At 59.4% G+C, this 57,671-nt stretch carries 47 protein-coding genes (2 of these 47 cut by a window edge); 25 read left to right on the plus strand and 22 right to left on the minus strand.

The genetic code is table 11. The features are described from left to right. The 7 genes from DWZ52_RS00450 to DWZ52_RS00480 all read right to left on the minus strand — a co-directional run. Positions 1 to 365, minus strand: partial view of a restriction endonuclease subunit S gene (locus tag DWZ52_RS00450; protein ID WP_118384621.1) — the start only. The gene continues 823 nt to the left of window position 1, outside the view; only the first 365 of its 1,188 coding nucleotides appear in the window; the start codon lies at positions 363 to 365; the stop codon falls past the left edge of the window. Beyond that, entirely contained in the window at positions 355 to 1,878 is a 1,524-nt protein-coding gene (locus DWZ52_RS00455) for a class I SAM-dependent DNA methyltransferase (protein ID WP_118384622.1), read from the minus strand. Before DWZ52_RS00455 ends, DWZ52_RS00450 begins: the two co-directional genes overlap by 11 nt. Before the next feature lie 14 nt (positions 1,879 to 1,892). Continuing rightward, positions 1,893 to 4,982 (minus strand): type I restriction endonuclease subunit R, encoded by a 3,090-nt coding sequence (locus DWZ52_RS00460; protein ID WP_118384623.1) that lies wholly within the window; start codon positions 4,980 to 4,982, stop codon positions 1,893 to 1,895. A 181-nt stretch (positions 4,983 to 5,163) separates the two neighbouring features. Continuing rightward, entirely contained in the window at positions 5,164 to 5,703 is a 540-nt protein-coding gene (locus DWZ52_RS00465) for a hypothetical protein (RefSeq protein ID WP_118384624.1), read from the minus strand. A 2-nt stretch (positions 5,704 to 5,705) separates the two neighbouring features. After that, the gene (locus tag DWZ52_RS00470) at positions 5,706 to 7,424 is read right to left on the minus strand and encodes an N-6 DNA methylase (protein WP_118384625.1); all 1,719 of its coding nucleotides are present in this window, start codon (positions 7,422 to 7,424) and stop codon (positions 5,706 to 5,708) included. 1,018 nt (positions 7,425 to 8,442) lie between these two features. After that, on the minus strand, positions 8,443 to 8,736 hold the full coding sequence (locus tag DWZ52_RS00475) for an ADP-ribosylglycohydrolase family protein (RefSeq protein ID WP_233547223.1): 294 nt from the start codon (positions 8,734 to 8,736) through the stop codon (positions 8,443 to 8,445). A 181-nt stretch (positions 8,737 to 8,917) separates the two neighbouring features. Continuing rightward, positions 8,918 to 9,211 carry a helix-turn-helix domain-containing protein gene (locus tag DWZ52_RS00480; RefSeq protein WP_147352127.1) on the minus strand — a complete coding sequence of 98 codons (294 nt, stop codon included), beginning with the start codon at positions 9,209 to 9,211 and terminating at the stop codon, positions 8,918 to 8,920. A gap of 360 nt (positions 9,212 to 9,571) precedes the next feature. On the opposite strand from DWZ52_RS00480, the gene DWZ52_RS00485 reads away from it, so the two are divergent. Then, positions 9,572 to 9,841, plus strand: coding sequence for a hypothetical protein (locus tag DWZ52_RS00485; protein WP_117839717.1), 270 nt, complete (start codon positions 9,572 to 9,574; stop codon positions 9,839 to 9,841). A 93-nt stretch (positions 9,842 to 9,934) separates the two neighbouring features. On the opposite strand, the gene DWZ52_RS00490 is transcribed toward DWZ52_RS00485, so the two are convergent. From DWZ52_RS00490 to DWZ52_RS00500, 3 genes are all read right to left on the minus strand, one after another. After that, positions 9,935 to 12,427, minus strand: coding sequence for a phosphatidylinositol-specific phospholipase C (locus tag DWZ52_RS00490; protein ID WP_118384627.1), 2,493 nt, complete (start codon positions 12,425 to 12,427; stop codon positions 9,935 to 9,937). A gap of 305 nt (positions 12,428 to 12,732) precedes the next feature. Then, the gene (locus DWZ52_RS00495; protein WP_117855576.1) at positions 12,733 to 13,326 is read right to left on the minus strand and encodes a hypothetical protein; all 594 of its coding nucleotides are present in this window, start codon (positions 13,324 to 13,326) and stop codon (positions 12,733 to 12,735) included. Between the two features lie 239 nt (positions 13,327 to 13,565). Beyond that, on the minus strand, positions 13,566 to 14,165 hold the full coding sequence (locus tag DWZ52_RS00500) for a hypothetical protein (RefSeq protein WP_147352128.1): 600 nt from the start codon (positions 14,163 to 14,165) through the stop codon (positions 13,566 to 13,568). A 377-nt stretch (positions 14,166 to 14,542) separates the two neighbouring features. On the opposite strand from DWZ52_RS00500, the gene DWZ52_RS00505 reads away from it, so the two are divergent. The 7 genes from DWZ52_RS00505 to DWZ52_RS00535 all read left to right on the plus strand — a co-directional run bounded on the left by DWZ52_RS00505 (position 14,543) and on the right by DWZ52_RS00535 (position 24,995). Continuing rightward, entirely contained in the window at positions 14,543 to 15,175 is a 633-nt protein-coding gene (locus DWZ52_RS00505; protein WP_118384629.1) for a cyclodeaminase/cyclohydrolase family protein, read from the plus strand. Positions 15,176 to 15,177: 2 nt separating this feature from the next. Continuing rightward, positions 15,178 to 16,032 (plus strand): bifunctional 5,10-methylenetetrahydrofolate dehydrogenase/5,10-methenyltetrahydrofolate cyclohydrolase, encoded by an 855-nt coding sequence (locus DWZ52_RS00510; protein ID WP_118384630.1) that lies wholly within the window; start codon positions 15,178 to 15,180, stop codon positions 16,030 to 16,032. Positions 16,033 to 16,386: 354 nt separating this feature from the next. Beyond that, a complete protein-coding gene (locus DWZ52_RS00515) occupies positions 16,387 to 17,910 on the plus strand; it encodes a C69 family dipeptidase (RefSeq protein WP_117564483.1) in 1,524 nt (507 codons plus the stop codon). A 148-nt stretch (positions 17,911 to 18,058) separates the two neighbouring features. After that, positions 18,059 to 18,475, plus strand: a complete 417-nt coding sequence (locus DWZ52_RS00520) for a hypothetical protein (protein WP_117637319.1) — start codon at positions 18,059 to 18,061, stop codon at positions 18,473 to 18,475. Between the two features lie 8 nt (positions 18,476 to 18,483). Next, positions 18,484 to 20,247 (plus strand): AarF/ABC1/UbiB kinase family protein, encoded by a 1,764-nt coding sequence (locus DWZ52_RS00525; protein WP_118384631.1) that lies wholly within the window; start codon positions 18,484 to 18,486, stop codon positions 20,245 to 20,247. A 431-nt stretch (positions 20,248 to 20,678) separates the two neighbouring features. Further along, entirely contained in the window at positions 20,679 to 24,101 is a 3,423-nt protein-coding gene (locus DWZ52_RS00530; protein WP_158572382.1) for a DUF4430 domain-containing protein, read from the plus strand. Positions 24,102 to 24,110: 9 nt separating this feature from the next. Further along, positions 24,111 to 24,995 carry a DUF4430 domain-containing protein gene (locus DWZ52_RS00535; protein ID WP_233544274.1) on the plus strand — a complete coding sequence of 295 codons (885 nt, stop codon included), beginning with the start codon at positions 24,111 to 24,113 and terminating at the stop codon, positions 24,993 to 24,995. Between the two features lie 160 nt (positions 24,996 to 25,155). Here DWZ52_RS00535 and DWZ52_RS00540 read toward each other — a convergent pair whose 3' ends face one another. From DWZ52_RS00540 to DWZ52_RS00550, 3 genes are all read right to left on the minus strand, one after another. Next, positions 25,156 to 25,563: a GtrA family protein gene (locus DWZ52_RS00540; protein ID WP_055250894.1), complete on the minus strand. Its 408-nt coding sequence runs from the start codon at positions 25,561 to 25,563 to the stop codon at positions 25,156 to 25,158. 219 nt (positions 25,564 to 25,782) lie between these two features. Continuing rightward, entirely contained in the window at positions 25,783 to 26,178 is a 396-nt protein-coding gene (locus DWZ52_RS00545) for a GtrA family protein (RefSeq protein WP_118384633.1), read from the minus strand. Positions 26,179 to 26,256: 78 nt separating this feature from the next. After that, the gene (locus DWZ52_RS00550) at positions 26,257 to 28,173 is read right to left on the minus strand and encodes a fructose-1,6-bisphosphatase (RefSeq protein ID WP_118384634.1); all 1,917 of its coding nucleotides are present in this window, start codon (positions 28,171 to 28,173) and stop codon (positions 26,257 to 26,259) included. Positions 28,174 to 28,493: 320 nt separating this feature from the next. On the opposite strand from DWZ52_RS00550, the gene DWZ52_RS00555 reads away from it, so the two are divergent. Further along, positions 28,494 to 29,384 carry a DegV family protein gene (locus DWZ52_RS00555; RefSeq protein ID WP_117634925.1) on the plus strand — a complete coding sequence of 297 codons (891 nt, stop codon included), beginning with the start codon at positions 28,494 to 28,496 and terminating at the stop codon, positions 29,382 to 29,384. Between the two features lie 80 nt (positions 29,385 to 29,464). Here DWZ52_RS00555 and DWZ52_RS00560 read toward each other — a convergent pair whose 3' ends face one another. Beyond that, complete coding sequence (locus DWZ52_RS00560) at positions 29,465 to 30,556, minus strand: hypothetical protein (protein WP_117639734.1); 1,092 nt, start codon at positions 30,554 to 30,556, stop codon at positions 29,465 to 29,467. 190 nt (positions 30,557 to 30,746) lie between these two features. Between DWZ52_RS00560 and DWZ52_RS09900 the strand changes: the two genes are divergently transcribed. Then, positions 30,747 to 30,917: a hypothetical protein gene (locus DWZ52_RS09900; protein WP_156333777.1), complete on the plus strand. Its 171-nt coding sequence runs from the start codon at positions 30,747 to 30,749 to the stop codon at positions 30,915 to 30,917. 24 nt (positions 30,918 to 30,941) lie between these two features. Here DWZ52_RS09900 and DWZ52_RS00565 read toward each other — a convergent pair whose 3' ends face one another. Together DWZ52_RS00565 and DWZ52_RS00570 are read right to left on the minus strand one after the other, a co-directional pair. Next, positions 30,942 to 32,045, minus strand: a complete 1,104-nt coding sequence (locus DWZ52_RS00565; protein ID WP_118384635.1) for an RsmB/NOP family class I SAM-dependent RNA methyltransferase — start codon at positions 32,043 to 32,045, stop codon at positions 30,942 to 30,944. 36 nt (positions 32,046 to 32,081) lie between these two features. After that, on the minus strand, positions 32,082 to 34,232 hold the full coding sequence (locus DWZ52_RS00570; protein ID WP_118384636.1) for a methionine--tRNA ligase: 2,151 nt from the start codon (positions 34,230 to 34,232) through the stop codon (positions 32,082 to 32,084). A gap of 133 nt (positions 34,233 to 34,365) precedes the next feature. Here DWZ52_RS00570 and DWZ52_RS00575 point away from each other — a divergent pair, with 133 nt between their 5' ends. The 3 genes from DWZ52_RS00575 (at position 34,366) to queA (ending at position 36,860) form a co-directional block, all read left to right on the plus strand. Then, entirely contained in the window at positions 34,366 to 34,935 is a 570-nt protein-coding gene (locus DWZ52_RS00575) for a DUF3267 domain-containing protein (RefSeq protein WP_117564474.1), read from the plus strand. A gap of 67 nt (positions 34,936 to 35,002) precedes the next feature. Next, complete coding sequence (locus DWZ52_RS00580) at positions 35,003 to 35,578, plus strand: epoxyqueuosine reductase QueH (protein WP_118384637.1); 576 nt, start codon at positions 35,003 to 35,005, stop codon at positions 35,576 to 35,578. Between the two features lie 70 nt (positions 35,579 to 35,648). Continuing rightward, a complete protein-coding gene (gene queA / locus DWZ52_RS00585; protein WP_118384638.1) occupies positions 35,649 to 36,860 on the plus strand; it encodes a tRNA preQ1(34) S-adenosylmethionine ribosyltransferase-isomerase QueA in 1,212 nt (403 codons plus the stop codon). 343 nt (positions 36,861 to 37,203) lie between these two features. Here the strand turns inward: queA and DWZ52_RS00590 are convergent, their stop codons facing one another. Next, positions 37,204 to 38,967: a hypothetical protein gene (locus DWZ52_RS00590; protein WP_118384639.1), complete on the minus strand. Its 1,764-nt coding sequence runs from the start codon at positions 38,965 to 38,967 to the stop codon at positions 37,204 to 37,206. 294 nt (positions 38,968 to 39,261) lie between these two features. Between DWZ52_RS00590 and DWZ52_RS00595 the strand changes: the two genes are divergently transcribed. The 3 genes from DWZ52_RS00595 (at position 39,262) to DWZ52_RS00605 (ending at position 42,612) form a co-directional block, all read left to right on the plus strand. Beyond that, positions 39,262 to 40,062 carry an SDR family NAD(P)-dependent oxidoreductase gene (locus tag DWZ52_RS00595; protein ID WP_006235414.1) on the plus strand — a complete coding sequence of 267 codons (801 nt, stop codon included), beginning with the start codon at positions 39,262 to 39,264 and terminating at the stop codon, positions 40,060 to 40,062. A 438-nt stretch (positions 40,063 to 40,500) separates the two neighbouring features. Further along, complete coding sequence (tgt, locus tag DWZ52_RS00600; protein WP_055250876.1) at positions 40,501 to 41,640, plus strand: tRNA guanosine(34) transglycosylase Tgt; 1,140 nt, start codon at positions 40,501 to 40,503, stop codon at positions 41,638 to 41,640. A gap of 213 nt (positions 41,641 to 41,853) precedes the next feature. Next, on the plus strand, positions 41,854 to 42,612 hold the full coding sequence (locus DWZ52_RS00605) for a TIGR00730 family Rossman fold protein (protein ID WP_117806361.1): 759 nt from the start codon (positions 41,854 to 41,856) through the stop codon (positions 42,610 to 42,612). A 168-nt stretch (positions 42,613 to 42,780) separates the two neighbouring features. Here the strand turns inward: DWZ52_RS00605 and DWZ52_RS00610 are convergent, their stop codons facing one another. Then, positions 42,781 to 43,641 carry a DegV family protein gene (locus DWZ52_RS00610; RefSeq protein ID WP_117854932.1) on the minus strand — a complete coding sequence of 287 codons (861 nt, stop codon included), beginning with the start codon at positions 43,639 to 43,641 and terminating at the stop codon, positions 42,781 to 42,783. A 156-nt stretch (positions 43,642 to 43,797) separates the two neighbouring features. Here DWZ52_RS00610 and DWZ52_RS00615 point away from each other — a divergent pair, with 156 nt between their 5' ends. The 9 genes from DWZ52_RS00615 to DWZ52_RS00655 all read left to right on the plus strand — a co-directional run bounded on the left by DWZ52_RS00615 (position 43,798) and on the right by DWZ52_RS00655 (position 53,268). After that, a complete protein-coding gene (locus tag DWZ52_RS00615) occupies positions 43,798 to 44,460 on the plus strand; it encodes an HAD hydrolase-like protein (protein ID WP_117778448.1) in 663 nt (220 codons plus the stop codon). 54 nt (positions 44,461 to 44,514) lie between these two features. After that, a complete protein-coding gene (locus tag DWZ52_RS00620; RefSeq protein WP_089572097.1) occupies positions 44,515 to 45,951 on the plus strand; it encodes a M20 family metallopeptidase in 1,437 nt (478 codons plus the stop codon). Between the two features lie 319 nt (positions 45,952 to 46,270). Further along, the gene (locus DWZ52_RS00625; protein WP_117629065.1) at positions 46,271 to 47,209 is read left to right on the plus strand and encodes a phosphate ABC transporter substrate-binding protein; all 939 of its coding nucleotides are present in this window, start codon (positions 46,271 to 46,273) and stop codon (positions 47,207 to 47,209) included. Between the two features lie 25 nt (positions 47,210 to 47,234). Continuing rightward, positions 47,235 to 48,143 carry a phosphate ABC transporter permease subunit PstC gene (pstC, locus tag DWZ52_RS00630; protein WP_118384640.1) on the plus strand — a complete coding sequence of 303 codons (909 nt, stop codon included), beginning with the start codon at positions 47,235 to 47,237 and terminating at the stop codon, positions 48,141 to 48,143. Continuing rightward, positions 48,136 to 49,062 (plus strand): phosphate ABC transporter permease PstA, encoded by a 927-nt coding sequence (gene pstA / locus DWZ52_RS00635; protein WP_118384641.1) that lies wholly within the window; start codon positions 48,136 to 48,138, stop codon positions 49,060 to 49,062. Before pstC ends, pstA begins: the two co-directional genes overlap by 8 nt. Next, the gene (gene pstB / locus DWZ52_RS00640; protein ID WP_199579037.1) at positions 49,059 to 49,931 is read left to right on the plus strand and encodes a phosphate ABC transporter ATP-binding protein PstB; all 873 of its coding nucleotides are present in this window, start codon (positions 49,059 to 49,061) and stop codon (positions 49,929 to 49,931) included. Before pstA ends, pstB begins: the two co-directional genes overlap by 4 nt. Before the next feature lie 205 nt (positions 49,932 to 50,136). Continuing rightward, positions 50,137 to 51,996, plus strand: coding sequence for an ABC-F family ATP-binding cassette domain-containing protein (locus DWZ52_RS00645; protein ID WP_118384642.1), 1,860 nt, complete (start codon positions 50,137 to 50,139; stop codon positions 51,994 to 51,996). Positions 51,997 to 52,002: 6 nt separating this feature from the next. Next, the gene (locus DWZ52_RS00650; protein WP_118384643.1) at positions 52,003 to 52,773 is read left to right on the plus strand and encodes a Cof-type HAD-IIB family hydrolase; all 771 of its coding nucleotides are present in this window, start codon (positions 52,003 to 52,005) and stop codon (positions 52,771 to 52,773) included. 207 nt (positions 52,774 to 52,980) lie between these two features. Continuing rightward, complete coding sequence (locus tag DWZ52_RS00655; protein WP_233547224.1) at positions 52,981 to 53,268, plus strand: metal-dependent transcriptional regulator; 288 nt, start codon at positions 52,981 to 52,983, stop codon at positions 53,266 to 53,268. Positions 53,269 to 53,581: 313 nt separating this feature from the next. Here DWZ52_RS00655 and DWZ52_RS00660 read toward each other — a convergent pair whose 3' ends face one another. From DWZ52_RS00660 to DWZ52_RS00675, 4 genes are all read right to left on the minus strand, one after another. Next, positions 53,582 to 55,534 carry a heavy metal translocating P-type ATPase gene (locus DWZ52_RS00660; RefSeq protein ID WP_199579040.1) on the minus strand — a complete coding sequence of 651 codons (1,953 nt, stop codon included), beginning with the start codon at positions 55,532 to 55,534 and terminating at the stop codon, positions 53,582 to 53,584. A gap of 99 nt (positions 55,535 to 55,633) precedes the next feature. Continuing rightward, a complete protein-coding gene (locus DWZ52_RS00665; protein WP_089572082.1) occupies positions 55,634 to 55,852 on the minus strand; it encodes a cation transporter in 219 nt (72 codons plus the stop codon). Positions 55,853 to 55,915: 63 nt separating this feature from the next. Further along, positions 55,916 to 56,281: a helix-turn-helix transcriptional regulator gene (locus DWZ52_RS00670; RefSeq protein ID WP_118384644.1), complete on the minus strand. Its 366-nt coding sequence runs from the start codon at positions 56,279 to 56,281 to the stop codon at positions 55,916 to 55,918. Positions 56,282 to 56,700: 419 nt separating this feature from the next. Then, positions 56,701 to 57,671: the 3' portion of a hypothetical protein gene (locus DWZ52_RS00675; RefSeq protein WP_147352129.1), read on the minus strand. The gene runs 220 nt beyond the window's last position; the window shows 971 of its 1,191 coding nt (coding positions 221–1,191); its start codon lies beyond the right edge, outside the window; it ends in the stop codon at positions 56,701 to 56,703.

Here is a 57,671-nt window from a genome sequence, read left to right on the forward strand (position 1 = left end):
CCTGTGCGCATTCCAGACAAAGCGTTTGCGAAATCATCGCTCATAAGGATGTATAGCAGATAGTTGCGATCGACTTTTTCGTTGGGGCAAAGGGGCACAAACTCTGTCGAACAAACGGAATTGGCTTGAAGACTATTGATAGGCCAGATGCGCTTAAAACGCATATTAAGCTTATTTACAAGGATGTCGCCATTTTCAATATGAAGTTTGTTGCTTAATATTTCTGATCCATCAAGGATCTCGGGCTTTCTTGCGTTATCGAATGCGGGCAAGCTATAGCAGTGATAGATTGTTCCCGCATCGGGTTTAATGCTAACTTTCCGAAATGACGCAACGTCGCCGATTTGGGCACTATTACATTTCATATCCAATCGCCTCCAGATTCTTCTTAATCTGCTCCTGCAAGCGGTTGGACTCTTCAAAGCACTTCGAAATCTCGCTAGTCAGGCGTGCCATCTTGTCATCAAACGGCTCACCGTCGTCTTCGACCTCGGCAATGCCTACGTAGCGACCGGGTGTCAGGATGAAATCTTGCTTGGCGATTTCATCCAAATCCGCTATGGCGCTGAACCCCTTCACGGGCTCGAACTCGCCCTTGCGGAAGGAGTCGAATGCGGATGCAACTTTGTTGATGTCCTCTTCGGTAAACTCGCGTAGTTTGCGAGAGACCATGGTGCCCATTTCGCGGGCATCGATGAATAGCGTCTTGCCGGACTGAGCCTTCTTCTTGTTCAGGATCCACAAACACACGGGAATTTGGGTGCTGTAGAACAGCTGCCCCGGCATGGCTACAATGCCCTCGACCAAATCGTCCTCTACGATAGCGCGTCGAATATCGCCCTCGCCGCTCGTCTGGCTCGAGAGCGACCCATTTGCCAATACGAGGCCAATCTTACCTGTGCTGTTAAGATGCCAAATCATATGCTGCATCCAAGCGAAGTTAGCGTTGCCCGTGGGCGGCATGCCATACTTCCAACGTACGTCTTCCTGCAGCGCTTCGCCGCCCCAGTTCTTGAGGTTGAAGGGTGGGTTTGCCAACACATAGTCAAACTTTTCATTCTTGTGCTGGTCGGCGCTGAAGGTGTCTGCATAGTTGCCCAAGTCAGCCTCGATGCCGCGGATGCCGAGGTTCATCTTTGCGAGCTTCCACGTGGTAGGGTTGCTCTCCTGGCCAAAGATGGTGATGTCCTGTACCACGTTGCCGCCATGGTGCTCGACGAAGGCTGCGGACTGCACGAACATGCCTCCGCTGCCGCAGCAGGGGTCGTACACGCGACCGTGGAAAGGCTGGAGGATTTCAACCAGCGTGCGCACGATGCACGACGGCGTATAGAACTCGCCGGCGTTTTTGCCCTCCATTGATGCGAATTTCTGCAGGCAATATTCGTATGCGCGCCCTAACAGGTCTTTCTCGCTCTCGTTATCGGTCATTTGTACGTTTGTGAATAAGTCAACGACGTCGCCCAAGCGCCTCTTGTCTAGTTCGGGACGAGCGAAGTTCTTGGGCAGCACGTCTTTGAGTTTGTCGTTCTCGCGCTCGATGGCGCGCATGGCATTGTCAATGATCTGGCCAACTTCGGGCGTATGCGCCGCCTGCGAGATATTCACCCAACGTGCTTCTTCGGGAACGAAGAAGACATTCTGCTCCATGTAGCAGTCGCGATCCTCCTCGTCGCCGTAACCCTCTGCGACGAGCTCTAGGTAGCGTTCGTCGAAACGGTCCGAGAGGTACTTCAGGAAAATAAGGCCTAACACGACGTTTTTGTACTCGGCAGCGTCCAAGTTGCCACGCAGCACATCTGCAGCGTTCCACAGTTGATCCTCAAAGCCAATGTCGGCCGTGTTCTTCTTGGTGTCCTTAGTCTTGCTTTTAGCCATGCTGTTTTAACTCCCTATGCTGCATTGTCGGCCCAGAGTTCGCACTGATCCATCACGGTGGCCAGTGCCGACTCCATGCCCTCTGGCGGATACTTATGATGTTTGAGCAGACGCTTAATTGCAACACGCATAGCAGCGCGTGCGCTTTGTTTCTTCTGCCAATCGACCGTGCGCATTTCGCGCATCTTCGCAGCGAGCTCTTGCGTGATGGCGACTAGCTCGTCATTTCTTTCGCGATAATAATCAGCGACTGCTTGCGGTTGTGTTAGCGCCTCGTAAAACGCAAACTCCTCTTCGCTAAGCCCAAGCTCCTTTGCCTTTTGGTTTTCGGAAAGCATCTCTTTCGCCATCTTGAGCATTTCTTCGAATACCTCAGCGTTTGTGAGCTGTCCATTCAGATAGCTATTTACCATGCTTTGCATGAGTTCTGAGTACTTCTTTGCCTGCGTCACGCTCTTCTTGCGGTAGCCCTTGATCTGGTCGTCGATGAGTTTTTTCAACAACTCGTAAGCCAAGTTCCTCTCTTTCATACGCGAGAGGCTCGACAGAAACTTGGGATCAAAAACCGAAACCGTTTCATCTTCCACCTTAAACAGGTCTATTACGCCGTCGGTATGGACGATGTTCTGTTCGAGTAGTGCATTGATGCGGTCATTTACCTGCTTAAGGGTAAGTTTGCCTCCGTTTTTGCTGCGGGTGCCGCCCTGCTCGGTGAGCTGAAGGATGAGCTCTCGAACAACCTGGAAATAGCCAGCCTCGATGCGCTGCATGTCTGTTGCGCGACTTTTGGCGAGTCCATAGGCTTTGAGCATGATTCCTGCCTGCTCAACAAAGTCGCGGGTGGTATCTTCGTCGCCGGGTGCAAGGATATGATTTACTCCACCCGTTATGAGTTCGCTTCGACGTGCGGCGGACTCGGTGCTCATGAATTCCGAATAATCGTAACCAAACATTTTGTCGCGACAGACCGCCAGTTTTTCCAAGAACTTAGGATAGGCGGTTTTCCCGATATCCATGTCGCCGTATTTCTTTTGGTCGCGCTTGGTGTAGTCCTTCATGGCGCGTTTAAGGGCGTTAGCTATGCCTACGTAGTCAACAACCAGTCCGCCAACCTTGTCTTTATACACTCGGTTTACGCGTGCGATTGCCTGCATCAGGTTATACCCGCGCATGGGTTTATACACATACATGGTGGCAAGGCTCGGCACGTCAAAACCGGTGAGCCACATGTCTACGACGATTACGATTTTGAGCGGGTCAGCATCATCCTTAAAGCGCTTTGCCATCTCCTTCACATGGGCCTTATTGCCTACGACGTCGAACCACCACTCGGGGTCCTGATTGCCCATGGTCATGACAACGCCGAGCTTGCCTTCGTCCTTCCAAGAGGGTCGCAGTTTGCATATACGTTGATATATAGCCATGGCGGCGGGGCGCGAATACGCGACGATCATCGCCTTGCCGGTGAGCTCGTGCGCACGGTTGGTCTCATAGTGCTCTACGATGTCCTGACACAGGGCATCAATGACTTCTGGTGCACCTAGAACGGCGTCTAGATTTGCAAAGTTACGCTTGCTTGCGTCAATGGTTTCGGCATTAGCCTGCTCGGTGAGCTTTTCGTACTCATCGTCAACTTTTGCAAGGATGCCCTGATCCAGCTTGAGTGCGACGACGCGGCTCTCGTAGAACACGGGTCGAGTTGCGTCGTCCTCTACTGCCTGAGTCATGTCGTAGACGTCGATATAATCGCCGAAAACCTCGCGAGTCGATCGATCTTCGGCAGAAATAGGGGTACCGGTAAAGCCGATGAAAGTCGCATTTGGAAGGGCGCGGCGGATGAGCAACGCGGTGCCCGTGTGCTTCTTGCCGTCACGGTCGTATTTCTCCTCGAACCCGTACTGCCCGCGGTGCGCTTCATCCACCATCACGACGACGTTCTTGCGCTCGGAGAGGGCGATGGCCTCCTCCTCGAATTTCTGCATGGTGGTGAAAATGATGCCGTTGGCGCGGCGGCTCGAGATCTGCTGCGCAAGATCGGCACGGCTCTGCGCCTGAACGGGCGTCTGGCGCAGGAAATCTGAGCATCTGGAGAACTGTGCGAACAGCTGCGAGTCGAGGTCGTTGCGGTCGGTAATCACCACGATGGTCGGGCTGTCGAGTTTCTCTTCGAGCAGATGGGCAAGGAAAACCATCGAAAGCGACTTGCCCGAGCCCTGCGTGTGCCAGAAAACGCCGCCCTTGCCGTCGCCGCCGATGGCCTCATGCACGCTCTCGAGTGCTTTGTTCACCGCGAAGTACTGATGGTATCCCGCGAGGATTTTCGCGTCCTCGGAGAACAGAATGAAGTTCTTCAGGATGTCGATGAACCGCTCCTTGGGGAACATGCCGTCCAGAGGGGTTTTCCAATCGGCGTACTGGGTGGCCTCGTAGCTCCCATCGACGCTCTTCCACTCAACGAAGCGTGACTCGTTGGCGGTGATCGTGCCAACCTTGGTGTGAAGCATGTCACTGGTGACGCAGAAGGCGTTGTACACGAAAAGCGATGGAATCTGTCGTTTGTAGTTTTGAATCTGTTGATAGGCATCTTCGCTGTCAGCATCGGCTCGAGCGGGTGACTTCAATTCAAAGAGAACGAGCGGAAGCCCGTTGACGAATACGATGATATCTGGACGTTTGTTGGTGCCACACTCGATGTAGGTCCACTGGTTAACAACGTGGAAGCAGTTCTTTTCGGGATTGTCGTAATCGACCAAGCGCACGATGTCCGTATGCTCTTCTTTGCCGTCAAACCAGCTTACCTCCACACCGTTCTGGAGCATGTCCATAAAGATGCTGTTCTTGGCGATGAGGTCGCTGCCCTCGATTTCCTTTAGTTTGGTAATTGAGGCATCAATCGCCCGCCGATTGAGCGTGGGGTTAATGCTCTCAAGAGCGGGCCCAATGACGTCAGGTAGGAAGGCGTCGTCAAACGCGTCGGAGGAACGAGCGACATCGGGTCCATAGAGGTGCTCGTACCCCAGGCTCGTTTGCAAGTGGTCAATGATGCCTTGTTCGAAAGCATCCTCATTAAATGACGTTGAGGAGCTGTAGTCGACAGCAATCATGCGCACTCCTTACCTTATGCTTCTTCGACGCTGGTGAGCCTGTCCACCATTGCATTCTAGCAGTTAATCTTGCGTATATTGGTATATCTGACACCCGTTAGTTGCCATTTGGCCTATTGGCTGATCGTGCCCGAATGACAATTGGTGGCAAGGCTCTCTTACTTATTAAACTGGCTCCTATTTACAGGCGCTCGTGTTGTGACAGTTGCCCAAGCGCTTGCTTGAAGCTGTTGTTGGTGATCTTGAGGTCGTTTCCCGCTTGCATTTTAATGAGTGTCGGGTAGTCGTCCGGATTGTTCTCGATGCGAGCGATGAAGCTTGAGGCTTCATCGGCGCCCGGGGTCTTGTGAGGCATGGGGCCAGCAAGGATCGCGGCGTAGCCCATCGAGCCGCGTATTTTGCCGAAGTTGAAGTGCTTGAGTCGGGAGTATTCGAGTTGAAACTCAAATCGATCCGGATCGAACCCTTTCTTGCGGGCGATGCTGCGCAACTTGTCGACGTTAACGACGCTGGCGCCCACAACGAGGATCTTACCCAGAAAGCGTTCCTCAGAGGGATTGTTTTCACTTATGAGAAGGTCGGACATTCCAAGGGATGCCAAAAGATCCTCAAGAGTGTCTTCGCGATTTGCCTTTGTTATGGCGGGTAGTAGTTCGAGACCCATGCGCCCCATCATCGCGTCGCAAAGGTCGGAGAGCTCCTGAATGGTGAGATGCGCCAAAGCTAGCCCTCCTCATCGAAAAGGTCGGTAAGTTCTTGGCGAGCTCGAGATAGACGTAACTTTAACAACTTGATCTCGTCTGTCTTAGCGAGATAGGCATCGGCAATCGTCTTCTGACGATCGGTGTCCTCGAGGGGCACCTTAATTTTGCCGAGAGCTTTGATGGGCACGCTGGGTATGGTGGTGCCGACTGCTTCACGGGCAAGGAGCTCTTTTCCAGTGGGGCTCGAGAAAAACGCGGCGAGGTAGTAGGGGTCAATCTTTTCTCTGTTGACGCTCAATACATACAGATTTCCATTCGCGATGATTTTCCGATCTTCAGGGACCTCGGCAACCGCGACCTTGAACGGTGCGCCGGATTTTGAGATAAGGACGTCGCCGTTGTGGATACGATACTTCTCAAGTTTCGTGTCGAGTGTGGAGAGGTTCGGAAGGTCGTCGATAGACCCATCAGAGATATTGCCAAGGTTGAGATAGCTGAGTCCGGTGTCTTCGTCGCAGACAAGTGCATCGAGTTCTGCTGCGCGTACGCTTGCGCCTCGCATGATTTTTGCGACGCTCCCGAGCTCAACTCCATTCGGGACCTCGATTTCTTTTTCGAGATAACGCTTTGCAGAGAGATCGAAGTCGCGCGCCGCAATTTCATCAAGTGTTTTGAAAACACTCTTTTCGGAATCGGCGCCAAGGCGCTCGACAATCGCGTTAATGGCGGTTTCGTCAATTGAGCAGCTGCGGCGATCATTGGTGCCCAAATCAGTTGCATCGACAAAACGGACTCCTTTGGAGCCGCCTGCGGTAAGGACGACGAACGACGTTTGAATCATCGTGTAGGGAGCAAAGACCCCCTTGGGTAGTGCGACAATCGCTTTAATGAAGCCGTTCTTAACGAAGTATTCGCGAACTGGTTTATCCGTGCCATTAAAGCACGCGCCGTTCGACATGACTGCGGCGGCGGTCCCTCCCTTTTTGAGGGAATCGACAAGCAGGCGGTTGAAAACCCAATCGGATGACGACGGACGGCTGTAGCGTTCCTGGCCCTTCATGACTTTCTCGATGTAATCGGAGCTCTTGGAGAACATCTTGGTCTGCATGCCCCAGGGGTAGTTGGAGAACGCTTTATCTACAGGATTGCGCTCGATGCTGCTGTCGAAATAGCGGAACATGTCATCACAAGCGTAGTAGATCTGCGAACCCTTGATTTTGGAACGGAGCTTTGCGATGGCGAGGGTGTTTGAATTGAGTTCGACGCCCATAAGTTTGGCGTCGAGGCATTTCGCTGCGGCAGCTTCGAGGAAATTGCCTGTTCCGCAGCCGAAGTCAATGACCTTCTCGCCGGACTTAATATCCAGAACAGCAAGTGCGAGGTGCGCGATTCCCTCGGGGGTCGAGGACTCTCCGCCAAAGATTCCCTGGCTGATCGGTCCGTCCTGAAGGAATTTATCGATTGCTTCTTCGCTGAAACTGGAAAGAACGGCAAGGAGTTCGTCGAATGATCCGTCTGCGGCATTTCTCTTATAGGCGTGATTGAGCAGCGTGGCGATATCGCCGTCTCCCTGGGATGCGAGCTCAATCATTTCGGCGTGGTCGTCGCATCTGCCGGTTTTCTGAGCGAAACGTGCGAGATATACGAGCGGGTAGAGATATTCGGAGGGCAATGAACCGCGGAGACGGGTCGTGAGGGTCCAGCCGATTTCTTTTGTCTGTGCATTGGTGCTAAACAATTTGATTCCTTTCAGACGATGGTTATCAATAACCGTTGACTGAACTATATCACATCGGGTTATGGATAACCAGATAAAATCTCAGGTTATTTATAACCAGAAAAATTCGTCTTACACTGATCTGGCCGACCTGCTGGTCGTGCCCACTCGTTATTGACTTGGTGACAGCTAAAGGCGTGAGGAGTGAATCGGAGCAGCGTGCATTTGCCGTTTTGGTCTATTCGCAGGTGAAGATGAATGGGTGCGGCATACCATTGCATTTCAGTGGGGCACAGTCCTAAGCCGGAGGCGATGGCGGATATGGTGCGATGGTGCCAAGAAAAGCGCCTAGACCTGGGCGAGGAACCGAGGCCGCGGGAGCTTTTCTATTTCTTTGATCGCATGGATTGTCTGTTCTGTTGGCCGCGCTGGCGTTGTTTCTTTGCTCTCGTTCGCGCGGAATCCGCTTGTGGCGGTAGATGTAAATAAACGGTGGAGCGGCTGCAAAAGATCCGCCTCGCTGGGTAGAATCAGGTTGTGCCGCGGAACCCGCTCCTCAGTCGGTCAACTTTGGAAGCGCGGGCAACGCAGGTACAAGTGTCTTAAGGGCCGGCTGCAACCGGCCCTTTTCTATGACTCCCTTCGCTATCCGTTACTGCTTATATTCCCGCCAGATCGAGTAGAGGTTCCGGGCAATGCCGGTCACGTACATCGAGAGGCGCAGGATTTCAAGAAACAAGTTCATAGGCTTCACCCCAATCGGAGATCGGAGCGTTGCCCGCAGGCGGATTCCGCGGCGGTCAAGATTTTACCCCATAGGTCGCGTCGGGGGATGTCCGACCCCTTTTTGGAGTGGTGTCGATCTAACGGGCAATCAAGCCTCTAGCTCTCTTTGAATTGAGCAAGCATCTGCCCGAAGAAGCTGAGCTCAGTCCCGTTGGGAGTATCGGGGTCTCGTTTTCGTCCATTTTGAACTCATCGATATTCGCGATCTTCCTCTCCATGGTGCCTCCTGGTCAGTTTCTATCGTAAGTGCGCCCTAAAACAAACACTGCTCAATCAGCTCTTTGCCGCGTAGGGTGTCGATCCATTCCCGCGGGATGGCTTTGAGGCCGTATGCCGTGCCGGCGAGGGCGCCTGCGACGGCTGCGGTGGTGTCGGTGTCGTCGCCTAGGTTGACGGCGGCAAGCGCGCAATCTTCGTAGCTGGTGGTGTCGACGAAGCACCAGGTGGCTACCTTAAGCGTGTCGCGAACGAAGCCACTTGACCTGATTTCCTGCTCTGGAACGCCTTTCAGATGGAGCGCCCAGCGCGTCGCCGACGGCAAGCCCATAGATGCAGTTGCGTAGTGTTGTTTTCGGTCTGTCTTTCGTGGGAAACACCTCTTGTACTTTGGATTGAGGATGCGCGGCAACCTGCGGTAGTGTGTCTAGCTCAATTCGGGACGCGGTGAGTCCCGAATTGAGAGAGTTTGTCAGCTAATCTGACAAATGAAAAACCGCAACGCTATTGCTTTATACAACAATAGGGACCTCTTTCGGGCACCCTGCCTTTGATGAGTCGGCGAGTCGTGCCTCGAGGGAGGCTTTGGACACCATGCGCTTGGTGCCATCCTTCCATGAATCCAGCAGTCCTAAATTTAGCAGTTGTGACACCCGTGCTGAGCTAACACCGAGCATACGCGCGGCATCCACTGCGGTGACGGCGGGAATGTCGCCGAGTTCGCGGCTGACGGCTACGGCGATAATCTTGCCGCCGTATTGTTGCTCATGTCCGAAGTCTTGCGCGGGAAGTTCAATGCCACCCATAAGGTGATCGTCGACCATACATGCAAGATAATCAGTGGCGCTTTCGACAGCGTCGTTTAGGTCGGAGCCAAGCGTTCCTCCTACGCCCGGCGAGCCACATGGCACGGCATCGACAACGCCATCTGAATCAAAGAACTCGAATTCCCATACGTAAACCAGGTAAGACCTCCTCTAATGGCGAATAATACGAGGCGTGCTCCTAGAATATTCCGGTCGCATCGATGCAGCTGAGCATGCCTATCTTAAAGCCTCGCGCGGACACGAATTGCTGTGCTGTCTGGCACCTTCGCATGGGAGCCTTGCGGTGACTAAAATGTGGCCATAGAGGCAGTTTTAGCGAACCCCGCGGGAGTGACACGCATGGATAACAACACTTTGCTGTTCCAGGACAAAGGTTCGGGTAGGTTTAAAGACGTTAAGGTCTACCCCAACCGTATTGAGGTGCTCAAGAAGGGCGCTTTTGGTGGCAAGCACACCGAAATTGTCTATCTTAAGGACATTACGGGCGTCAATAGAATCAAAGGCCGCGATGTTTTTCTGCGTAACAGGCTGTTGACTGCTTGCGTCTTTAGCCTGAGCAGCCGTGCGAAGGCCCAGGAGTTTGTTAACGCGCTGAACATGGTGATGTAGCCTATGGCGGCGTTTGGGCCAAGGTAAAAATCGGGGGCACAGAACGGTATTCTGCGCCCCGATTGAGTTGATGCGCCCAAAAAACTGGCTTGCCTATTCGTTAACGTCCTCGGTAGTGTCGCGGTCATTGGCAAGCAGTGCTGTGCCGGCGACCGTTGTCGCCACGGCGGCGGCAGCGAGCCCGGCGGCAACGCCAGAGCTGTCGCCCGTGTCGGCGAGCTTTCCGCCCGAGCTCTTGCCCTGGTCGCTCTTGTTGCCGCCGCCGTTCTTGTCGGCGCCGCCTGCGTTGGAACCCGTGCCGCTGCCGGTGCCGCCTGCACTGCTCGAGGCCGCTACGGTAAAGCTTGCTGCTCCATCGCTGGCGAGCGTGTAGTTCTGTGCTGCGTCGCCCAAAAGGCCTTTCGCGCGCACCCAGTACGTCCCTGCGGCAAATGTTTCGCCCTCGGCCATTGCCGTGCCCGGAGCGCCGTTCGCGTCGTGCACAAACTCGAGCTGGGCCGTGCAGGCATCGGTTTCGAGCTTGCCGTCGAGCAGCGCCGTGATCTTGGCGCGCACGTCCTCGCCGGCCTTAAGGCCTTCGAGCCCCTCAAAGTGGGGTGTCAGCGCGCGTGGATCGATATCGATGGGCACGGAGCCCCGCAGCTCCGTAACGGTCTCGTTGCCCAAGGCGTCGACATCCACATATTCGATGGCAAACGCATGGCCCGAAGCCGCCACGTTGAGTACGTTGCTGCTGTCGACAAGGCGGAAATGGCCCTCGCCAACGGTCTTGCCATCCTGGAGCGAGGCATCGCTCAGCGAGTCGCCGTACGTCATGCGCATGCGGCTCGGGAGGTAGTACGAAGCTGTCTGCTTGTGCTGTGTATCGTAATCGTAATTGCGCTGGTAGATGCTCCGGGCCAGCGCCGCATCAACAAAGTCGGATGCGATGATGCCAATGTGCTTGAGGTAATCTGACTTTGTTTCCTCGTTGTCGCTGGGGTTGATGTACGGGCTCTTGTACAGATGCTCGTTGACTACTCGTGCCGAGGTAAAAGGATTGCCTCCGTGCGACAAGCCCGTGCAGCTGGTGTAGTTGATAGACCAGCAACGCTCCTGGACTTGCACCTTGGCCCCGTCATCGTCCACGACGTCCACCTTGTTGCGCGTGCGCCCGGTCGTTTCCTTCAGCGCATTATCGACCCAGCTGAGCTTGTCGGTTCCCGTGAGTTTGTACTTGTCCTGGGCGTATACCTTGGTGCAATAGGGCTCTTTGTCGCCTGTTTCCCCCGCGGCTTCAAAGCCCCGCGCGTCTTGGACGAGACACATAGTGGCGCTGTCGGAGTGAGCCTTGATCTTGTCATCCCATTCGGTAAGGTCGAGGCCCCACGTGTGGCCGCTTACACTGTTGCCGGCGAGCCTAAATCGACGCAGCAGAACGATCTTTCCGCGCACCTCGTGTAGCGTGGGGATTCGGCTCGACGTATAGAACAGTTTGGGGTTGTCGTCCAAAACCTTGGCGAAAGCCGTCGTAACACTTTCGTCGGTAGCCTCGTCGTTGCCTCGTGATACAAGCATGATGAGCGCTTCTGTCGGGTTTTCGTTCAAAAACGTTTTGAAGTAGCCTATGACATCGGAAAGATGCATAAAGTACGCGTCTTTTTTGAGCAGGTAGTAATCCCCGTGGTCGATACCGGGGTCGTCGCCCTTTCCGAGCCGGATATCAAAATAGCGAATGCCTTCGAGCAACTGCGTGGGAATGTAATCCTGCTGGCATTTTACTTGCGAGGATTGGGGCTCAGTGTCGTTGTCCACGCTGCAGGTGCCCGAATCGTGCGTACCCGGGATGCTCAGCTCGTCGAGGAACTTGTTGTCGTCGACGTATTTCATCCAACATGGCCCATCGACGTAGCTGCTGTACGTGATCCAGTCGAGGCTGCTAACCGTGGCATCGTTCTTTTTCATGTCGTAACCGATAAGTTCGAGCTTCCACGGAATGCTCTTACTCTTATGGCAGATCTTATTGTTGTCCTGGTCTTCGCCGTTCGATTCTATTGCCAGGTACTTAATGTCTTTTTTCTCGGTTTCTTTCTCGACCGTGCGGTCTCGGATGATATAGGTTCCGTTTGATTGACGCTCGAACGCAAAAGCGCGGCTGGGCTTGTTGTCATACTCGCCGCCCCATACGTGGATGACCTTTCCATCTTTGTCAGAGTCGTCGTCGACCGACCAAATGCTGTAGCCCGTCTTTTTATGCTCTTCGAAATTGAGCAAGGTGCGGATAGCATACCAGTTTGTATCGTCATTCTTGGTCGTTACGTTCTCAAGGATGAGCTTGCTGGACGTGCCGTCGTTAAACAGGTGGCAGACGTTGCCGCGAACGTTGCCGTCTTGGTTGACGCTCGCGGTGCGAAAAAAGCCCGCGGGGCGAAGGCGAATGACGAAATTACCGAGGTGCTCCGCCGGTTTGGGCGTGTCGTCTGCAAATGCCGCTCGCAGGGGAATGCCCGGTGCCGCGGTTTCTGGCAGGCTTGCAAGCGGCGACAGTGCCGCAAGACCTAAGCCCAGCGTAAACGCTCGGCGACTGATGGCATGATGTTCGGCCATGACTCCTCCATTCGCAGGGTGCGGTTATGCGATAGTTTTGGTCACTATACTGCCCAGATGTTTAAAGATGCTGGTTTAATTGTCTGCGCGGCGCAATAAATCGGTGGGCGGACGTGTTGGGGTGTTTGTCGTTTTCGTACTGTTGCCACATTTGGGGCGGTTCCGGCGTCCGGCATCCTCGCGTTCGTCGGCTACAGGCATAAGAAAGGGAGGGTCGGTTTACCGGCCCTCCCTGGGTACGAAGCGCTGGGGTACCGTCGCTTGTTTGCACTGCGACCGTGTTTCCCGTTGCGCTCGCCAGTCGCTTAGCGCTTGATCTCGATATCGTCGAGCTTGACGTCCATGGCCTCGGTCTTGGCCTCGGCGATGTCGTCGGCAAATTCCAGAGACTTCATCATGGTCTCGACGGCGTCCTTGTGCTCCTCGACGTTGTCGATACGCACATACACACTGCCGCCGTCAACGTCGGTGAAGTATTCGGTCGTTACGCCGCCCGAGTGTGTATAGGAAGCGTTGCGCCAAGTCTTGCCGTTGTACTTGACGGGGTCATTCTCGGTCCACTCAAAGCTGGCATTCCACTTTGCCTCGTAGTCGAACAGCTCGTCGGCGTTCTTGTCAGGATCGAAGACGGGGATGAAGCGATCGCTGGCGTGCTCGCTCTCGGTGAACTTAAACTGGGCCCTGTCGGCAGTGTCGCCTGCGACGTCGGTGATCTCGACGCCCTCGGGGACCTCGACCTTAAACCAAATGAAGTCGGTCCTCATATCCACGGCTGGCTTTTCTGCTCCGCCGCCACCGCCACTGCCGGTAGCGCCGCCGCTGCCACCGCAGCCCACCAGGGCAACCGCGGCAAAGAGACTGATGCAGAGGGTGAGAATCGCAAAGGCCTTCTTTTTCATGGTCGTGTCCTCCTCGATCTGTAACCGCCCATGGATTACCTGCCTTTACTGTACGCGTGGACGGCTCGCTAGGGTGGGCCATGTGTCCCATTCTGAGGGCTGGAATTGCGCCGACAAGTGGCAATATGCGCGGGTCCAAAAGAGGGGAGGGCCGATGCTGTCGGCCCCCCCGGGTTGGGCGCCCGTTGTTTTAATGGGCGCATGCGCGCTGGTGCGCGTAGGCGCGTGCGGGTGTCCCGTTACTTGATCTCGATGCTCGAAATCTCGACTTCGCGTGCCTCGGAAACTGCCTCTGCCATGTCATCGGGGAACTCGATGGAGTTGAGGAGCGCCTCGGCTTCTTTCTTGTGCTGGTCGAAGTTCGAGATGAGGACGTAGGCGCTTCCCGGCTCAACGTCGGTAAAGAGGAGGGTTGTGATGCCACTGTTGTCCTCGTACGTTCCGACGAGCCACGTCCTGCCGTTATACTCGACGGACCCGCCATCCTTCCACTGGAACGTATCCCCCTTCTTTTCCGCCTGGTCGGCGTGGGATTCCTCGGCAGTCAGCGCTTTTTTCCAAACGGGGATAAAACGATCGGCCGAGGCGTTCTCGTCTTCGGGGAAGGTGAGCTGGACCCTGCCGGCATTCTTGCCGGCGGAGTCGCTTACGCCGACGCCCTCGGGCATCTCGACCTTAAACCAGATAAAGTCGGTCTTCTTGGCGACGGGGGTCTTTTCCTTGCTCTCGCTCTTGGAGGCGCTGCTGCCGCCCGATGCGCTCCCGCCGCAGCCGACAAGGGCATATGCGGCAAAGAGGGCGATGCAAAGGGAAAGGATCGATAGGGTCTTTTTCTTCATGGTGGCGTCCTCCTTGTCTGCCAGGGACATCGTGTGCCGCGGATCGCTGGGGCGGCGGTTGCGCGTGCACATGATGACTTTGTTTGCTGTGCGGTGATTCCTCCATTCGTCGTCCGGTGCCGTGATGAGCGTTGCCCCAACATGGGGCTCTTTACCTATATGTATGCCCTAGTTGCCGCTGCCCGGGAGTCTCGAAACGTGGGCCATGTGTCCCATGTTTGCGTTGGCATGGCCTATCGTTCGTCATAGAAATCCGCGATGGCCAGGTGTGCTGACGCCCATGTGCTTATGGGCTAGACTTAGCACCATTACGTGTTCGATGCGGTTGGTCGGCGGTTGCCGCCTGACCGATGTATATGTCTTGAAGGTGCGTGCGTATGATCCAAGAGATGATGGATAAAACCTGTCGAGAGTTTGCCGAGGCACTTGCCGCACGCGAGCCGGTTCCCGGCGGTGGCAGCGCGAGCGCCTTTGTGGGCGCGCTGGGCGCCTCGCTGTGCGGAATGGTTGCCCGCTACGGTGCGACCAATCCCGCGCTTGCTGATCGTGCGGATGACCTGACGCGTGCGTTTGCCCATGCTGATGAGCTGGCCCAGGAGCTTGTCGAGTTGGTTACCGAGGACGTTCGTGCCTATGGGCAGGTGTCCGCGGCATACGGTATTCCGCGTGACGATCCGGCTCGAGCGACCGCGATTCAGGATGCGCTGCATGTGGCCGCTATGCCGCCGTATCGCATTATGGATGCCTGCGGGCGTGCGCTGGCGCTGCTCGAGGACATGGCCGACAAGGGTTCGCGTCAGCTGCTGTCCGATGTGGCGTGCGGCGCCGTGTTCTGCCGTTCCGCTATGCAGGGCGCGAGCTTGACGCTCTTTGCCAACACCACGTCTATGAAGGACCGGGCGCGCGCCGAGGAGCTCGAGACCGCGTGCGATGAGCTGCTGGACACGTGGTTGCCGCGCGCCGATGCGCTGGCGCGCCGCGCCGCCGACGCTGCAAGGAAGAGGGGATAGCCATGGCTGAACTGCTGAAGGGCGCTCCCGTCGCCCGCGCGCTGACTGAGGAACTTGCTGCTCGCTGCGCAGCCCTGCGCGAGCGAGGCGTTGTTCCGACGTTGGCTATCGTGCGTGTGGGTGAACGCGAGGACGACCTATCCTACGAGCGCGGTGCGCTCAAGCGCTGCGAGAAGGTTGGCATTGAAGCTCGCCGCGTTTTGCTTCCCGCCGATGTTTCTCAGGTCGAGCTGTTGGCGGCCATCGAGGACATCAATGCCGACCCCGCTGTTCATGGCTGCCTGATGTTCCGCCCGCTGCCCGCCGGCCTTGATGAGGATGCGGTTGCCGCAGCGCTCGATCCTGCCAAGGACGTTGACTCCATGACGCCGGCTTCGCTGCTCACCGCGCTTTCGGGGCGCGGCGAGGGTTTTGCCCCCTGCACAGCCGAAGCCGTGCTTGCTTTGCTGGATCATTACGGCGTTGAGCTGGATGGAGCTAAGGTTGCTGTGGTCGGGCGCTCGCTGGTGATCGGGCGTCCCGTAGCCGCTATGCTTACGGCGCGCAATGCGACTGTGACGACGTGCCATACGCATACGCGCGACCTTGCTGCCGAGTGCCGTGCTGCCGACATTGTGGTTGCCGCCGTTGGACGCGCGCGTACGATTGGCGTGGATGCCGTTCGCGAGGACCAGACGATCATCGATGTTGGCATTAATTGGGACGAGGCCGCTGGCAAGCTGGTGGGTGACGTCGATTCTGATGCTGCGGAGCCGGTCGTTAACGCCATCACGCCCGTGCCGGGCGGCGTGGGCGCTGTGACGACGGCGATCCTCGCCAAACACGTGATCGAAGCGGCCGAGCGTGCATCGAAATAGGCGTTTTGGGCTGTTTGAGGGGTTAGTTCTATACCCCGTGGACAAAAAATGCCAAATATGAGTACTGTTGCCAAGATAGTCACATATATTTTAGGTCAAATAGGCTCTCTAACGATATTTATTATCGATAGAGAGCCTATTTTATTGGACCTATGAGGAATTACATCATCTAATTTTTGAACAAATGTAGGCTTTCGACACCCATGCGTAGCAAAATTGCTGTTACTAAATTGGTGACAGTACTCATATTTGGCATATTTTGACCACAGGGGTTGCCAGCGCCGCGGTTTCGCCCTTTCTGCGCCGAAGCGATACACTGTTATCGTTTGATTTCTTCGCTCAAGGAGGATGCGCATGCCGTGCACAACGATTTTGGTTGGTAAGAACGCGAGCTACGACGGGTCGACGTTGGTCGCCCGCAACGAGGATTCGTCCAACGGGGTGTTTGAGCCCAAGCGTATGCGTGTGGTGCATCCCGACGAGCAGCCGCGCGTCTATACGAGCGTCCTGAGTCACCTGACCGTTGAACTGCCCGATAACCCCATGCGCTACACGAGCGTCCCCGATGTTGTCCCGGGCCACGGCATCTGGGCCGAGGCCGGTTTCAACGAGCTCAATGTGGGCATGTCCGCAACCGAGACGCTCACCACCAACGAGCGCGTTCGCGGCGCCGACCCGCTCGTCGACTACGTGCCCGCCAAGGGCAACGAGGACGAGGACGGCTATGTTCCGGCGCAGCCCGGCGGTCTGGGCGAGGAGGACATGGTGACCCTGGTGCTGCCATATGCCAAATCCGCCCGCGACGGCGTACGCATTCTGGGTGACCTGCTCGAGCGTTATGGCACCTACGAGAACAACGGCATCGCCTTTAGCGACGTGGACGAGATCTGGTGGCTCGAGACCATCGGCGGTCACCACTGGATCGCCAAGCGCGTGCCTGACGACGCCTATGTGACCATGCCCAACCAGCTGGGTATCGACAGCTTTGACCTGGATGACGCCGAGGGCGCCCAGGCCGATCACATGTGCTCCGCCGACCTGCGCGCTTGGATGGCCGAGTGGCATCTGGACCTGACGCTGGGCGTCGAGGGCGACGGTCCGGCCGCGGTCTTCAACCCGCGCGAGGCCTTTGGCTCGCACAGCGACAGCGACCACGTCTACAACACGCCGCGCGCCTGGTATATGCAGCGCTGCCTTAACCCCAGCGATGTGTGGGACGGTCCCGAGGCCGACTACACGCCCGAGAGCGACGATATTCCCTGGAGCCGCGTGCCCGAGCGCAAGGTGACCATCGAGGACATCAAGTACGTACTCTCGAGCCACTACCAGGGCACGGAGTACGACTGCTACGGCAGCAAGGGCACGCCCGCCACGCGTGGCGCCTATCGCCCCATCGGCATCAACCGCAACAGCCAGCTCGCTGTGCTGCAGCTGCGCCCCTATGCGCATCCGGCCTACCGCGCCGTGCAGTGGATGGCCTTTGGCTCCAACTCGTTTAACGCGCTGGTTCCGCTGTACGCCAACGTCGAGACCATGCCCGAGTACTTTGCCGACACGCAGGCTCGCGTGACGTCCGAAAACTTCTACTGGGCCAACCGCCTGATCGGCGCGCTGGCCGACGTCCGCTTCCATGAGTGCGGCCGCGCAGTCGAGGATTATCAGGAGAAGGTCGGCGGCATGGGCCACAAGCAGATTCATGACGTCGACGCTGCCGTAGCCGTTCTGCCCGAGGCCGAGGTGCCTGCCGAGCTTGCACGCGCCAACGAGGAGTTTGCCGAGCTCGTGCGCGTGGAGACCGATGCCCTGTTGGGCAAGGTGCTCTACACCACGAGCTGCGCCATGAAGAACTCTTTCGCGATGAACGACAACGTAAGGTAAAGGCAACCTTGCAGCGAACGAGCGGGGCAAACGCCGTCAAAGGCTTTGGCCCGCTCGATTTCTATCTTGGCGGTAAAACGATTTTGTGTCGTTCACTCAATCTTGGGTACAAGAAGTCCAATGCAGTTGTTCATGATTGGAGCCAACCATGGTTATGAAACTCGATCAGCTTGTTAACGGTGCCATCAACGTGGGCTTCGGCGCCGCCGCCGTTGCCGTCGAGGGCGGCAAGAAGGTTCTCGACGACCTCGGTACCAAGGGCGAGCAGGTCCGCAAGGATGCCGGCACCCCCGATATCGCCCGCAGCGTGTCCGATATGTTCGAGCAGGCGGGTGGCACCATCTCCGACCTGACCGAGCGCCTGGGCATGCAGGGCGAGACTGCGGCGCAGCGCGTGCTCGATGAGCTCATCCTGGCGCGCGTCCGCGTTATGACCGCCCCCGAGCGTACGGCCTTCCTGGCCCATGTGCGCGACATCGTCGATTCGGTCGAGGACAACGTGACTTCGGTGCCCGTCGAGTCTGTTGAGCCCGACGATGCAGAGGATGCCGAAGAGGCCGAGTAGTAGCGCAGATGGCAGATTCCACCACCGATTACAACAATCAAGATCCCTTGGGTGACGAGGCGGCGGTTGTCGACGAGGTCGATGCCGCCGTCTCGGGCGCTCGCAAGAAGCCGCGCGCTGTCGATATGGTCCCCGAGGAGCCCGACGCGATGGCGCCGGATGAGGAATACCAGCTCACGCCGGCAGGTCGTCGTGAGCGCATTGGGCAGATCGTTCGCCTGATCAAAAAGTATCGCGTGTGGGACAACCTCACGCCGATGCGCCTGCGTCGTCTGCTTGAAGAGCTCGGCCCTATGTTCGTCAAGATGGGGCAGATTCTGGCTAACCGCTCCGAGATTTTGCCGCAGCGGTTTTGCGACGAGCTGCGTCGTCTGCGCTCCGATGTAGAGCCGGTGCCGTATGAGGTAGTGCTCCGGTGTCTGGAAGAGGAGTACGGCCAGCGCCTGGGGCAGATGTTCGACGCGATCGACCCCAATCCGCTCGGAAGCGCGTCGCTCGCGCAGGTACACCGTGCCCGCCTGGTGACCGGCGAGGACGTGGCCGTTAAGGTGCAGCGCCCCGGCGCGCAGCAGGTGATGGCTCAGGATATCGACATCATCCGTTCGGTGGTGCGTATCGTCTCAAAGTTCGTCAACACCGACCAGTTTGTTGACCTGCACGGCGTGGTCGAAGAGCTGTGGACCTCGTTTCGCGAGGAGACCAACTTTTTGGCCGAGGCCAAAAACCTCAACGACTTCTACGAGTTCCATAAGAGCGTTCATGGCGTGACGTGCCCTAAATCCTATCTGGACCTGTGCACCGAGCACGTGGTGGTCATGGATTACGTCGACGGCATTTCGATCGCCGATCCTGAACGCTTGGTGGCCGAGAGCTATGACTTGGAAAAGATCGGTGCCGCGATTGTCGAGGACTACTCGACGCAGGTGCTCGACGACGGCTTTTTCCATGCCGACCCGCATGCGGGAAACATCATCCTCAAGGACGGCATTGTCTACTTTATCGACTTGGGCATGGTCGGACGCATGTCGAGCCACGATCGCGGTATCGTAAAGGACATGATTTTCGCCGTGGCCGAGGGTGACGTGCCCAAGCTCAAGGATTCGCTCATGCGCTTCGCCGTGACGCGTGGCGACTCGGCTGAGCTCGATCATTCGGCCTTTTTGTCCGATCTTGACTATATCGTGGCTGACTTTGCGGGCCTTGACCTTAAGGACCTAGATATCGGCGAGTTTTTGACCTCGCTGCTCAATCTGGCGCGCAAAAATGACGTTGAGCTGCCGAGCGTGGTGACGATGTTCGCCCGCGGCATGGTGACGCTCGAGGGTTTGCTGACCGAGTATATGCCCAACGTCAACATGATCCAGATCATCCAGACGCACATCAAAAACGAGAAGAGCACCTATGCGCGCGTGCGTGATATGGGACGCGATCTGGCCGCGAGCAGCTATCGCGCGGCAAAAGGCTCGCTCGAGGCGGCCGAGTATTTGGGCTTGGCTTCGCGTATGCTCACGCGCGGCCAGCTTAAGGTGAACACGCAGATCATGAGCAGCGATAAGGCGCTGCGACAGCTGGGCGGAATTATCGACCGCATGTCGATGGCTATCGTGATCGCCGGTCTGTTTATCGGTTCGTCGGTGGTGTACTACGCACGCATCGAGCCGGTTGTGTTTGGTATCCCGGTCATTGGCTTTATGGGCTACGTGAGCGCGCTGGTGCTGGCGCTTATGCTGGGCCGCAATATCTGGCTCAACAGCCACGGCGGCAAGCACTAGAGGCTGCGGCCGTCACCGCATTTTCCTATCGCAAACAATAGCTTTTACCTTGGGCTTCGCCTGCGTGCGAGGCCCTTTTGCGTGATACCATTTTGACGGTAATAATCGATGGCCTAGATGGTGGTGCGGAGACGCACGAATGCGCGGTTTTCCTGCGCGTTTGGGAGAATCGGGGTGCAAGTCCCCGGCTGTACCAGTAACCGTAATTCCTCTTGGCTCGGGATGTTCGCGTCGCAGATCGGACGGCGCGCCCGAGTCGTTAAGGTTAAGTCGGATCGCCTCCCATCTTGCGTGCGGCTGCGGCGTATGCCGCCGGTGTGCATAGGGCTCTGGAGGGAAGGGGGACCCCGATGGGGGAACTCGAGCGCAACACGCGCGATGACGTGGGGCAGCCTCAAGGCAACGCTCCAAGTACAGACAATGGGGGACAAATGGATATGTTTGAGGACGAGCGCGAGCGCGCCTCGTTGCATCGCCGTGGCGCGATTGCATGCGGCGTAGCCAAGCGCGGCCTGGTGGCATTCCTGGCCTTCGCGATGGCCTTTGGCACCACGCCGGCTCAGCTGTGGGCCGAGGGCGCCGAGGGCATTGCCGAGGCTGTGGCTCAGGCTGCGACGCCGGGCGAGGGCACGGGTGCCGCGGACGGTGCTGCCGACGGTGTCGTTTCTGAAACCGGCTCTAACGCGAGCGATGCGTCGGTTAACGATGGCGCTTCGGCGAATGCCGCAGATAGCAACGGCGTAGCGTCGGACGATTCTGCCGCAGTCGAGGCTTCTACTGCTTCGCCGGATTCATCCGAACAGAACGTCAAAAGTGTTGTAGCCGCTTCCGATGAGGCTGAATCTCAGCCTACCGAAGCCGCAAGCCAAGAGGTCGCGGCCACGTGCTCCGTCGTCGGCACCGACGCCAAGGGCGCCCAGCAGACCTGGGCCGCCGCGCAGCAGATCGCTCTGAAGGAGGGCTCGACCGCGGCCGACCTCTCCGAGCAGCTCTTCAGGCAGGCCGGCCTCAAGGCCGACTACGACCCCAACGGCTCCTGGGGCTGGGCACTCAACTCGATCACGTCGCCCTTCGACGCGGGCCGCACGCTCGCCTACGACCCGGCGACCGGCGCGCACTGGCAGCTGTTCGTCAACGGCAGCGCCTCCGCGGTCGGCGCCGGCGGCTACACGCTCAAGGACGGCGACTCCGTCGTCTGGTGCTACTCGAAGTACGGTGACCCCGCGCCCGCCAATCAGATTTCCGTTAGCTGCACCGTTGTCGGCCAGGACGCCTCGGGCGCTCAGCAGACATGGGCGCAGCCCACGACAGCTTTGGTGGAAGAGGGCACGACCGCTGCTGATCTTTCCGAGCAGGCCTTTATAAAGGCCGGCATTGGCGCCAAAACGGGGAAAGGCACGTACGGCTGGTATCTCGAGTCGCTGACTTCACCGTTCAACAAGACCGTGACGCTTTCGAGCGAGAAAGTTAACGAAAACACTTGGAAATTCTGGCAGTTCTTCGTTAACGGTCAGGCGGCCAATGTCGGCGCGGGCAATTACACACTCAAGGCCGGGGACAAGGTTACCTGGGTCTATGGCTTTGATGGAACCATGCCCGGCCAGGTTTCCGTTTCAATGGAGATCATCGGTAAGAAGGATGAGAAGGCGCAGCGCTGGACCGATCCTTCGACGCAGGTGTTTGTCGAGGGCACGACGATCAAGGACGCTTCCGCTGCCTACTTCGATGCCATTGGCATTGAGTCCAAGATGTACGACCAATTTGGTTATTGGGGTGTTCATAGTCTTGTCTCGCCGCTTGATGGCACCGAGCTGTCGGGTGCATGGTCGTTCTTTGTTAATGGCGTTCCCGGGCCTCAGCTCGATAGCGATTACGTGCTCAAGTCGGGCGACAAAATCGTCTGGGCTTACGCCCCTGGCGACACCGTTCCTAATCCCGATGAAGTCGTAGTCGATCCGAGCGCTTCGCGCCCGACCGATTGGAAAGCCGACTGGAGTGGCAATTCCAATGCGGTGGTCAAGAACGTGTCCACGCCTACGGGCACGCTGGCAAGCCCTTGGACGTTCGATTGGAGGGCCTACTCGGGTGCCACGTATCCCAATGCGAGTGAGCCTATTGTCGTGAACGGCAACGTTTACCTTGCCGTGAACAAGCGTTTGCTTAAGATCGACGCCGAGTCGGGCAAGGTGCTTGCCGAGTCGAACCTTCAGACTGCGATTGGCTACACCACGCGTCCGATTTATACGAAAGGCTTGGTCATCGTCCCGCTCGACGGCGGTGCGGTCCAGGCTCTGACGGCCGATACGCTGACGACGGTTTGGGTCACTGACTCTGTGAGCAAATCTGCCCAGTCAAATTCCCAGCTGACGGTCGATGGCAACTATCTCTACGTTGGCACCGTTGATGTCGACTATGGAACGAGTACGTACAATAACGGTCATCTGACGCGTATTAATATACTGACCGGCGCTGTTTCTTGGCAGCATGTTAATGCTGATGAGGGCTACTACTGGACGAGCGCTACAGTGGGCGACGGCTATATTCTGGTTCCGACGAGTGCAGGTACCGTTGAGATGCTGAGCAAGTCGACAGGTGATGTGCTCGGCAGCGTTTCGGTTGGTGCCATCGTCAACTCCGGCTGTGTACTGTCCAAAGACGGCAAGCATGCCTATGTGATCTCGCGTGACGGCAAGCTCCACGTGCTGGCACTGTCGGACGCAAACGCAAGGGCCTCTTCGCGCATTTCCGAAGAACGCGTCATCGATCTTGGTCTTACGGGTTGTGCCTGCATGCCCACGCTGTATGGCAATAAGCTGATTGTCGGTGGCGAGGTTTCTGGCGGTTCGGCGCTGGCGATTGTCGACCTTGATAATGACTTTGCTACGACGTTGGTTTCGTCTGCCGATGGCTCCGTGCTTCCTGCCGGTGGCATTAAGGGCGCACCGCTCGTGAGTGTCCAGGCGGATGACACGTACGTTTATTTCACTGTCAACTATGGTGCGACTTCCGACTATGTGAACTACACCTCGGGCGGTGGCGTGTATCGCTACAAGATGGGTGACGCACAGGCGACCGGTGCGTTTAGCGCAGCGGGACACAACAATTACTGTGACTCGCCGATTGCCTGCGATGCCAAGGGTAACCTCTACTACATCAACGATTCCGGCACGCTTTTCAAGCTGAGTGGTGGCGTTAAGGTCTCGTTTGAGACTGGCGAGGGTTCTAAGGTCGACTTCCAGACTACGGCCGATGGCAAGCTGGTCAAGCCGGCCGATCCGACGCGCGACGGCTACACTTTCGGCGGTTGGTATACCGATGAGGCTTGCACGCAGGCGTATGACTTTAGCACGCCGGTGACGGCCGACCTGACGTTGTATGCCAAGTGGACCAAGAATGCCGTTAACCCTGGCGGTAATGGCGGTTCTGGCACTAATGGTGGCAACGGCGGCGCTGGCAACGGTTCCGGTGCTGGCACGGGCACGGGTTCCGGCTCCGGCACGAAGGGCCAGCAGGTCGGCGGCGCTATCGCCCCGGGTCATAAGCCGACGACCAAGACGACGGTGTCGACCAAGACCGAGACCAAGGACAACAAGTCCGACAAGAAGGACGCCGATAAGTCCGATAAGAAGGACGAGAAGAAGTCTGACAAGAAGTCTGACAAGAAGGACAGCAAGTCCGACAAAAAGTCCGATTCCAAGTCCGATACGGGTGCTGCTTCCACGACCACTGCTAAGAAGTCCTCTAGTGCTTCCGAGCAGGAGATTGGCACCAACCCGCTCGCCATTGTTGGCGTTGCCGCCGGCGTCATCGGTCTCGCCATCGTCGGCGTGTTCGTGTTCACCAAACGTCGGTAGGTGAGGGCTGTGTCCAATAAATCCAAGGACGCTGACCCCAAGCAACCAAATTCCTCGTTCATTCAGTTCGACGATGCAAAGCAACAGGGCGCCGCTTCGGCGGCGTCCGCCCCTCGACGGAAGGCGCTTCTTGGCGTTCTGATTGCCGCGTGCGTTGCGCTGATTGTCATATCGCTGGGCTTCGTCCATCCTTCCGAGAGCGGCGCCTGGTCCATTGACTGGCTCGTTCAGACCGTGACGGGGGAGAGCGTCGTCACCAAGGACACCAAGGCGTCTGGCTCGACTACGACTTCGGGCGAGGCCAGTTCCGAGGATTCCAAGTCATCGAATGACGCAAAAGATCAGTCCAAGGACGATTCCGAGTCTTCAAACAAGGAATCGGATAAAAGCTCGGATAGCAAGAAGTCCGATGGTCGGGACGGCAAGAAGTCTGGAGATAAATCCGCTGCCCAGAATACGGGAGCCGGCGATACTTCCAATGTGTCTGGCGGTGCTTCTTCGGGCGGCGGTCAGTCGTCTGATGGAGCCTCCAGCTCTAATGGCGGAAGCGCTCCCTCGGGCGGCCAGAGCGGCTCGCAGGAGTCCAGCTACGTAACGGTGACGGTTTCGGTCACATCGAGCGCTGTGGGCAATCCTGTGTCTTCTGGTGGCACCTTTACCTTTAACGAAGGCGCTACCGTCTACGATGCCCTGTGCGCGCTGGGCCTTTCTGTCAACGCACATGGCTCGTCGTACGGCACGTATGTTTCTGCGATTGGTGGTTTGGCCGAGAAACAGTACGGCGGCACGAGCGGCTGGATGTACTCCGTCAACGGCACAACGCCCATGACGGCCTGCAGCAACTACGTTCTCTCCAACGGCGACAACGTGGTCTGGTATTACGTTACAGGCTAGAGGCTTCGACATAGCGCGCCAGACGGGCGGTTCGGACAAACATCCGGGCCGCCCGTTTTTCATGCGGATGGGATTGGGTCGCCGGGTCTCTCGGCAAACAAAAAAACCGGTTGGAATGGGAATTCCAACCGGTTATACATTCAAGCAAATAGCGAATCGACTACGACCGTGCGCCCTCGAGAAAGAAGCGACGGCTGAAGTAGTTGTACCAGGTGACGAGGAACGTGGCGATGGCCTTCATGGCCTGGTAGCCGATGCTCAAAAACGTGACGCCCACAAACATGTATAGGTCGTTGAGGCCCAGGCCGATCACCGACAGGATGGTGAAGATCGTGAACTCGCGCTTGCGGCTCATGCCCTCGCGGTGGTCGAACACGTACTTCATGCTGAGCCAGTAGTTGACCACAACGGAGGTGGTAAACGAGACCGTGGTGCTCATCAAAAAGTCGAGGTGAAACAGCTCGACGAGCGCAATGAGCATACCCCAGTCGATGCCAAAGGAGATAAGACCCACGACAGCGAACTTGAGGAACTGCTTGGTATGAGGTTGTGCCAGTGCCTTGCGCACGTAATCACATCCAATGCGTTGATGAATCGAGCAGGGGATACTTTAGAGCTTTTGCAAGGGAAACGTAAGGGCTTTGCCAAGAACTATACGAACTCGTCAAATTTGCAAGAGACAATCCGCAAACGTCGTAAATCCTTCCGTAAACGAGCAAGGCCCACGAACAACGCAGCGTTCGACGCGCGCCGTCCGTGGGCCCCGTAGTGCAAGGAGGAGGTCGAGCTACTTGGTCTCGTCGCCCTCCAGGAAGATCTTTCGGGTCACAAAGTTGTAGACCATAACAAGCGCGGTGGCGCAAATCTTGGCGATATTGGCCTCGAGCCCCAGGCCGGCGTTGAGCGCCAGCACGATACCGTCGTTGAGCGCCAAGCCGATCACGGACAGCACGACAAAGATAATGAACTCGCGGCGGCGACTCATACCCTCCTTGTGCGCAAACACATACTTCATGCTTGCGAGGTAGTTAAAGATGAGCGAGACGATAAAGCCGCTGGTATTGGCGATTAGGATGTTAAGGCCCAGACCGTAGTGGAGCAGATTCATAATGCCAAAGTCGATGATCGTGGCAATGACACCGACGACGCCAAACTTCATGATCTGCGCAAGGAGCTTTTGCATGGTACCTGCCTTAGGGTGGCGCCGCAGCGCCGTGGGGATGACAAACCAAGCAAGTTTAGCCAATCCCCACGAGTGGAGCTAGGCACGCTCCTCGATAGCACCGTTTCTATATGCATCGAGCAGCTGGCGCAGGTCCTGGATTTGGCTGCGGATCTTGGCACCCGTATCGGTGTCGCTCACCATGCGGCGACGGTCGGCCTCGTCAAAGCGGTTGGTCTCGCTTTCGATATCGATGTTGCGGGTGAGCGCCTCGGCAACGGTGGTAAAGGCTTGGTGTGACTTAAGGCGACAGCCGCGCGAGCTCGAGATAAGCGTGTAGCCGGCGATGCCCGTTTTGGGGTGGTAGGCGCGACAGAAACCGCCGTCGATGACCAGCAGCTTACCGTTGGCGCGGATGGGCTGCTCGCCCTTGGTGGTCTTGACCGGGGTGTGGCCGTTGATGATGTGTCCTGTCGGCGAACAGGCCATAGGGACGACGCCAAACTCGCGCATGATGTCGTCGCAAACGGACGAGGACGTGGTGAGCGTATAGTACGGGTCCATCGGCTCGACCCACGTGCTCTTGTCGGCAATGTAGGCGCGCTCGAAGGTACGCACCACGCGTCCGCTGGCGGGTGAGTTAAAGCCGATCCACAGGTACCACATCCAGTCGAGGGCATCGCGGTCGCCGACGCGCCAGGCGCGGCGGGCGATATGGTCGCAAAAATCAAAATAATCGCGACCGGCGTGCCAGGTACCCAGGCAGTTCATGCTGCTAAAGGTGCCGTCTTCGTTGAGCGGCACGCAGCCGTGGAAGAGCAGATTGCCGTTGGCGACCTTATACATGGAGCCGTGGGTATAGAGGAAATCGATGTGGCGATGTAGGTGATCGGCGGTGACAAACTCGGACACGAGCTTGTCGATGATGTGCTGCTCCTCGGGTGTGAGCGTGTAGGGGTCCGCCGGATCGACGGTGGGGAAGTCGTTGGTCGTGAGCGGCCATACGCTGCCGTCGGCGAGAGTGACCGTGCCGGCGTCGTGATCGACCTTGTCGAGCAGCAGGCGGTCGGCCATGTCGAACTCCGGGTGACGCTGGATAATCTGGCCCTCGAGCTTAAAGAGCAGGACGTTGATGGCTTTGATCAGCGGGCTGATGGGCTCGCCGGCGATATAGGTGGCGTCGGCGAAGGCGACAAGCTCGCGCAGCGAGATGCCATAGTCGTTTTCGAGAATCTCGTAGTTGTCGTAGCGCAGGTTGTTGCGCAGCACCGTGGCGATGCAGGCGGGCTCGCCGGCAGCGGCGCCCATCCACAGCAGGTCGTGGTTGCCCCACTGAATGTCGAGCGAATGATAGGTGAGCAGGCGGTCCATAATCTTGGCCGCGCCGCCACCGCGGTCGAAGATGTCGCCCACCAAGTGCAGATGGTCGACGGCGAGGCGCTTGATGAGCGAGGCGAGCGACTCGATAAAGTCGTCGGCGCTTGCGGTCTCCAAGATGGATTCGATAATGCGCTCGTGATAGCGCACGCGATAGTTGTTCTCGTCCGGATGCGTGTGCAGCAACTCGTCGATGATGTAGGCGTAATCGCGCGGGATGGCCTTACGCACCTTGGAGCGCGTATAGCGGCTCGAAAGCGAGCGGGCAACCACAATGAGTTGGTCGAGCATGGTCTTGTACCAGGTGGGCGAGTCCTCGCGCTTGCTGCGGACCAGCTCGATCTTCTCGCGCGGGTAGTAGATGAGCGTGCACAGCTCGCCCTTTTCGTCAAACGTGAGCGTGTCGCCAAAAATCTCGTCGACATGTTCGCGCACGACGCCCGAACAGTTGTTGAGGATGTGCATAAAGGCTTCGTACTCGCCATGCACGTCGCTCATAAAATGCTCGGTGCCTTTGGGCAGGTTGAGAATGGCCGAGAGATTGATAATTTCGGTAAACGCGGATTGCTCGGTGGGAAATTGTCTCGACAACAGACGCAGATATTTAAAGTCTTGCGGATTGCGATCGAATGCGACCATGAAACACCTTCCGATATGGATGGTAAAACTGATAAAACAGCGTCAAGCGTTTACCAGTATGCGCCGGCTTTGTTTCGATTTTGCGCCGGCGGCTGAATTGTCGGCTGAACGGTTTGGTAAATCGATTTAGTTGAGGTAGATATGGCGGTTGAGTGGAGACGAAGCGGGTGATTTTGCCCACGTTGGCCCATGGCGGGGATGAGGATGTTCATGATAAAGATAATCAATACAAATGGTTCGATTTGGTAAATAGTGGACATATGTACCGTATGTAGGCTCACTGTGCGATAATTTGCGCAGCAATGAGTAAGGAGCCTCATATGAGTGATTTTGTCCTGACCTGTGAATCCGCCGCCGACCGAACCCGTGAGTTCTTTGCGTCGCGCAATATCCCTGTCGTGTGTTTTCATTACGAGATCGACGATGTTGTCTATACGGACGATCTGTATCAGTCGATTACGCCGGACGAGTTTTTTGCCCAGATTGCCGCAGGCGCCATGCCCAAGACGTCTCAGGTGAGCGTGGGCGAGTACGAGGAGTTTTGGGAGCCGTTTGTTGCCGAGGGTAAAGACGTGCTGCACCTGACGTTGTCGTCGGGTATTTCGGGCACGTATGGATCGGCCTGCGTTGCGGCGCAGATGCTCGCGGATCGCTATCCCCAGGGCGGCAAGGTGCGCGTCATCGATTCGCTGGCAGCGTCTTCGGGCTTTGGCCTGCTGGCGGAATGTGCCGCCGACGTGCGCGATAGCGGGGCTTCACTCGACGAGACGGCCGCCTGGATCGAGGAGCACAAACTCAACCTGCACCACTGGTTCTTCTCGACCGATCTGTCGAGCTACCTGCGCGGCGGTCGCATTTCGGCTGCGAGCGCAATCATCGGCACGGCGCTTAAGATTTGCCCACTTATGACGGTCGATTGCGAAGGTAAGCTGTCGCCACGTGAGAAGATTCGCACTAAGAAGCGCGCGATTTCCGAGATGGCTAAGACCATGATGGCACACGTGCAGGACGGTGCGGATTATTCGGGTAAGTGCATCATGTCGCACTCGGCGTGCCGCGAGGATGCCGAGGCAGTTGCGGCGCTGATTGAGGAACAGGTTCCGCAGCTTAAAGGCAAGATTGAGATCAATAACATCGGTACTCTGATTGGCTCGCATACCGGACCTGGTACGGTGGCGCTCTTCTTTATGGGCGACAAGCGCGTGGATTAGTTTGCCCCATCACATCGCTGCATGATTGCCCAAACGAAAACGGCCCGCCTCACGTTTGTGGGGCGGGCCAAGATGTTTTGCTAGCGTTTCTTTCCTCGGAAGAAAAAGCCGTGCAGTGAGGGCTTGAGCCCGCGGTTGGCGCGACGCTCCTCGACGCGCTCGTGGATCGAAGCGACGCGCTCGATGACCTCGTCGGGAATCGGCACGTCGGGATTCATGTTCTCGACCTGGCTGACTTCGGCGGCGGCGACCTGGTCGATAATGGGCACATCGTCGCGCGAGATAACGGGCGTGGCGTCTTCCTTCATCTTGCGATAACGCTGCATCATGTCGGTCTGTAGCTGCTGTGCCGAAGGCGGCGTCCAGATGATGGCGTTGGCGCCGGCGGCGATGGTCTCGCGGATGCTCTCGGGCGTCTTGCCGCCCGGCGCGATGAGCGGCAGGTTGGGATAGTGCTCGCGCAGTTCACGCAGGACCTGCGGCGTGTTTTTGCCAGCGGCGATGTTAAGAATCTTGGCGCCGGCGCGCACCTTTGCGTGAGCATCGTCGTCGCAACGTACGACCGTGGCGATGACGGGGATGTCGGCGATGTTGGTGATGTGCTCGACCATCTCGGCGGTGGCGGGGGAGTTGACCACACAGCCCGCCGCGCCCTGCATCTCGGAGACGGCTGCCATCTGAACGGAGCGCTTGCCGGTGGTGGTGCCACCGCCCACGCCTACGAAGACCGGGCACTCGGCGACGGTCAGCAACGCCTGCGTAATGGCGGGCTGCGGCGTGAAGGGGTAAACGGCAAAGACGGCATCGGCGTTGGAGTTGCGGATGACCGCGACGTCGGTGGTGTAGATGAGCGATTTGATACGACGGCCGAAGAGCGTGAAGCCGCTGGCCTCCTCAATCTCGTCAGGCATGCGAAGGGCCGCCTTGCGCAGGCGCCCGTCGATGGGCAGCGGCTCCATGGGAAGCAGTCCGTTGGGGGTCACAGCTACCTGGGGTTCGGTGAACTCGTCTGCGAGCTCGACCTCGGAGAAATCGACCGAGGCGACAATGTCCTCGTGAACCTCGGCGGGCACATCGATGGGGGCTTGGTCGTTTGCCGCGGCAGGCGTGTCGAAAGAGCTGGTGCCGACGAAGGCGTCGACGCGCTCATTTAGATCGTTGAGGGTATCCATGGAAGCTCGATTCTATGTGATGACGGCCGGCGCGATGCAGCCGGAATAGCGAATGCTAAATCGTTTGACGAGTTGATTTTTCCCCGCCGCGTCCTCCGTTAGACCGAAGGGCGGCGAACGTGAAGGAGCTGTGGTGGCGGTGATCGAGGTGCTATCTTGAAAGTCCCGTTTAAAAGAGAGGTGACGCGGTATGGAATTTTCGGCAATGTTGGGCTCGATTGGCCTATGCGTGGGCGCAATCGTAGCCGCCGCGGTCATCTACTTTGTGGTCACGGCCATTAAGGGCAAAAGGGCCGAACGCAAGGAGCGCACGATGCTTAAACAGCATCGCGACCAGCAGGGCAAACGCGCACGGAGATAGCTTGTTGAGTTTTGGATCCGTGCGCTAGCTGCGTTTTCGGATCAGGGCAATGTAGAAGCCCTCAAATTCGCGGCTGGGCGGAATGGTGAGCGTGCCGGGCAGGCCGTTGGCGATGGCCGATACCTGACCCGCGGCAATGGCCTCGGTCAGGGCGTTGGACTCGATGCGCGGCTCCTCACCAGCTTCCTGGGCACGGCGTGCCTCACTTTCGCTTGGCGTGCCGTCGAGGGGGATGAGCTCGCAGTCCATATGCTTGTCGAGGGCTTCTTGCAGGGCGTCCTCGTCTTCCTGCGGCAAGATCGAACAAGTCGAATAGACGAGCGTGCCGCCCGGTTTGAGGGCTCCCATGGCGCGGTCCAGAAGCGCACGCTGCGAGCGGGCGCATTTGACGAGCAGCTGCTCGGTCAGGCCGCGCAGGCTTTTCTCGTTGCCGCTGATGACGGTGCCCGTGCCGGTGCAGGGAGCGTCGAGCAGGATGCGGTCAAAGCGGAAGAACTCGTCGAGCTCGCGTGCGTCGGTGCGCATGACGGGCACGTTTTTTGCGCCTTGGCGGTGGAGGTTGGCTTCGAGCTTCTCGGCGCGGGGAATGCTCATCTCGCAGGCGGTAAGGTGCGCCTGCCCCTGCGTGAGGGCGGCGATCTGCGTCGTCTTGCCGCCAGGGGCTGCGCACATGTCCAGGATGTCCTCGCCTGCCTGTGCGCCCAGGACCAGCGGCGGCATCATGGACGACAAGCTCTGCAGGTAGATCTTGCCGTCGCGGTAGATGCCGAGATCCCACAGATCGGAAACCTGGGCCTCGGGCAGGATGAAGGCGTCTGGGTACCAGGTGACGGGGTTGTGGGCGATGCCGGCGGCATCGAGCGCCGCAGCGATGTCCTCGGCGGTTGCCTTGAGCGTGTTGGCGCGCAGCGTGACCGGGCGTGTGGCCGCGGCGCCGAAGCCCTCGATCATGAGCTCGGCATCGGCGGGCGCATAGGCGCCGGCGACCGTGTCGACCATAAAGCGCGGCAGGTCGGCGGCGCAAGGAAGGGCGGCAAGCTGGTCGGAAAGCTCGGTGGCGGCAAACTGCCTGAGCTTGAGCTCGGCCTTGACCTGTTTTTTCTGCTTACGACGACGCGGCTTGGACATCCGTCTTTCCTTCCCATTCCATTACATGTCGAGTGTTTAGTACTGGCTCTCGTGCTTGCTAAAGAAGTCGAAGCGCGGGGGCAGCGGCTTCACGCGGTGCTCGCCGGGCTTCTCGCCCAGGATCTCCACGAACTCGTCCGTGGAGGCAAAGATGTTATCCCAGCTAAAGAAAGCGACCGGGTCGACGTCGAAGTACTCGCAGATGAGCTCGCAGCCGGCCGGCACAATACCGTGCATCAGGACGGTCGCCACGCGCAGCTCGGTAAAGGCGTCGACAAGGGCCTGCGTCATCGCGGCATTGGCCGGCTCGCCCTCGAGCTTGTTGGCGGCCTTGGAGGCGTCGCTCCAGCGCTTGTTGGCGGCGCGCAGGTAGTCGTCGCACACGGCAAGCGCGCGGTGCGTCTCGAACTTGTACATGGCCTGCTCAAAGGCGAGGGCTGCCTGCTGGGCGGCTTCGACCACGGTGTCAGAAGCGGCACCGGCGGGGATGCAGCCGTTGCGGTAGGGGCTCTCGTCGCCTTCCTTGACGGCGACGCCGTAGAAGCAGCTGCGGGCCAGACGGTTGAACACGCCGGTCAGCAGCGCGCTCTCCTTAAGGGCCGGGTCGATAACGCGCTTGTCGTCGCAGGCGCGTACCTCGTTGCCGTCCTTGTCCTTGCCGGTCACACGCGTGTCGTATGCCTTGGGGCTAAAGCTCACCGGCTTTTCGGATAGGCCGAGCGACAGCCAGTGCGCGCGCATCTGCTCGCAGGTGTAGTGGTTGAGCAGGTCGTCTGCCGGCGGGGGAGGCGTCTGCGAGGACGAGCTGGCCTTTTTGCCCATGTAGAGCAGGTGGTAGCAGGCGCTGACGGTGCTCTGCGTGAGGTCCCAGCCCAGGGCCTCCCACATGGCGGTCTGCGCGATGCAGTAGAAATAGATGTTGTCCTGACCGATGAACTGGTAAATCTGAGCGTCGTCAGAGCACCACCAGTCGCGCCAGTCGAGCGAGCTGTGCTGGTAGGTGGGTGCGGGCACCTGCGTGGAGTCGGCGGCGGGCTCGCCCATGAGGGCGGCATCCTGGGCGGCGACGCCCTCGGTCACGCCGGCGGCCTTGGCATCGCGCGCGAGCACGGTACGCGTATAGCTGATGGGCGCCCACAGGCTCTCGGGCCAGCACCAGCAGGTGACGTCGGAGACGCCATCGACCTCGGGCACCGGAACGCCCCAGTCGATGTTGCCGGTGATGCGGAAGGGCACGAGTGCCTTGCCGCTGCGGAAGCGCACGCCACCGTTGGCGAGCACCGCGTGGGCGTCGTCGCGCTCCTTCCAGCTGGGGAAGGTGACGGTAAAGCTGCTCTTGTTGCCCTCGGACTCCAGCACGGTGTGCTCGGGGAGCTGGTCCTCGACGGCATCGAAGGCCTCGCGGAACTTGTTCTGGATGTAGAGCTGAGCCGGCAGCAGCCACTCCTCCATGGTCTTGGAGACCACGGAGCGAACCTGCGGGTTCTGGGCGAGCTTGGCGGTGTAGGTCTTCATAAAGTCGAGGTAGGCCGGCAGGTCAAAGTAGAGATTGTCGACCGGGCGCAGCTCGGGCACCTCGCCGGTGAGCTGGCTCTTGGGCGCGATGAGCTCCTCGGGCTCAAACTGGTGGCCCAGATCGCACTCGTCGGCATAAGCCTTCTCGGACTTGCAGCCCTGGATGGGGCAGCGGCCGATGACCTGGCGGCCGTTGAGGAACGTGCCGGCCTTGGCATCGTAGAACTGCAGCGTGGAGCGCTTGGAGATGGTGCCCTGCTCGTGCAGGCGCTCGATAATCTCGGCAGTCACCTCGTTGTGGATCTGGGCCGCCGGCTCAAGGCCCGAGCCGCCGTAGATGTCGCAGCTGATGTTGTAGTTGTTGAGGGTCGCGGCCTGGCGGGAGTGATTGGACTCGACATACTCGCCGATGGACTTGCCGTAGCCCTCGTTCTCCTTGAGCTTGCGGTAGCTCTCCATGATGGGCGAACCGTAGCAGTCGGTGCCCGAGGTGAAGATGACGTTTTCGCGGCCCAGGCGGTCGCGCAGGAAGCGGGCGAAGAAGTCGGCCGGGACAAAGACGCCGCCGACGTGGCCAAAGTGCAGACCCTTGTTGCCGTAGGGCTCGCCGGCGGTAACGATGGCGCGGCGCGGCCAGCTGGGACGGTCGTTCATGGAGTATTTGGATGCCATGGGACTCCTTCGCATATAGGTAAGAGCGCGGCCGGGCACGGGGTTCGGCGGCGCGGTGGTCAATTCGTGCATATCGTTCGACATTATCGCACATGCGGGCGGGTGCGTGGCAGGGGCGCTATCCTAAGATGCTATGAATGAGATTTCCAACATACATGCGTTTGAGGACGAGGATTTTCTACACGCTTGCTTCGTGTGGGGGATGGCCGTGATCGCGGTGTTTGCCGTGTGCCTGGTGCCGGTGTTTATGCTGTTGGGCGGGCCTGCGGACTTGGACGCGGCTGAGGCGGGCGGCTGGATGGCTGTCGTGGGCTGGATAGTCGGCTTGGCTGCGGTCTCAATGGCATCGTTTGCCGTGCACGAGCTGGTGCATGCGGTGTTTTTTAAGCTGCTGGCGCCTGCGGGCGCGCAGGTGACCTTTGGGGCGAATCGCGAGACGGCGATGATCTATGCCTGCGCCGAGGGCGTTGTGTATTCGCGCCGGCGGTACATGGCGGTTTGCCTGGCGCCGACGGTTGTTGTGACGACAGCATTTGCCCTGGGGTTTGCGTTCTCGGACTATCCGCTGCTGTGCTACCTGGCGGCTGGTCTGCACTTGTCGGGCTGTGTGGGTGATTGGTATTACGTGCGGACCATTCTGCGCGACCGCCGTATCGTCGCCTGCGAGGATACGTCCTTTGGCGTGCGCTTTTTCGCAAAGTAGTCTTTTTGGGACGGGGCTATTTTAGCTGCCATGATGTCGGGGTGAGTTTTCTGGGACGGGGATGTCGATGAAGTCGTTGTTGCTGCATGCGTGCTGTGCACCATGCTCGCTTGAGCCGGTTCGCCTGCTGCGCGAGGAGGGGTTTGAGCCCACGATTTGCTGGACCAATCCCAATATTCAACCGCGCGATGAATGGCGGCGGCGTCTGGACGAGCTGCGCCGGTGGTGTGCCGATGGCGACATCGAGCTCATCGAGGCGGGGGAGGACCGCGAGCGCTGGGAGGCCGGCGTGGCCCCGCTGGGTGCCGATCGGCCCCGTCGCTGTCGCTCGTGCTATGCCCTGCGCTTGGCCGAGGCGTGCCGCGTGGCCCAGGAGCGCGGGTTTGAGTTTGTGGGCACGACGCTCGCCGTCTCGCCGTATCAGCTGTTCGATACCTGCAATGATGTTTTGGAGCGTCTGGCTGCCGCCCGCGGTCTCACCCCGGTGATTCGCGATTTTCGCCCGTATTATCCCGAGGCTGCGCGCCGTTCGCGTGAGCTGGGCATGTATCGGCAGAATTACTGCGGCTGCCGTTTCTCGGCGGTCGAGGCGGCCATGGATCGCGCCCGCATCCGCGACGAGCGCAAAGCCGCCAAAAAGTAGTTCGTTTGGGACGTCAGCCTGCTAGGATGTAGAGCGGACTTTAGCTATATAAGGAGTATCCGACGTGTCTATGCGTACCGATGATTTTGACTACAACCTTCCTGAGGAACTGATTGCCCAGGCTCCTGCCGAGCCGCGCGACTCCTGCCGCCTGCTGGTGGTGGATCGCAAAGGCTCCCAGGCGGGGAAGCCGCTGGAGCACGGCGGTACCGTTGAGCACCGCATCTTCCGCGACATCATCGACTATATCGAGCCGGGCGATGTGCTCGTCATCAACAAGACGCGTGTGATGCCGGCCCGCCTGATCGGTCGCAAAGCCGGCTCGGGTGGCGTGGTCGAGACGCTGCTGCTCAAGCGCCGTGAGGATGTTGACCCGCTGGGCCACGTTTGGGAGTGCCTGGTCAAGCCGGGCAAGCGCCTGAAGCCCGGTGCTCAGATTGAGTATCGCGCCGGTGGCGCCCATGCGCCCGAGGGGGCTCCCGTGGTGCTGACGGCCGAGGTCATCGACTTTGTCACCGATAGCCGCGGAGGCCGTCTGGTGCGCTTTGAGCCGGCCGGCTGCAATGCCGCCGGCGAGCCGCGCACGCTCGACGAGGCCATTCATGCTGCCGGTCACGTGCCGCTGCCGCCCTACATTACCGATTACGAGGGCGATCCCGAGAAGTACCAGACCGTCTACGCCATGAAGGAGGAGCACTCGGCTGCCGCTCCTACGGCGGGTCTGCACTTTACCCCCGAGCTCATGGCCGCTATCGAGGCCAAGGGCGCGAAGTTTGCCGCCGTCGAGCTCGAGGTGGGTATTGATACCTTCCGTCTGGTGGAGGAGGATGACCCCACGCAGCACGTCATGCACACCGAGCGCTACCACGTGTCACAGGAGGTTGTCGACGCCGTGCATAAGGCGAAGGCCGAGGGGCACCGCGTGATCGCCGTCGGCACCACCGCAGTACGCTCGCTCGAGAGCGCCTTTGACGCTGAGGCACCGGTGTCCGATCCGGCCGTGACGGCGCACTATTTTGAGGGCCGCGAGGATGGGGCCGATACGCTCGGCCGCGGCGACATCGTGGCGCGCGAGAACGCTACGACGCAGCTCTACCTCATGCCCGGCTCGACCTATCACGTGGTCGACGCGCTGATCACGAACTTCCACGTGCCGCGCTCCACGCTCATGATGCTCGTAAGCGCGCTTGCCACCCGCGACCAGATCATGGATGCCTACGCCGCTGCTATCGAAGAGCGCTACCGCTTCTTCAGCTTTGGCGACGCGATGCTCATTTTGTAGGTTACGGCGTTTTACAAACGCCGTAACCGGCCGACGCTGCAAACCCCCCTAAGCGGCAATCTGACGTTCAATCGTCGGGCATGACCAGAAGGTCAATGCCCCCCCCTCTTTCACGTCACCTTGCTCGCTTAGGGGCGTTTTCGCTGACTTTGCCAAAGCATCGGCAGGTACTCATTGGGGACGTACTTAAATGAGTGCCTGCAGAATGAGAGTGGATAATCTCCCGTTTTTGGCCTGCTTGGGGGCTCAAAGTGGGAGATTATCCACTCTCATTAGATGGCACTTGGGGACGTTCCTTTTTTGCCGGCACCTGGGGACAGTCCTTGTAATCGTTGGGGAGTGGTTACTTGCTCGCGAACAGCCAGATCAAGATGATCACTAGAACTACGGCGACGATGCAGACGATGGCGCCGGTGAATTTGATGCGTGAGTCGCGGGTACGCTCGCGCACCGCGTCCTCGGTGGCCTCGAGCTGGGCGACTTCTCGCTCGGTCTCGGTGTGTTCGGCTTTGTCTCGGGCCAAGGACCCTGCAAGCGACTCAGTGATCTCTGGGTGGTCGTGCACCTCGGTCGCCTGTTCGATGATCGACTGCGCATGTGCGGCATCTGTTTGGGCGTTGGCGATGGTCTGCTCCTGGTCGCGGCGCGCCTTGTCCTCGGCAGCGATCTTCTCGCGCAGTTCGCGCTGACGAGTCGCGGCGGCGGTCTTCGCCGTCTGCAGCTCGTCGCGCGCGGCATCGGCTTCGGTCGTCACGGCTTGGTGCGCGCGTTTTGCGTCGGCGATAGGGGCTTGAGCCTGCTCGACGGCCTGCTCGGCTGCGGCAAGCGAGTGCTCAAGGTCGGCGGTGATGCGCGGGACATCTTCTTCGGCTTTACGCAGGGCATCTGCCGTGTCGGAAATCTGCATCGAGAGCTCGCTGGTGCGCACCGTATAGTTGGCGGGATTTGCCGAGGGATTGCGTTGCAGCTCGGCATACTCATGACGCAGCGTCTCGAGCTGGGCGCGCGTGGCGTCGACGGTTTGTTGTGCGGCGGCAATGCCGGCGTCTCGCTCTGCCTTCACCTTGTCGCGGATGCGCTTGGAATCCTCAAGACGTCGAACGAGGCGGTTGCCGGTCTCGCGTGAGCTCGCCTCGCGGGCCTCCACGGCGTCGAGCGCGGCCTTCAGGCGGAGCTCAGTCGCGTCATCCTCTGTCTTCATTTGTTCGAGCTGACCCTTGAGCTCTGTCGCTTTGGAGGCGTGGGCATCACGGTCAATCTCGGCGGCCGCTGCAGTCTTTTGGGCCGTGGCAATCGCCTGGCGCTGGTCGGCGACGATCTGGTCGTAGCGGCCTGCGATATCCTGGCGCGTCTCGAGTTCCTCGGTCTGGTCGGCAATGCGCTGCTCAAGTTCGGCCAGGTGGGCACGGGCATCGGCAAGTGCCTTTTTCGCGGCGTTCATCTCGCGCATGGCCGAGGCGCCCTGGGCGATAAAGGTGCCCACGGCGTTCGCGGTGTTCGAAACGGCGGTCCCCAGATCGCGGCTCGCGGCGGGGGAGTGCGGGGCGGTCGGGCGAGCGGTGTCGGCAGCGTCCGCATCGGTAGCCTGCGGCGCGGCGATATTGCCGGTGCCGCCCTCGACCACAGAAAAGCCTGCTGCGTGCGGGTCGACCGCATCGGCGCCAATCGTGGGATGCTCGAGCTGCAGAAACGAGGGCATGGCGCTGCCCTGGTCGGCAACCGGAGTCTCGCCGGGTACGAAGGTCGAGGCTGCCTCGGCGGCCTCCTCTTCCTCGGCGTCAACGTCAGCGTCGGCCACGGCGTCTTTCATCGCTTTGACGGCATCCATCATGGAGTCCATGACGGCGTCGAGCTCTTCTTCCGAAGAAACCTCGATAGGGCCCGCAGCTTGCGGAGCGGCATCCTGTACGGGGTCGTCGTCCTGAGCGGGCGCATCGTCGTTTTGCTCGCCGGCATCTTCGGCGCCGGGGGTTTCCGCCGTAGCGCTTTCGTCCAAGATGGGGTCGTCGAGGTCAATATCATCGCAGGTCACAGCGTCGGCATCTGCAGTGACGTCTGCGGAATCATCAATATGCTGTTGAGTCTGGGGGTCCAGCTCGTCTGTCATAGGCATGTGCTCCTCATCGTTGTTTGTCACCCTATGATAAAGTCTCGCGCCGACATCCCGCGCGCTGCAGCAAAGTTTCAAAACGTGTTCGATGGCTCGCGTCGATAGCAAAAACTCGGCCACTTTATCCAGTTTGTACTTGACAATCCCTTCGCCGAAAGACGTTATGCCGTTCGCCTGCCGAGGCCTTTTCTTTTCACTTGAACCCGTTAAAGTTGCATTTCAGCTTTTGTCGCGTTTATTTGGATGCGCGCAGTCGGCGGGTGCGCCCGTCGCGATTTGAAAGGACTTTATATGGGACTTTTCACTGGTAAGACCGTGATCGTCACCGGCGGCGGCAAGGCCACGCTCAAGGACGGCTCCGCTGGCTCCATCGGCTACGGTATCGATATCGCTTTTGCCAAGGAGGGCGCAAACCTCGTCATCACCGGCCGCAACGTTGCCAAGCTCGAGGCTGCCAAGGAATCCCTCGAGGCCGAGTACGGCGTCAAGGTTCTGCCTGTTCAGGCCGATGTCTCGGCTGGTCAGGACAACGAGGCCGTCGTCCAGAACGTCATCGACAAGGCTATTGAGGAGTTCGGCCGCATCGACGCCGTCGTCAACAATGCTCAGGCCAGCGCCTCGGGTGTGACCATCGCCGACCACACCATGGATCAGTTTAACCTGGCCATTTATTCCGGTCTGTATGCCACCTATCTGTACATGCAGAAGGCCTATCCGCACCTGAAGGAAACCAAGGGCTCCGTGGTCAACTTTGCCTCGGGCGCCGGCCTGTTTGGCAACTATGGTCAGTGCAGCTATGCCGCCGCCAAGGAGGGCATCCGTGGTCTGACTCGCGTTGCCGCCAACGAGTGGGGCAAGGACGGCATCAACGTCAATATCGTTTGCCCGCTTGCTTGGACCGCCGCGCTCGAGAACTTCCAAGATGCCTATCCCGAGGCGTTCAAGGCCAACGTCCACATGCCGCCGGCAGGCCACTACGGCGACGTCGAGAAGGAAATCGGCCGCGTTGTCGTTCAGCTCTGCGGTCCCGACTTTAAGTATATGAACGGCGAGACCGTCACCCTCGAGGGTGGCATGGGCCAGCGCCCGTAGGAGTTACGGCGTTTTACCAAACGCCGTAACGCGCCGACGCTGCGCGGTCACCAGAGCGACAACTTGTCATTCAAAGAGGGCGGCATGACCAGAAGGTCTATGCCGCCCTCTTTTCATGCCAATTTGTTCGCTCTGGTGACCGCTCGCTGACGTTGCCAAAATATCGGCGTTGCCGTGGCTGGTAAATAGCTCCACTCATCGGGGACGTACTTAAATGAGTGCCCGCAGAATGAAAGTGGATAATCTCCCGTTTTTGGGCTGTGCTTTGGGCAAAAGTGGGAGATTATCCACGCTCATCCGGTAAGCGTCCAAAAATCCACGCTCATTTGCCGTGTCCCCGCCGCATCCTCCTCGCGCCAGTTTCTGTCGAGTCGGTGCTTCTTGCGGGTTGCCCGTATAATGGTTTGCGTATGAACCGCAACCAAGGAGTTCCAGTTTATGGACCAGAACCTTTTTAAATTCGACCTGATCGCCGAGGACCCGACGACGCACGCGCGTGCCGGCGTACTGCACACCCCGCACGGCGACATCGAGACGCCGATTTTTATGCCCGTGGGCACCAAGGCAAACGTCAAGGGCATTCCTACCGAGACTGTCAAGAAGCTCGGCGCCCAGATCGTGCTCGCCAATACCTATCATCTGTCCATGCGTCCCGGCGAGGACACCATCGCCGAGCTGGGCGGCCTGCACAAGTTCATGAACTGGCACGGCCCCATCCTCACCGACTCGGGCGGTTTCCAGGTCTTCAGCCACAACGATGCCGTCAAGCTCACCGATGAGGGCGTGCGCTTTATCGTCAACGATTACGACGGCCGCCACGTGTTTTGGACGCCCGAGGACAACATGGAAATCGCCATGAAACTCGGCTCCGATATCTGCATGCAGCTCGACCAGTGCCCGGGCTATCCCGCCACGCGCGCCTACGTTGAGCGCGCCGTTGAGCTGTCGAGCATGTGGGCCGAGCGCTGCTATAAGGCGCATACCCGCGATGACCAGGCGCTCTTTGGCATCGTTCAGGGCGGCATGCACCTGGATCTGCGCCTGCGTTCGCTGCGCCATCTGGAGGAGTGCGGCGACTTCCCGGGCTATGGTATCGGTGGCTATTCGGTGGGCGAGGATCACGAGACCATGTTCGAGACCCTGGCGCCGCTCGTGAGCGAGTACATGCCCAAGCATAAGCCGCGCTACCTGATGGGTGTCGGCAACCCCACCACGCTCGTACGCGGCGTGGGCGTGGGCATCGACATGTTCGACTGTGTGCTGCCGACGCGCACCGGTCGCATGGGTACGGCGTTCTCCAGTGAAGGTCGCCTTAACTTCCGTAACGCGCGCTTTGCGCACGACGACGGCCCCATCGACCCCACCTGCACCTGCCCGGTGTGCACGGGCGGCTACAGCCGCGCGCTCATTCGCCACATGGTCACGCAGAAGGAGATGCTCGGCGGCATTTTGCTTTCGATGCACAATATCTACTACCTGCTCAACCTTATGCAGCGTGCCCGCCAGGCCATTATCGAGGGCCGCTACGGCGCATTCGTGAGCGATTGGATGAATAGTCCTGCCGCGGTGGATTACTAAGGGCGACAGACACGCTTGCAGAGCGTGGGCAACGGCAATGGTCGAGCGCCAGCCGGTCGTCACATTCGCTGACACCGGCTGCGCGACCGCTGGCCGATAGCTTGTAAGTGCTTGATGCATCGTGGGTACCATACCGAATAGTTGATGTTCGGGCGGGTGTTTGACGCATGGCGTCGACCCCGCCCGTTTTTCTTTTTCTCGATAGGAGTACCCATGATTAAGAATGAGAACGTCGAGGGCGAGCCTGCCTACGACGAGACGTACCGCCGCGGCCCCGTGGTCATGCGCGGCCCCATGATTCCTAAGGACAACACCTACGCCAACCTGCTGGCGCCCGAGGAGTCGACTGACTGGCTGCACGCCGACCCCTGGCGCGTGCTGCGAATTCAGGCAGAGTTTGTCGATGGCTTTGGCGCGCTTGCCGAGCTTGGACCTGCGGTGACTATCTTCGGTAGCGCCCGCACGCCCAAGACCGATCCGCTCTACAAGGCGGCGCGCACCGTCGGGCGCAAGATCGCGCAACGTGGCGTGGCGGTCATCACCGGTGGCGGCCCCGGCATCATGGAAGCGGCCAACAGGGGAGCAGCGAGTGTCAACGGCAAGTCAGTTGGCCTAGGCATTGAATTGCCGCACGAGCACGGGCTCAACAAATACGTGAACCTCGGCATGGACTTCCGCTACTTCTTTGTGCGCAAAACCATGTTCGTTAAGTACAGCTCGGGCGCCATCGTATTTCCCGGCGGCTTTGGCACGCTCGACGAGATGTTCGAGGTTCTCACGCTGGTGCAGACGCACAAGGTCAAGCGCATGCCGCTCGTGCTGGTGGGCAGCGAGTACTGGCAGGGCCTGTTCGACTGGCTCAACGGTCCGGTGATGGACGCCGGCATGATCAGTCCGCTCGATCCGGATCTGGTACACATTACCGACGACCTCAACGAGGCCGTTGACATTGCCCTGAGCGGGCTGATGTAGAGTAGCTAAAATGGGACGGGGCTAAAAAGACCGGTGCGTAACGTTACATGCCAGTCTTTTTAGCCCCGTCCCAAATGAACTGCTTCCAAGTTGCGGTGGAATAGGGATTGATTTGCGGCTGATAAGCCAAAAACAGTCCCTATTCCACCGCAAGAGGTAAAGGTGCCCCTAGTGGATGGGCTGGTAGCGGGGGCAGTAGCTGATGGCGATGGCATCGACGCCTACGTGGGTGGCGATGGTGCAGCCGATGGGGCCAGTGCCGGCGTCTACGTAGTCCTGGCCCGCGAGCGCCTCGTTGACAAGTTCCTGCTCCTCGGCGGCGCCGGTCGTGAGCACGCGCACGCTTGAGCCCGGGTGCTCGTCCAAAAACGCGAGGCAATCTGCCATGGTGTTGGCGACGATGCGCTTGGCGCCGCGGCCCTTTTTGATTGCCTTGATCTCGCCCGATTTCCACTCCGGCGAAACGGCCAGGCGAATGTTGAGTATCTGCGTCAGCTGGCCGGCGAGCTTGGGGGCGCGGCCGTTTTTGACCAGGTTCTCGAGCGTGCGGGGAATCAGCAGCAGGTGGGCTTCGGGCAGCGTCGCGCGGATCTGCGCCTCGGTCTCGTCCAAGCTGCGGCCGTCCTCGCGCATGGCAAGCGCGTACTCCACCAGCAGGCCCTCGGCGCCCGAGCCGGTGCGCGAATCGATGCAGCGCACGTCGAGCTCGTGGGTCTCGGCGACCAGGCATGCGTTGGAATAGCAGGCGGACCACTCGCTGCACAGCGAGATAAAGATCGCGCTGTCGTGGCCATCGGCGCGTACGCGGTCAAACAGCGCCTTGAACTCGCCGGCGCTCGGCTGCGAGGTGTGCGGCAGCTGCTCGGAGCCGGCCATGCGGGCGACGTATTCCTCGGCGGTAATCTGCACCTGGTCGAGCAGGTCCTCGCCCTCGATAATCACATGCAGCGGAATCACGTAAATGCCGAGCTCTTGGGCACGGGCGGGGGAGATGTCCGATGTGGAGTCGGTTATGATGGCAAAAGACATAATTGCACCTTTCGTTGGGGCGCGGCAGCGCCGCCTTCTGAAAGCAAAGTGCGACAAGTATAGTGGAGTTGCTCTACATTGCTAGGTTCAATTGTTGAATAGTCAACAGTTTGAAGCGGTGATGTGGAAATCATCAACTGGGGAAGAAGGGTGCCGATGGCGGCATTGCAACTTTGCGAGCGGCCGGTTGTGCTGTTCGATTTTGACGGCACGGTGGCCGATACGGGTCGGGCAGTGATGACCTCGACGCGCAAGACGCTGGCTGCGCGCGGGTTTTCGGAGACGCAGATGGGTGATCTGCGCCGCATGATCGGGCCGCCCCTGTGGAAGAGCTTTCACGACTTTTACGGCTTTTCCCGCGAGGAGTCGCTTGTGGTGGCCGATGAGTACCGCGCCTTTTTTGATGAACTGGGACCGGAGGAGTATCCCGTGTTCAATGGGGTCCCCGAGCTGCTGGATGGGTTGGTCGCCCAAGGCAAACGTATGGCCGTGGCGACGTCGCGCATGGAGGCCAAGTGCATCGACATGGTGCATGAGCTCGGGCTCTCTCAGTTTGAGGCGGTGATTGGCATGAATCCGCCGCAGGGACGCGAGACCAAGGCCGATTCGGTCCGCGATGCCCTGGCGGCGCTCGGCGCGACGGCCGACGATGCCGTGATGATCGGCGATCGCTTTAACGATGTGGAGGGCGCGCACGCAATGGGCGTGCCGTGCATCGGCATCTATTCGGGCGCGGCGGCGCCGGGCGAGCACGAGGCGGCGGGTGCCGATGCGGTGGTGCACTCGGTGGCCGAGCTTGCTAAACTTTTCGCTATCTAATGACGTAATGTGAGGGGCGAGCGCGCTCGCCGCTCATTGGTAAGGAGGTCGTCCATGAATCAGGTGGAGCAGAGCGTCGCCGAGTATGTCGACGAGGTCTGGGAAGATGTCGTCGCCGATATCGAGCAGCTGGTGAGCTATCCGTCCGTGGCAGTTTCTGCCGATGCAGAGCCCGGCGCGCCGTTTGGCCGCCCGGTCCGTGACGCGCTCGACTGTGCGCTCGGCATCGCGCAGAAGCTCGGCTATCAGACGAGCGACGACGAGGGCTATGTGGGCATTGCCGATATTCCTGGCCGCGGCGACAAGCAGCTCGCGACCATCTGCCACGTGGACGTGGTGCCCGCCGGCCCGGGCTGGAACACCGACCCGTTTGCGATGGAGCGTCGCGAGGGCTGGCTGCTCGGCCGCGGCGTTATCGACGACAAGGGTCCGGCGGTGCTGTCGCTCTACGCCGGCGCCTATCTGCTCAAGCACGGCATTGTTCCGCGCTACACCTTCCGCGCACTGCTGGGCTGCGATGAGGAAGTGGGCATGTCCGACGTTCACCATTATCTGGAGAACCACGCGAACCCCGACTTTCTGTTTACGCCCGATGCCGAGTTCCCGGTCTGTAATGCCGAGAAGGGCCAGTTTGGGGCGACATTTGTGAGCTCCAAGATCGACGGCGGGCGCATTGTGTCCTGGAGCGGTGCCGAGGCGAGCAACGCCATTCCGTCGCAGTCTATCTGCGAGCTTGCGATTGCCGCCGATGAGCTGCCGGCGCCGGTCGAGAACGGCGACCGCCTGGAGATCACGGCGCTCGATAACGGGCATGCGCAGATTTTCGCCCACGGCATTGGCGGTCATGCCTCGATGCCAGAGGGAACGATCAACGCCGTCGGGCTGATCGTGGCGTATCTGCGCGAGGCCGAGGACGCGTTTGGTGCACGCGACGAGCGCCTGCTGACGCCTGCCGAGCACGAGTTCGTCAAGTTCCTGGCCTTTGTGCATGCGGACGCCTATGGTCGCGGCCTGGGTATCGATGCGACGAGTCCGGCGTTTGGCCCGCTTACCTGCAACGCTGGCGTCATCCGCGTGGCGGATGGCCATATTGAGCAGGTCATCGACGTGCGCTTCCCCGACAGCACGAGTGCCGATACCATCCGCGAGCAGCTCGATCCGCTCGTGGGCCGTTTTGGCGTGACGTGCCGTGTGGGTCGTGCGAAGGTGCCGTTCTCGGTCTCTGCCGACGATCCGGCCGTGAAGGCGCTTATTGATACCTATAACGAGTTTACGGGCAAGCATGCTGAGCCCTTTGCCATGGGCGGCGGCACGTACGCGCGCAACTTTGCCCGCGCCGTCTCGTTTGGCCCCGAGGAGACCGGTCTGGAGCTGCCCGAGTGGGGCGGCCAGATGCACGGTCCCAACGAGTGCGCCAACGAGGAACAGCTCAAGCAGGCGCTCAAGATTTATATCGTGGCGATCTTACGTTTGAACGAGCTTGAGCTTTAAGGCTGCGGCGTTTTAACAACTTAGCACCCCTTTCGTCCGGGCTTTTTAAGTTGCGGTGGAATAGTTCCTAGAATGGGCCATTTGATGGCCAAGCAGGAACTATTTCACCGCAACTTTGTTTTTATTGGTGTAAAAGGCGGGTCATGCTTGGTGGCGGGTTTGTTATTCGTTTGTAAAGCCGAGCCGCGCTTGCGGTAAGGGTCTATCAGATGCCCGTAATAAAGCGCAGCTGACGCGGGCGCTGCCCGATCGAGACCGTATCTTTCCAAACAGCAAAGCGGGCAGGGTGCCCGCGAGTCGCTTGTATGAAAGGAAGATCATGCTCGATCAGGCTTATTCTCGTCGTCAGTTCCTCGGCCTCGCTGGTGGTCTTGCCAGCATCGTCGGCCTCGGTCTCGTTGGTTGCGGCGGCGCAGGCGCAACCGACGCCGCCGACAAGGGTAGCGCCGCTGCTGCCGAGTCCGTCTCGGGCGAGGTAACCTACGACGGCGCCTCCTCGTTCCAGGCTCTCGTCGAGGCTGCTGCCGAGAAGTTTATGGATGCCAACCCCGACGTCTCCGTCTCCGGTTCGGGCAACGGTTCGGGCAAGGGCCTGACCGCTGTCGCCGCCGGCACCGTCACCATCGGTAATTCCGATGTCTTCGCCGAGACCAAGCTCGAGGCCGATCAGGTCAAGAACCTCGTCGATCACGAGGTCGCCGTCGTGGGCATGGGCCCCGTCGTCTCCAAGAACGTGACAGTCGACGACCTGACCCTCGAGCAGCTCAAGGGCATCTTCTCCGGCCAGATCACCAACTGGAAGGAGGTCGGCGGCGACGACGCCAAGATCGTCGTTCTCAACCGCAAGGCCGGCTCCGGCACCCGCGCCACCTTCGAGGCCGCCGTCTTTGGCGACGAGGCCGTCGACTTTAAGGGCGACGCCGAGCTCGACAAGTCCGGCGATGTCCAGACTCAGATGGGCAGCACCGACAACGCCATCTCCTACCTTGACTTCTCGCACTTCGATGACTCCAAGTTCAACGCCATCATGGTCGAGGGCGTCGAGCCCAAGAGCACAAACGTCACCGACGACTCCTTCAAGATCTGGGCGACCGAGCACATGTACTGTGCTAAGGACGCCGACGAGGCCACCAAGGCCTTCCTGGAGTTCATGCTTTCCGACGACGTCCAGGGCAAGCTCGTCGAGGAGCAGGGCTTTATTCCCGTTTCTGCCATGAAGGTCGTCAAGGACGCCAGTGGCAAGGTCTCCGCTAAATAAGTAATCGCCCCCGGAAAGGTTTGCAATGGCAAAACAGCTGCCAAAGCGCGAGCTTGAGAACGTGGGCCTGGGCGTCACGGGTGCGTGCGTAGCGCTCGTGACGCTTGTCGTTGCCGCGCTCATCTTTATGGTCGCCCAAAAGGGCCTCTCGGCTTTTTTCAAGGACGGCGTCTCGATCATCGAGTTTTTTATCGGTACCAAGTGGGACCTGGCCAACACGGCCGAAAACGGCCTGCCCTACACTGGCGCCCTGCCCCTGATCGTCACCTCGTTTGCGGTCATGGTGTTCTCCACGCTCATCGCACTGCCCATCGCCATCGGCTCTGCCATCTTTGCGGTCGAGATTCAGCCTAAGTTTGGCTCCAAGGTTTTTCAGCCGCTTATTGAGCTTTTGACCGGCATTCCCTCGGTCGTCTTTGGCCTGATCGGCTTTCACGTGGTCGTCGGCCTTATGAAGAGCGTTTTCCACGTGAGCACGGGTCTGGGCATCTTGCCCGGCGCCATCGTGCTGGCCGTCATGATTCTGCCGACCATGACCACCCTTTCGGTCGATGGCCTGCGCGCCGTGCCCGATAGCTACCGTCAGGGTTCGCTCGCGCTGGGCTATACCCGCTGGCAGACCATCTGGCACGTGGTGCTCAAGTCCGCCATGCCGTCGCTCATGACCGCGGTCATCCTTGGCATGACGCGCGCCTTTGGCGAGACACTCGCCGTGCGCATGGTTATCGGCGGTATCGAGGCCATGCCGACGTCGCTGCTGTCGCCGGCCTCGACCATCACCACCACGCTCACCACGTCTATGGCGGTCTATGCCGAGGGCTCGGCCCAGGACGATGTTCTGTGGGCGCTCGGTCTGCTGCTGATGGGCATGAGCCTCATCTTCATCCTGATCATCCACCTTATCGGCCGCAAGGGGGCGAAGGCTCGTGGCTAGCACGCGCATTCATATCGACGAGGCGAGACTCGGGCGTGTCCAAAAGCAGGACCGCATCGCCACGGGCGTGCTGACGGCGATCGCCGCCATCGTCATGCTCATCGTCGTCTCCATGGTGGCCTATATCCTGTTCGAGGGGGTCTCGACGCTGTTCCAGCCGGGCTTTCTCACGCAGCCCGCGCGCGCCAACGGAACCCAGGGCGGCGTGCTCTACCAGCTGTTCGACTCGTTCTATCTGCTGCTGATTACCCTAGTCATCTCGGTGCCCATCAGCTTGGGCGGCGCGGTCTTCCTGGTCGAGTACGCTCCAGACGGCCCCATCCGCGACATCGCCTCCACAGCCATCGAGACGCTGTCCTCGCTGCCCTCCATCGTCGTTGGCATGTTCGGCTTTCTGGTGTTCTCGGTGCAGCTGGGCTGGAAGTACTCCATCATCTCCGGCGCCGTCGCGCTCACCATGTTCAACATCCCCATCCTGGTGCGCGTGATCCAGCAAGCGCTCGAGGACGTGCCGCAGGCCCAGCGCGATGCGTGCCTGGCCATGGGCCTCACCCGTTGGGAGGCTACGCTGCACATCCTGATCCCCGAGGCCATGCCCGCCATCGTGACCGGCATCGTGCTTTCGGCCGGCCGTGTGTTTGGCGAGGCCGCAGCACTGCTCTTTACCTCGGGCATGAGCTCGCCGGTTCGCCTGAACTTCTTGAGCTTTAACCTGTCGAGTCCCACCTGCGCCTGGAACGTGTTCCGCCCCGGCGAGTCGCTCGCCGTGCACATCTACAAGATCTATGGCGAGGGCAGTCCCGAGGCCCAGCAGATCGTCTGGGGCACCGCGGCACTGTTGATGATCTGTGTGCTGCTGTTTAACGTAGTCGCCCGTATCGTGGGCAAGCAACTGGCAAGGAGGATGACGGCCGAATGAGCGAGATAAATGCAGCGCCCGCAACCGAAGCGGCATCGTCCGACACCCAGGACTTTTTGTCGAGCGTGGGGGAGAGTGAGAAATGCGTGCGCGTAAGCGGCAAGGCCGTGAGCGACGAGGTCGTGCTCTCCACCAAAGACGTCAACGTGTACTATGGCGACCACCATGCACTGCACAACACGTCGCTCGACTTTCACAAGGGCGAGATCACGGCGCTCATTGGGCCTTCGGGCTGCGGTAAGTCAACTTTCTTGCGCAGCCTCAACCTTATGAATCGCGAGATTCGCGGCTGCCGCGTGGAGGGCGAGATCAACTACCGCGGGCGCAACGTGAACACCAAGACCGAGAACACCTACGAGCTGCGTCGGTCCATTGGCATGGTGTTTCAGCAGCCCAATCCTTTCCGCAAGTCTATTCGCGACAACATCACGTTTGCGCCCAAGCGCCACGGCATCACCGACCGTGACGAACTCGATCGCATGGTCGAGGAAAGCCTGCGCGGCGCGGCGCTGTGGGACGAGGTCAAAGACAAGCTCGACAAGAGCGCCTACGCGCTTTCGGGCGGTCAGCAGCAACGTCTGTGCATCGCGCGCACGCTGGCGCTCAACCCCGACGTGATCCTGTTCGACGAGCCCTGCTCGGCGCTCGATCCCATCTCGACGCTGGCGATCGAGGACCTGATGTCGTCGATCGTCGCCGACCGCGCCATCGTCATCGTGACGCACAACATGGAGCAGGCATCGCGTGTGTCTAACCGCACGGCGTTCTTCTACATGGGCGATATGGTCGAGTACGACGAGACCGACGAGATTTTCCAACGGCCCAAGGATAAGCGGCTGAATGATTACCTCACCGGCATGTTCTCCTAGTCCGGGACATGCTTGAGGCCCGCGGCGGCCACGGTCGCCACGGGACTGATTGGAGAGGCGGGTCATCTCTTTTGCGAGATGGCCCGCCTTTTTGCTCTGCGACCGAAACGACCACCACAAAGGGGACAGGCACCTTCGTGGTGGTTTGGGGTGGGGCTCGCTGCTATCATGGACAACGTTGAATTTCTACGAAGGAGCAGGGCATATGGCGATTCTTTTGGGATGCGATTCCGTCAGCCTAGAGTTTCCCACCAAGCATATTTTCGATAGCGTGACGCTCGGCGTGGGCGAGGGCGACCGCATTGGTATTGTCGGTAAAAACGGCGACGGCAAGTCGACGCTGCTGAGCGTGCTCGCCGGCACGTTGGAGCCCGACGACGGCCGCGTGACGCACCGCCGCGGCACGACGATCGGTCTGCTCGGCCAAAAGGACAATCTGGTCGATACCGACACCGTGCATCATGCCGTCGTGGGCGACACGCCCGAGTATGAGTGGGCGTCGAGTCCGCGTACGCGCCAGATTCTGGCCGGCCTTATTAGCGATGTGCCCTGGGAGGGCACGGTGGGCGAGCTTTCGGGCGGCCAGCGCCGTCGCGTGGACCTCGCGCGCCTGCTGATTGGCGACTACGACGTGCTTATGCTCGACGAGCCCACCAACCACCTGGACATGCGCACCATCAACTGGCTCGCGCGTCACTTAAAGGCCCGTTGGCAGCGCGGTCAGGGCGCCATGCTCGTGGTCACGCACGACCGCTGGTTCTTGGACGAGGTCTGCACCAGTATGTGGGAGGTCCATGACGGCCAGGTCGATCCCTTCGAGGGCGGCTATTCGGCATACATCCTGCAGCGCGTAGAGCGCGACCGCATGGCCGCGGTTACCGAGGAGCGCCGTCGCAACATGGCGCGCAAGGAGCTCGCGTGGCTAAGCCGCGGCGCCCAGGCGCGCTCCACCAAGCCCAAGTTTCGCGTGGATGCCGCTCGCGAGCTCATCGCCGACGTACCGCCCGTGCGCGACGAGCTGGAGCTCAAGCGCCTCGCCGTGAGCCGCCTGGGCAAGCAGGTTATCGATGTGGTCGACGTGGACGCCGGCTATGCGGATACCGATGGCGCGCCCAAGCAGGTGCTCACCGATGTGACCTGGCTCATCGGCGCGGGCGACCGTTATGGTCTTTTGGGCGAGAACGGCGCCGGCAAGTCGACGCTGCTCGATGTGATTCAGGGCAAGATTGCGCCCACGCGCGGCCGTGTGAAGATTGGCCAGACAGTGCGCTTCGGCGTGCTGTCGCAGCAGCTCGAGGAGCTCGAACCCTACATGGGCGACACGATTCGCGAGGTGCTCAGCAACTATAAAAAGTACTACGTCATCGACGGCAAGGAGACTTCACCCGAGAAGCTCTGCGAGCGTCTGGGCTTTACGACGCAGCAGCTCTGGAGCCGCATCGGCGATCTTTCGGGCGGCCAGCGCCGTCGCCTGTCGCTGCTGCTGACGATCCTGGACGAGCCCAACGTGCTCATCCTGGACGAGCCCGGCAACGACCTGGATACCGACATGCTGGCGATTGTCGAGGACTTGCTGGACGGCTGGCCCGGCACGCTGATTCTGGTGACGCACGACCGCTTTTTGATGGAGCGCGTGACCGACCAGCAGTGGGCGCTGCTCGACGGCCACCTGACGCATATGCCTGGCGGCGTCGACCAGTACCTGCGCCTGTGCAACGCCACCGCCGAGGGCGAGCCCGTGGGTGCACCGAGCGCCAAGACCGGTACGTTCGACACCGGTGCCGCGGCGGCTGCGGCCGAAAAGCCCAAGTCGAGCGGTCAGCCCAACGGCCTTTCCAATGCCGAGCGCCAAAAGCTCCGTCGTGAGGTGAGCTCGCTCGAGCGCAAGATGGAAACGCAGCGCGCTCGCGTGGAGGAGGCCGAGGCCGCCATGGCCCAGGTCGATCCCACCAACTACACGGCGCTGGGCGAGCAGCAGGCAAAGATCGACGAGGCCCACGCCGCCATGGACGAGCTGGAGATGGCGTGGCTCGAGGCGAGTGAAAAGCTCGAGGGCGAGGAGTAGGCGAGGATGATCAAGGCCGCGTTTTTTGATATCGACGGCACGCTGCTGAGCTCTGAGACGCACCGGATTCCGGCGTCGGCGCAGCAGGTGCTCGACAGCTTTCACGAGCAGGGGATTGCGTGCGTCATTGCCACGGGTCGCCCGACCTACCAGATGCCCGATTGGCTGTTCGATCTTGGTTGGGATGCGTACATTACGCTTTCGGGCCAGCACTGTTTTGATGCCGAGGGCGTTTACCGTAGCTGCCCGATCGATCCGGACGACGTTGCGGTGATTGTGGACCAGGTGGCCGAGGGGCGCTACGACTCGCTGTGCATGCAGGGCGAGAACTCGTTTGTGAACCGCCTGTCCGAGCGCGTGGTGACGGCCGGCAGCAACGCGGGAATTGTCTACCACGAGGAGCCGTTTGAGCACGCCTTTGACGCGCCGGTCTACCAGTTTTGCGCCTTTGTGGATCCGGCCGACGAGCATATCGTGACCGACGCCGTGTCGCATTCGCTCACCACGCGCTGGTGCGACCTGTTCTGCGACATTATTCCCGCTAACGGCGGCAAGGACCTGGGTGTGGCAGCGACGCTGGAGCGCCTGGGTGTCGACGCGAGCGAGGCGATCGCCTTTGGCGACGGCGAGAACGACCTGTCGATGTTCTCGGCCGTGGGCACAAGTGTGGCCATGGGCAACGCGCAGGATACCGTGAAGGCCGCAGCGACCTACGTGACGACCGCCGTGGACGACGACGGCATTTACAGCGCCGCCAAGCACTTTGGGCTACTGTAGCTGCGGCCGGCACTTAGGGACGTTCTTTTTCTGCCGGCAGCTGGGGACACTCCTTGCGGGGCGTCCCCATTTTGTTTTCGTCCCGCATGTTTTGTGAAACACGGCTAACTTTTAGGCAAAGTAGTAAGACATGGGCAACTTTTGCGGTAAAGTAAATCAAGCAAAAGTATCCAAAGGCTAACTAGAAGCCATCGCGAAAGGCGGCCCATGGCCCTGCGTGAATCCGGAGAAGACTATCTCGAATCGATCTACGTTCTATCGGAACGTCAGGGCATCGTGCGCTCGATCGACGTTGCCGAATACTTGGGCGTAACCAAAGCAAGCGTCTCTAAAGCCATGGCGGCCTTGGAGAGCACCGGCTACGTGGAGATGGGCAAACGCGACGTGCATCTGACGGAACGCGGTCTTGAGGTTGCCCGTCAAATGTGGGAGCGCCACTGCTTTTTTGTAGGTCTGCTAGAGGACGCAGGCGTAACGCCCGAGGTCGCGTCGTAAGAGGGCTGCCACATGGAGCACTGCCTGAGCGAGGAGAGCTTCGAGAAGCTAAGATCGATGCTGAGACGGGACAGCGACCGGGACCAGTAGACCCGCCAACCAAGTCCAACTCAGACAAGGAACCCCGCCAACAAGCGATGCCCAAGAACCACCAGCAACGTCACCGCAGGCCGGGACCGGGCTTGGTTTTGAAAACATTCCGCAGACCAGAAGCGCCCCCGTTCGTAGCTCCGAAGGAGCAGAACGGAGGCGCTTCATTGGTCGAGGACGTTTTCAAAACCAAGCCCGGTCCCGGCCGGAGGGACCACAGGCGCTACAGGTTCTTGACACCCATCGCGCGCATGGCGTTCAGGATGGCGATGATCGCCACGCCTACGTCGCCAAAGACGGCAAGCCACATATTGGCGATACCCAGCGCTGCCAGCACAAGGATCAGCAGCTTAATGCCCAGCGCAAAGATTATGTTCTGCCAAACAATCGACATGGTCTTGCGCGCCACGCGGATCGCGCGGGAAATGTTGGACGGCTTGTCATCCATGAGCACCACGTCGGCGGCCTCAATCGCAGCGTCGGATCCCATGGCGCCCATGGCAATGCCCACATCGGCACGGGTGAGCACGGGCGCATCATTGATGCCGTCGCCCACAAAAGCGAGCTTGCCCTTGCCGCTTTCGGCCGCGAGCAGCGCTTCAACACGCTCGACCTTGTCGCCCGGCAGCAGCTGCGCGTGGAACTCGTCGAGCCCCAACTGTTCGGCAACGGACGTAGCTACTTCCTCGCGGTCGCCCGTGAGCATAACGGTGCGCTTGACGCCGGCGGCGTGCAGGTCGCGGATCGTCTGCTCGGCATCGGCCTTGACGGTGTCTGCAATCACGATGTGGCCGGCATACGCACCGTCCGCGAGCACGTGGAGGATGGTACCGACGACCTCACAGTCCGGCGCTTCAACGCCGGCTGCGGCGAGCATCTTGGCGTTGCCGACAACGACGTGCTTGCCATCGATGGTCGCTGTCACGCCATGGCCCGCGTCGTTGGCGGAGTCGCTCACGCGCTTGGGGTCGACCTCGCCCAGGTAGGCGGCGCGTACCGACTGCGCGATGGGGTGGTCGGAGAATGACTCGGCGAGGGCTGCGACTTCAAGCAACGATTGCTCGGTATAGCCAGCCTCGGGGTGCACCACGACCACCGAGAATGTGCCATTGGTGAGCGTGCCGGTTTTGTCGAAGACGACGGTGTCCACGTCGGCGAGCGCCTCGAGGTAGTTAGAACCCTTGATGAGAACGCCCAGCTTGGACGCGCCGCCAATGCCGCCAAAGAAGCTCAGCGGCACGCTGATCACGAGCGCGCACGGGCAACTGACGACCAGGAAGGTCAGGCCGCGCAGGATCCAATCGGACCAAGCGCCAGTCACCAGGCCGCCGCCAAGCGCGAGCACCGCGGCAGCGCCGGTGACGGCGGGGGTGTAGACGCGGGCAAAGCGCGTGATGAAGTTTTCGGTGCGCGCCTTCTTTTCGCTGGCATTCTCTACGAGCTCCAGGACGCGCGCGACGGTGGACTCGCCAAACGGCTTGGTGGTACGCACGCGGATGAGGCCCGTCATGTTGATGCAGCCGCTGATGATATCGTCGCCGGACTTGGCGGGGCGGGGGACCGACTCGCCCGTGAGCGCGGCGGTGTCGAGCTGGGTTTCGCCCTCGACGATGATGCCGTCGATAGGCACGCGCTCGCCGGGCTTGACGACGATCACGGTGCCGACGGCGATGTCATCGGGAAAGACCTGCTCGAGCGTGCCGTCGGTCTGCTCGACGTTAGCGTAGTCGGGCGCGATGTCCATCATGGCACTGATCGACTTGCGGCTCTTGCCCACGGCGTATGCCTGGAACAGCTCGCCGACCTGGTAGAACAGCATGACGGCGGCGCCTTCGGCCATGTGCGGGTCGGTGTCGGGGAAAAGCACCATGGCAAATGCGCCGATGGTCGCGACTGCCATAAGGAAACTCTCGTCGAAGGCCTTGCCGCGGCGAATGTTATTGAATGCCTTTTGCAGTACGTCGTAGCCAGCAATCAAAAACGGCACGAGGAACAGCACAAAGCTGGCGTAGATGTTGCCGGGCTCCCCAAATGCGATAGCGAGGGCGCCGAGCTCGTCGAGGGCATAAACAACGGCAAAAATGCCCAGTGCTACCAGGATGCGGTTGCGCTTATGCTCAAGGGACTCTTTCTTCTTGCGCTTCTTCTTTTTCTTTTTGGGATCGGCGGCTGTCATGATTCAAACCTCTCATTTGAGTTTATGAACACTCGCTCATATAATTTCGCGAGCAAAGGCCGCGGCAAGCGCGGCCTCGCAGGTCAACGTATGCGCGGGTTAGAGAATGATCTCGCAGTCCGGCTCGGCGTCGGCGGTGAACTCAACGACGCGGTCCAGGACCTCGTCGAACTTGGCGTCGTCGGCCTCGAGCGTCAGCTTCTGGGTCATAAAGTTGACCGAAACGGACTTGACGCCCTCGAGCTTGGCAAGTTCGTCCTGAAGCTCGCGCGCGCAGTTGGCGCAATCGATCTCGTCGAGCTTGAACTGCTTTTTCATGGTGGGTTCCTTTCCCTGTGTTAGCGGTCTGGGTGCCGGCCGCGCTGATACCGTGGGTGATTGCTATTCGCAGATATGGCTCATGCCCTGGTTAAGCATGGTGTAGACGTGATCGTCGGCGAGCGAGTAGAGAATGTTGCGGCCGTCGCGGCGGAACTTGACCAGGTGCGACTGCTTAAGCGTGCGCAGCTGGTGCGATACTGCCGACTGCGAGGTTGCGGTCGCTTCGGCGATGTCAGCCACGCAGAGCTCGCGGCCCATGAGGGCATAGAGGATCTTGATGCGTGTGGTGTCGCTGAAGACCTTGAACAGGTCGGCAAGGTCGTAGAGAAGCTCCTCGTCGGGAAGGTCCTCGGGCGAGCAGGTGGTGGGGATCACGGGCTCGGTGGCCTCGATGTCGGGTTTCGTTTCGTCGCCGCGGATACTCATTGCAATATCCTTTCATATGAACATGCGCTCATATAACTTATTTCCAATTATATGAGCGCATGTTCATATGTCAATGACGTTCAGGTAATTCGTCGCACAAAATGATGGGGAATAGTGGACGAGATTCCGGACTGAGCTGTTTTGATAGCCGATGCCGGGGTGGGTGCCCCCGCGCCGTGCAAAAATTGGAGTATTCTGCAACTATAGGGGGTCCGTTAATCTATTCTAGGCCAAATAAAGCCGCTCAAGAGTTATCCAAGGGCGGTCAACAGACAAGGTCTTCCTCAAATGTTGCCTAACGTTCCCGTTCGATAGCGTTTTTGTTTCTCATTTGGATTAACTTGTGGGTGCTGGAGGGCCGACCCTGCTGAATACTCGCAATTTTGCACATCGCTAGGGTACCCACCTTGTTAGCCGGTCTAGCTTCCGGCCCCGAAGATTCTGCCCTCGGGCGCAAGGCTGCTTATTTGGGCAAATGATGGGCTGTCGGATTCGACAGTCTGCATGTCATCGATTGCCGGAACTTCATTTATTGTCGGGTCATCCAGCGTGATACCTTCGAGTGTTGCTTTTTCGAGGTCGATTCGTTGACGATCTTCGGAATCCTGGCGAAGCTGCTTCTGAATTCGCTTTTTCTCTTCTATAAACCTTCTGAGCACAAACTGTCTCAGGTCCTCTTGCATGATTTGAAAGTCTTTTGGCAGACGCGAGGGGCGTATGCCCTCTTTCCGTTGGATCGCCTCCATGACCCTAACGAAAGCGCTGGCATGCATAAAGGAATAACGACTGACGGTGATGATTCCGTATCCCATGGACGCAAGCGCATTCTTGCGCTCCTCATCGATGGCGCGGTCTTCTTCCGCGTCATGATAAAACCCGTTGTATTCAATGTCTGTGCGAGATTTCTTTAGATACGCATCCATAAAGAACTTTTTGCGTCTCGTGAGATTCTTTGCGGCAGCGGTGACCTGCACCTCGTAATCGGTCTCAATTCCCTTAATACCAAGCCCTCCTTCGCTTTTAGGCAGCGTTAGCATCATGACAAAGGCCGTTTCCATAGGAGACCGGCATCCGTCGCGCACACATTGGATTGCCTTTCGGGCAAGGGCCAGACCGTCGCATCTGGTAATGGAATTAAAGAACTGTTTTAACCTTTCGGTCGAGGTGAGCGCGAAACGCTCGTTATACGAGGTGGAAGAGCCGGTTCCAAGGGAGTAAGCGCCGCACAATTCAAAGTAGTACTCCACCAGTTCGCGAAAAGGGAGATAGGTGGCGGCCTGAAGTGCGCAAAGCTCAACGCCAACAATGAAGATGCCATCTTTGAGCTCTATAAAGCGTGAGTTCGAGAATCGTTTTGACGAAACGTGGCATTGACAGTTCATTGCATAGC

It is taken from the genome of Collinsella sp. AF33-16, from assembly GCF_003475325.1.
Taxonomy (GTDB): domain Bacteria; phylum Actinomycetota; class Coriobacteriia; order Coriobacteriales; family Coriobacteriaceae; genus Collinsella.

Coding starts and splice junctions, on each gene's coding strand:
- DWZ52_RS00455 (WP_118384622.1), bottom strand. CDS start 1,878: ATGGCTAAAAGCAAGACTAAGGACACCAAGAAGAACACGGCCGACATT.
- DWZ52_RS00460 (WP_118384623.1), bottom strand. CDS start 4,982: ATGATTGCTGTCGACTACAGCTCCTCAACGTCATTTAATGAGGATGCT.
- DWZ52_RS00475 (WP_233547223.1), bottom strand. CDS start 8,736: ATGGGCTTGCCGTCGGCGACGCGCTGGGCGCTCCATCTGAAAGGCGTT.
- DWZ52_RS00480 (WP_147352127.1), bottom strand. CDS start 9,211: ATGGGTGGCATTGAACTTCCCGCGCAAGACTTCGGACATGAGCAACAA.
- DWZ52_RS00485 (WP_117839717.1), top strand. CDS start 9,572: ATGGATAACAACACTTTGCTGTTCCAGGACAAAGGTTCGGGTAGGTTT.
- DWZ52_RS00490 (WP_118384627.1), bottom strand. CDS start 12,427: ATGGCCGAACATCATGCCATCAGTCGCCGAGCGTTTACGCTGGGCTTA.
- DWZ52_RS00495 (WP_117855576.1), bottom strand. CDS start 13,326: ATGAAAAAGAAGGCCTTTGCGATTCTCACCCTCTGCATCAGTCTCTTT.
- DWZ52_RS00500 (WP_147352128.1), bottom strand. CDS start 14,165: ATGAAGAAAAAGACCCTATCGATCCTTTCCCTTTGCATCGCCCTCTTT.
- DWZ52_RS00505 (WP_118384629.1), top strand. CDS start 14,543: ATGATCCAAGAGATGATGGATAAAACCTGTCGAGAGTTTGCCGAGGCA.
- DWZ52_RS00510 (WP_118384630.1), top strand. CDS start 15,178: ATGGCTGAACTGCTGAAGGGCGCTCCCGTCGCCCGCGCGCTGACTGAG.
- DWZ52_RS00515 (WP_117564483.1), top strand. CDS start 16,387: ATGCCGTGCACAACGATTTTGGTTGGTAAGAACGCGAGCTACGACGGG.
- DWZ52_RS00520 (WP_117637319.1), top strand. CDS start 18,059: ATGGTTATGAAACTCGATCAGCTTGTTAACGGTGCCATCAACGTGGGC.
- DWZ52_RS00525 (WP_118384631.1), top strand. CDS start 18,484: ATGGCAGATTCCACCACCGATTACAACAATCAAGATCCCTTGGGTGAC.
- DWZ52_RS00530 (WP_158572382.1), top strand. CDS start 20,679: ATGGATATGTTTGAGGACGAGCGCGAGCGCGCCTCGTTGCATCGCCGT.
- DWZ52_RS00545 (WP_118384633.1), bottom strand. CDS start 26,178: ATGCAAAAGCTCCTTGCGCAGATCATGAAGTTTGGCGTCGTCGGTGTC.
- DWZ52_RS00550 (WP_118384634.1), bottom strand. CDS start 28,173: ATGGTCGCATTCGATCGCAATCCGCAAGACTTTAAATATCTGCGTCTG.
- DWZ52_RS00555 (WP_117634925.1), top strand. CDS start 28,494: ATGAGTGATTTTGTCCTGACCTGTGAATCCGCCGCCGACCGAACCCGT.
- DWZ52_RS00560 (WP_117639734.1), bottom strand. CDS start 30,556: ATGGATACCCTCAACGATCTAAATGAGCGCGTCGACGCCTTCGTCGGC.
- DWZ52_RS09900 (WP_156333777.1), top strand. CDS start 30,747: ATGGAATTTTCGGCAATGTTGGGCTCGATTGGCCTATGCGTGGGCGCA.
- DWZ52_RS00565 (WP_118384635.1), bottom strand. CDS start 32,045: ATGTCCAAGCCGCGTCGTCGTAAGCAGAAAAAACAGGTCAAGGCCGAG.
- DWZ52_RS00570 (WP_118384636.1), bottom strand. CDS start 34,232: ATGGCATCCAAATACTCCATGAACGACCGTCCCAGCTGGCCGCGCCGC.
- DWZ52_RS00575 (WP_117564474.1), top strand. CDS start 34,366: ATGAATGAGATTTCCAACATACATGCGTTTGAGGACGAGGATTTTCTA.
- DWZ52_RS00580 (WP_118384637.1), top strand. CDS start 35,003: ATGAAGTCGTTGTTGCTGCATGCGTGCTGTGCACCATGCTCGCTTGAG.
- queA (WP_118384638.1), top strand. CDS start 35,649: ATGCGTACCGATGATTTTGACTACAACCTTCCTGAGGAACTGATTGCC.
- DWZ52_RS00590 (WP_118384639.1), bottom strand. CDS start 38,967: ATGACAGACGAGCTGGACCCCCAGACTCAACAGCATATTGATGATTCC.
- DWZ52_RS00595 (WP_006235414.1), top strand. CDS start 39,262: ATGGGACTTTTCACTGGTAAGACCGTGATCGTCACCGGCGGCGGCAAG.
- tgt (WP_055250876.1), top strand. CDS start 40,501: ATGGACCAGAACCTTTTTAAATTCGACCTGATCGCCGAGGACCCGACG.
- DWZ52_RS00605 (WP_117806361.1), top strand. CDS start 41,854: ATGATTAAGAATGAGAACGTCGAGGGCGAGCCTGCCTACGACGAGACG.
- DWZ52_RS00610 (WP_117854932.1), bottom strand. CDS start 43,641: ATGTCTTTTGCCATCATAACCGACTCCACATCGGACATCTCCCCCGCC.
- DWZ52_RS00615 (WP_117778448.1), top strand. CDS start 43,798: ATGGCGGCATTGCAACTTTGCGAGCGGCCGGTTGTGCTGTTCGATTTT.
- DWZ52_RS00620 (WP_089572097.1), top strand. CDS start 44,515: ATGAATCAGGTGGAGCAGAGCGTCGCCGAGTATGTCGACGAGGTCTGG.
- DWZ52_RS00625 (WP_117629065.1), top strand. CDS start 46,271: ATGCTCGATCAGGCTTATTCTCGTCGTCAGTTCCTCGGCCTCGCTGGT.
- pstC (WP_118384640.1), top strand. CDS start 47,235: ATGGCAAAACAGCTGCCAAAGCGCGAGCTTGAGAACGTGGGCCTGGGC.
- pstB (WP_199579037.1), top strand. CDS start 49,059: ATGAGCGAGATAAATGCAGCGCCCGCAACCGAAGCGGCATCGTCCGAC.
- DWZ52_RS00645 (WP_118384642.1), top strand. CDS start 50,137: ATGGCGATTCTTTTGGGATGCGATTCCGTCAGCCTAGAGTTTCCCACC.
- DWZ52_RS00650 (WP_118384643.1), top strand. CDS start 52,003: ATGATCAAGGCCGCGTTTTTTGATATCGACGGCACGCTGCTGAGCTCT.
- DWZ52_RS00655 (WP_233547224.1), top strand. CDS start 52,981: ATGGCCCTGCGTGAATCCGGAGAAGACTATCTCGAATCGATCTACGTT.
- DWZ52_RS00660 (WP_199579040.1), bottom strand. CDS start 55,534: ATGACAGCCGCCGATCCCAAAAAGAAAAAGAAGAAGCGCAAGAAGAAA.
- DWZ52_RS00665 (WP_089572082.1), bottom strand. CDS start 55,852: ATGAAAAAGCAGTTCAAGCTCGACGAGATCGATTGCGCCAACTGCGCG.
- DWZ52_RS00670 (WP_118384644.1), bottom strand. CDS start 56,281: ATGAGTATCCGCGGCGACGAAACGAAACCCGACATCGAGGCCACCGAG.